Origin of the sequence: Pseudogracilibacillus auburnensis (assembly GCF_003201975.1) — a bacterium.
GTDB classification, from domain to species: Bacteria; Bacillota; Bacilli; order Bacillales; family Amphibacillaceae; genus Pseudogracilibacillus; species Pseudogracilibacillus auburnensis.
Genome location: NZ_QJJQ01000008.1, coordinates 115,343 through 173,013 on the forward strand (window position 1 = coordinate 115,343; position 57,671 = coordinate 173,013).

Here is a 57,671-nt window from a genome sequence, read left to right on the forward strand (position 1 = left end):
GTCGCGTATTTAACCAGTGAGCAGTAAGAAATCGTTGATACGCTTATCTGCCAAGGAAATGCAAAGGGTTATTTTACCGGACTTTTTTGAAGAACCTCTTATAAGGGTCTATCTCGAAATGGATAGTCCTTTTTTCTTTTGTCTTACTAACTACTACTCTTTCTTACAAATTATTCTTAACCGTCTCCGGTAAATCATCTTCTTTAATAAATTCATATTTTTTCACTTTATTTTTGCGAACATATAATTTGATTATCCGACCTTTTTCCACTGTATTGCTCATTGAAAAAGTTTGGGTTCCCCGATTGCCTTCTTCATCAATAATAGGGATCGTATATTCAACTCGATCAAACTTTAAAGGCACAGCTTCTTCTGGAATAATTCCATATTGAAAGATAGTCTTAGAATTTACATATTTATTGACCCCTATAACAATAATCCCAATTATCGCCATAGCAATAAGAAGTTTTTTTAAGTCTTTCTTTCGCATAGCTTGTTCCTCCTTAGTAGATAAGTATATTATACATGAAAAAAACAATTATTTGTTCTTTTATATGTCAAAATTACTAGATTTTTCACCTCGGGAAAAATTTGCCGATGAATAGCCATGATGGCTTATCTTTTTACTCATTTCGATTAAATTCAACATTATTTTTCATTTTTATCATAACACGAATAATGGATTATGGAAAAAATAAAAACTATCTATTGAAAGATAGTTAATGAATGATGCTATTTATTTTATTTACTAGATTAACCAAACTGCCCATTAATATATGCTTCTGTACGCTTGTCATTTGGATGATTGAAAACTTCATACGTTTCATCGTATTCGATCACTTCACCATCTAAGAAAAATGCAGTTCGATCTGAAATTCTCGCAGCTTGCTGCATATTATGCGTGACGATGACAATCGCATAATCGTCCTTCAAATTACGGATAAGCTCTTCTACTTTTAAGGTAGATTTCGGATCAAGAGCTGAAGTAGGTTCATCCATTAAAATTACTTCTGGTTCAATTGCTAAACATCTAGCAATACATAAACGTTGTTGCTGACCGCCAGAAAGACCATATGCGCTATCATGCAAACGATCTTTCACCTCATCCCAAATATAAGCATTTCGCAGACTCGTTTCCACTATCTCATCCAAAATCATTTTGTTTCGGATGCCATGGATCTTAGGACCATATGCAATGTTTTCATAGATTGATTTTGGAAATGGGTTTGGTTTTTGAAACACCATACCAACTTGGGTACGAAGTTGTTCAACATTTAAAGAAGGATCAAAAATACTTTTTTCATTATACATAATTTTTCCTGTCGTACGTACTTTTGGGACAAGTTCAACCATCCGATTCAATGTTTTTAAATAGGTGGATTTTCCGCAACCAGAGGGCCCAATAATAGCAGTTACTTCTTTTTCACGAATAGTAAGATTAATATTCTTTAAAGCATGAGTTTCGTCATACCATAAATTTAAGTTTTCCGTGTTAAAAACTACTTTTTTGTTTGTATCAGCCGTTTTTAACAACTTCACTTTGGGAGCGGTGCTTACTTTTGGGTGTTCCGCAGTTAAAGTACTCATGTATATCCATCTCCTTATTATTTACTCAACTTTCGTACTTATAAAATAAGTTCAAACAGTTTGCTTGGTAAAGCTTGAGGTATTTCTAATAATATCCTTGACAACCTCGGTATAATAAACTGAATTTAGCTGATAGGATGTCTACTGGAAGTCCGCAGTCCAAATACATCTTCGCTTGCCGTGGGCGGCTGTTGAGCTCCCTTCGTGCTGACGCACTACGTGATCTCACCTAGGCCTTCCTCCCACAGGCGTCTTGATGGATTTGAACTGCTCCGAATGATAAATATGATTTAACACTCTAGTTATGTTTCTAGTATATATCTCCAAACTAGTCTGGGTGAGCGCAGTCCGGCGACTCCTGCGGGAAAAGCAACGGCTGAAGATCCCCGAAGAAGTGATTTTCTTCTGAGGTAGCTGAAGCGTTGCCCGCGGAAAGCGTCCGCACGGAGCGAGCCTAGACGGATATCAGCTTAAACTTAGGAGCAAATAAATCATCCAAAGTCAGCTTGACCACTGTACCTTCATTCCATTTAATTCTACCAAGACTTTCTTATTCATTTCATTATGCGAAAGTTGAGTTATTTAGTAAATAATTTTTCTTTCCTACCAGTGCATGTTCAAAAAGAAGGATAAAACCAGACTTTTTGAACACCCCCTATCAATATGTCTTTTGGTACTTATTTCGAATAATGATTGCAGTCATATTCAAAATAAGTAATAAAACTAACAAAACGATGATAGTTGCAGCCGCTAAATTTGCATATTCCGCCACCATCGTAGAATCGAGAGTCCAATAATAAATTTGCATTGGCAGCACTGTAAATTTATCCATAATACTACCAGGCAATGGGATTAATAATGCTGGGATCCCAATGACAACAAGTGGAGCTGTTTCACCAATTGCTCTTGATAAAGATAAAATAGCCCCAGTAAGGATACTTGGTATTGCTGCTGGTAAGATGATATTTTTAATGGTTTGCCATTTGGTCGCTCCCATCCCATATGATCCTTCACTCAAATGAGAAGGAACTGCACGAATTGCTTCCTGACTAGCAACGATTGTAATTGGTAAAATTAATAGTGACATCGTTAGCCCACCCGCTAAAACGATATTCCCCATACCGAGCGCACGAACGAATACGGTCATACCTAAAATTCCATACACGATAGATGGTACTCCTGCTAAGTTTGCTATATTCGTCCGTATTAATGTTTGGATAAACCCTTTTTTTGCATACAATTCTAAATAAATAGCTGTTCCAATACCTAAAATCATCGTTACTGGTGCAACGACGATCATTAACCAAACGGTACCAAGTATGGCTCCTAATATTCCGGCTATTGCTGGGTCCGTTGATAATTTATTCGTTAAAAAATTTATGTTTATCCAGCTTAGCCCCTCAGAGAACACACGGTATAAAAGGATCGCTAAAACGATAATACCGAAACAGGTAGCTAGTAAAAACAATGCTCTTGCTATGGTGTTTACCATCACTCTCATATTCATTCGTTTTTCTACCTGAATAACGTCAATATATTTAATGGTAGCCACCCCCTAATTGTCTGTTCATCATTCATATTCTTCTTTCCACTTCTTCGCAATATATGTTGCCGATAAGTTCATTAACAGTGTAAAAATAAATAAAGTCATCGCTACAGCATATAAGCTATAATAGATTGTCGAACCTGCTGGTGCATCTCCACCTGTTACTTCAACGATATATGCGGTCATCGTTTGCATGGATTGTGTAATATCAAATGTAAAGTTTTTCGAACTACCACTCGCGATGGTAACGATCATCGTCTCACCAATTGCCCTAGAGATAGCTAAAACAATTGATGCGATTATTCCCGATAATGCAGCGGGAATGATTACTTTGAAAACAACTTCTAGCTTGGTTGATCCCATAGCTAGAGCTCCTTCTCTCATTGAGTTTGGAACCGCAGTCATCGCGTCCTCTGATAACGATGCGATCATTGGTATAATCATGATCCCCATTACAATTCCAGGGCTGAGAATATTCGTTGCATCAAGCCCTGGAATTACATATTTTAGTAATGGGGTCACAAAGGTAAAGGCAAAAAATCCATATACAATTGTTGGAATCCCCGCTAAAACTTCCAAAATTGGTTTACATATTTTTCTCACATTGTTAGGTGCATATTCACTTAGATATATTGCTGACATTAAACCTATCGGTAAAGCTACTAAAATAGCAATAAACGTCGAAGTTAATGTTCCCATTAATAATGGCAGTACTCCAAATTGTGGATTTTGACTTAATGGTTTTAAGACCGTTCCCGTGAAAAATGATACGATGGAAACTTCTTTGAAAAAGTGAAACGATTCACTCACCAAAATATAAACAATGCCAATTGTGGTAAGTACAGATAAACTTGCAATTAAAAACAAGAGAACTGGAATGGATTTTTCCAGTTTTCTATTGAAATTTTGCGATTTATTTTTTTCTTCGATTAATTGGCGGACGTTTTGTTTTTTCTTTTTTTCACTCACGTTCCCACCACCTCCTCCTTTCTATTCGTCTTCTTTATTGAAGACCAAATAGAAAGTCTAAGTTTTCTTGCACTTCTCCACTTGGAATTGGAGCAAATCCAGTTTCACCAGCAAATTCGTTTATATTTTCCATTGCATAAATTGCATAGTCTAGAACTTGTGGTTTTTCTTTTGCATTATTTACATTCAAGTAAGTAAATACTGGTCGTGTAAATGCTGCATAGTCACCGTCTTCTGCAATTGTGTTTAGTGATGGTTCAACTGCTCCATCTCCAAAGTCAACACTTACTGCTTGTAACTTGTCTTCATTGTTCACATAATAACCAAATCCGAAAAATGCAATGCCATTTTCGTCATCAGCGATTAAATTTACTAATGTTGAATATTCTTGTTGTAAATCAACATCGTCTACTAAATCTTGCTCTTCAAGAACATTTTCAAAAAAGAATTCATATGTTCCATGGTTTTCGTTCGGTCCATACGTATTAATTTTCTCATCTGGCCAGTCAGGGTTAATATCAGACCAGTTTGTCATTCCTCCATCAGCTAAGAAGATCTTTGTTAATTCTTCTTCTGTCATTTCAGTTGCCCAATCATTTTCTTTATTAATAACGAAAGTTAGTCCATCTAAAGCCACTTTTAATTCCTTTACTTCGATTCCTAACTCTTCTGCTTTTTCTGCCTCTTCATTTTTAATTTGTCTTGATGCATCATTGAAGTCCGTTCCATTTTCAACGAGGAACTTTTCAAAACCAGCACTTGTTCCGGCTCTACTTACTTCTACAGATACGCCTTCTTGCTCATTTGTCATATATTCTTCTGCAAGTTTAGCCATGAGTGGATACACTGTACCAGAACCGTCAATTACTACACTACCTTCTAAATCAGCAGCTTCATCTGAAGCTTCTTCGTTTGCTACTTCAGTTTCTTCTGGACTTTCAGTGTCTTCTTCTTTTCCAGTTTCTTCTTCATTTGAATTCTGACAAGCTATCAAAATAATTGCCAAAATTCCTACTAAAAATAATTTCCAACTGTTCTTAAACTTCATGCTTTTGTTCCTCTCCTTTGAGAATGTTAAATTTTTAACTCAAGTACAGTATAAAATTGGATTGTTTATTAATGATTAATTTAAAGTAAATTAAATGTAAATTTATAAAAACACCTATTGTACGGTCTCTTGGACACCTAAAATGCGCACCATCCTACCGTTCAACAACCCCTATTGTATTTCTGAAACTTTTTATATTTATCGGTTCTGATAACGATAAACAAACTATTATCCATACCTATAAGTCGGCCATTCTCCATTTGTCCACTTTGCCAATTTAGAGCCTATGAATACTGGAAGGAAACGTTGAAACATTTTATTCATCTTCCGTTCATGTTCAACTTTTACAATGATACATGTAGAAAGGGGAAGATGTTATGTTAAAAATCGTAAGAAAGTTAGTACAATACACAAGTAGTTCAAAAGGAGCGAAAATTACATTAGCAGTTTGGATGATCGCTATTATCGCTTTAAGTATGCTAGCACCAAGTGCAAAAGAGTATGAAGTCAATAGTACAGAAGGTAGTGTGAAAGAAGACACTCCATCAGAAGTGGCCGAGAAATTATTACATGAACAATTTCCTAGCGATGATGGGTTAACTGCCCTTATCGTTTTTCATAAAGAAACGGGTCTAACTAAGAATGACATAAAAGAAATCGAATCATTTAGTAAATGGCTTCAGTCGAATGACAAACCTGTTGAAATCTCTAATGCACTCCCGTTCCATGATTTTCCGAATGAAATACAAGCTCAGATGTTTTCAGAAGATAAATCTACCTTATTGTTTAATTTATCTTTACAAGATAATGTAGAACCAGGTGAGAGCCATGAAGTTTTAAAGTTATTGGAGAAAAAATGGAGTACTATCGGTTCCAATGATATTCAATTTGAAATCACTGGCCCGGCTGGAATTGCCGCAGATACTATTTCGTTATTTAAAAATGCCGATATTGTACTTATGTTAGCAACTGTTGGGTTAATTTTTGTTCTATTAATCTTTATCTATCGTTCACCGTTACTTGCGATTACCCCACTTATTATTGCTGGTATCGTCTACGGTGTAGTGGATAGAGTTTTAGGAATTTTAGGTAAGTATGATGTTTTTTCAATCGAAGGGCAAGCGACTTCAATTATGCTAGTGTTATTATTTGCTGTCGTGACAGATTACAGTTTGTTTATTTTTTCTAGATATCGTGAAGAATTACAAAAGTATGAATCGAAATACGGTGCTATGAATGAAGCGATTTATCATGTATCCGAACCGATATTTTTTAGTGGGGGCACTGTGGTCCTCGCAATGATATCACTCTTTGTAACTGTTTTTAAACCGTATAATTATTTTGCACCTGTATTTACGGTTGCAGTCATATTCATTTTACTGGCGGGTTTAACACTCATTCCAGCTTTATTTGCATTACTTGGAAGAAAAGCGTTTTGGCCGTTAATTCCTAAAGTTAATACTAAGAATAAGCAGAAAGGAAAACTGTGGAACTGGATTAGTAAGGTTGTAGTAAAACGACCAACATTGGTTTCTTATATATTAATCGTTGTTTTGCTTGTTGGAGCAATTAATGTCCTTCCTATTAACTTTTCATTTAACTTACTGAAGTCATTTCCCGAAGATATTTCTTCACGAGTAGGCTTTGAATTATTAGAAGAGAATTATCCAGCTGGAGAATTAGCACCTGTTACTGTTTTAATAAAATCAAATGGAGAAATGGAACAAAACGATGAGTTTCTAACAAATATGCAAGGGATTCAAAAGGATATTGCTAAACATAGCGGAGTAAGTTCCGTCAAATCAATCATAACGGAAGAAATGATTAACGGAGAGGAGGAGTTACCTCATAATTTTGTAGCGGAATCAAATGAAGCAATTAAATTCCAATTCGTTCTCAGTATGAACCCATATGACCATAAAGCGATAGATACGTTACATGATATTCGAAATGAGGCAGATAAACTTTTAGTCAATAATGGTTTTGAGAAAAATAAAATGGAAATGCATTTTGCTGGACAGACAGCTAGCCAATTAGATGTAAAACAAATGAATAAGCAAGATATGATCGTTTTGTTTACACTTGTTGTCGTTCTTTTAACTATCGTACTCGGATTTCAAACAAGATCGATTCTTTTACCAACATTAATGATGGGAACGATTCTATTATCTTACGTTGCCACACTTGGATTTAGTTGGATCATTTTCCATAACATTTTAGGATATGAAGCAATAAGTTACCGAATACCGTTATATACGTTTATTTTTATGGTTGCGCTAGGGATCGACTATAACATTATGCTCGTTTCAAGGATAAAAGAATTTGCAAAAGAGTATGATTGGAAGGAAGCCGTCCAAAAAGGAGTGGCTTTGACAGGGGGAGTTATTTCTTCTGCTGGGTTAATTTTAGCAGCTACCTTCTCGGTTCTTATTACTCAGCCGCTCCAAGAATTATTCTTATTTGGTTCAATAATGGCTTTAGGAATCTTATTAGATACGTTTATCATTCGTGGATTTTTTCTACCAGCGATTTTATTGTTAACACATCGGGATAAGTAAAATGTCAATTGAAATCTGTTAAAGTGCGTGTTCAAAAAGGTCGATAAAAGAAGACCTGAGAGGTTCGACTGGCTAAAAACGCCACGTCCTGGGACTCCGCCAAATGCTCATCCCATCGAAAATCATTGGGACTGCGCTAAATTGCTCATCCCATCAAAAAGCCCTGTGGCAACGCCAGTACTAGAACGTCCTGGGACTGCGCATGCTCTCGTCCCATCGAAGACATTGCTCCTGCGATTACTCGTCGCAGAAAACATTGCTCCTGCGATTACTCGTCGCAGAAAACATTGCTCCTGCGATTACTCGTCGCAGAAAACATTGCTCCTGCGATTACTCGTCGCAGAAGACATTGCTCCTGCGATTTACTCGTCGCAATAAACATTGTTCGCCTGAGGCGGCGTAGCTCCCGGGAACAGAGCGTATGCCTTTACATACGTGAGTACCTAAAAAAGCAAGCTTAGAAAACTTAGCTTTCGCTACGCCTTTACTGCAAATGCCCTAGTTGCACTTATGCGAGTCAAGAAAGGATTTATCCTTTCTTAGCCAACGCAGAAATTCGATGCGTCATTTTTGTTGGACTTTTTGAACAACCTCTTAAAGCTGAATATAAAAAGTTGCCCTGGGACGCTCAAGGCAACTTTTTTTATTGTAAACTCCCATCTGTTTCTTCAATCATTTCTGCAACAGACTGAAGTCCTTCACCAGAAAGATACCAAGTTTTAGGTTTTAGGATTTAAATACTTGAGACGCCCACGGCTAAAGCCGCAAGCCCACACCTTACAGGTTTGATGGGTGAGATTCTAGAATGACGCACATAAAAAGCCGCTCAAGGGTTTTTTCCTTGAGCAGCAGTCAATTTGTTACATACAACTCCCTATCAATCTCAGCGCTAGACCAATAAAAGACTAGCTTTTCACTCTGTAATATTCAAAGGTTCTATTTTCACCTCTGAATATCCATCAATCTTAATTATAGAGCTTTCTTTCTTAAAATTAAAACTAAGAATGTTACTCCACCAACAATTTCGATAATAACGGATACTACGCCTTGAGCATTAAATACATGATACATCACAAAGTATGCACCCGTTAGGATTAAAAATCCCGAAGCAAGAGCCATTGGGAAAATATATCTATGATCAAAAGTTGGTACTAAAATATAACTCAAAGTAGCAACTAAAAATCCAAAGAACGTAAGTGGTCCAATTAAAGCTGTTGAAATGGACATTAAAATTGAAACTAATACAAGGGTATAAATAACATGAAATTTATGATTAACTCCTAAAGATGTAGCGATATCCTTACCAAGTGACATGACATTTAAATTTTTAGAATTAGCAAGCAGAAGAATGGCTGTAATTACTACAAGTGTAATTGCAATCGGAAAATATTCGGGATCTGCATTATTGACAGAACCGAATAATTTTGCCTGTAAAATATCAAATTCAGACGGCTCAAGAAGTTTCCTCATAAAGGTCGACAAAGATCTCAGCCCAGTCCCAATAATAATTCCAACTAAAAGCATAAGTTGTAAGTTTCCATACTTTCCAGAAAGCAACCATCCATAAAGTATCAAACACATCAAGACCATAACAGCAACTTGAATTAAGAATGGACCAGTTCCAGTAAAACTTATAAATATGCCAGCACCAAAGAAAAACATAGCACTAGTATGGATGGTCGAGTAAAGAGCTTCAAATCCTAAAAGCGAAGGAGTGATTACCCTATTATTCGTAACCGACTGGAAGGCAACAGTCGCTAAACTCTGACAAATCACAGCAATAATCATTGCAATAAGAGCAACCATTCTTCTTTTTACAACTGGAATAAAAGAAGGGGAGTCTATTGGAACTGGATTGTTATATACCATAAGCCCATATGAAGAGAGGAGCCCCAAAACAATCAATGTTATTAACAAAATCCAATAACGTCTTGCTTCTTTTTTAGAACGAAACACTCTAGCTGATCTTTTTTTACGATGAAGGCTAGAATAACTGTTGACAGTTTTTTTGTTAGTAGATTTCAATTGTTATCCTAGCCTCCTTCTTCTCAATAAGATAACAATAAACACAACTGCTCCGACTGTTCCAAGGATCAACGAAACAGGCACTTCAAAAGGCATAATTACTGTTCGAGAGATGATATCTGAAGCAATTAAAGTGCCCATTCCTAATACACATACCCATGGCAAATTGCTCCTGAGATCATCCCCCCGAAACATGGAAACAATATTTGGTACAATTAAACCTAGAAAAGGTAAATTTCCAATGACAGCTGCAACAATTCCAACTGCAAAAGCAATAAGGCCTGTACCAATAAGAACGATTCGATTATAACTTACCCCAAGACTTGTCGTAACATCTTCGCCTAATCCAGCTAAAGTTAGCCGATCAGCATAGATAAAGATAAGAATAGATATGACAATAATTAACCATAAATATTCATATCTGCCAATTTGAATCGATGAAAAAGAACCAACAAACCAAGTTTCGACATTTTGCGACATTTGAAAAACGAGTCCAACAAAAGTGGAAATTGCAGAAATGACTGCTCCGAGCATGATTCCAATAATAGGGACTATTAAAGATGAACGCAGCTTAACTCTTCTAAGAAATAAAAAGAAAATCATAGTTCCTATAAATGAAAAAATGATTGCACCAGTCATTCTTTGAACTAAAGTTGGGGCTGGAAATAGTATATAAACTAAAATCAGTCCCAAACCCGCCCACTCAATCGTTCCTGTTGTAGTAGGTTCGACTAAACGGTTTTGTGTAATAAGTTGCATGACGAGTCCTGACATAGCCATTGCAGCTCCAGTAAGCATGAGTGCAGCTGTTCTTGGAATTCGAGTGATAAAAAACATTTTCATTCCATCTTCTTGTCCCCAGATATCATAGACCCCAGTAAACAATGATATTACACCTAGAATAATAACAACTATAATAGCTAATACAAAAGGTTTCGTCCATATTTTTTGATGATTATAAAGGTGGGGCTGAGATTTCCCAGCCCCAAACATTCTTTGTATTGTATTTTTCGGCACTATAGTAATACTCCCTTACATTACTTAGCTAGAGTATTTGCAATGTCTTCAAATATCTCTATAAAAGTTTGTATTGATTCATTTGTGTAAGTATCTGTTGGTGCATAAACAATTTGACCTTCAGATACTGCAGTTGTATCTTGTAGTGCAGGTGAATTATCGATAACATCTTGAGCCGGAACTGCATCTTCTGTAGAAGATACTGCAGCATCACGGTCTAGCGCAAAAATCCAATCAGGATTACTTTGTGCAATAGCTTCAACTGAAATATCGTCACCTTGGTGGTCTGAAGATGCTTCATCAATTTCTAATGCTGGAGTCCATCCTAAAATTTCATACAATGGTCCCCAAACACGTCCAGAACCTGGTGCTGCAAAACCAATATCTCCACCAGATACGACAACACTCATAACTGTATCTGTGCCATTATATGCATCCTTAGCATCTTCAATGGCTTGATCAAAATCAGCTACTAGTTGTTCAGCCTCTTCGTTTTTATCGAAGATTTTTCCTAAAGAAGTTGTAATATCAATAAATCCATTTACTAAGTTTTCTCCAGGTGTTTCTGCTTCTTCAGAAACATCAACATCCAGGTCAATAACAACCGCTTCTGGTACTAATTCTTTAATATCTTCATAATAGCCGGCAAATCTTTGGCCAACGATTACAAGTTCAGGATCTACTGTTGCGATAATTTCAAGGTTTGGTTCACGATGGTTTCCAATATCTTGAACTGAATCATCACTTACATATGGTGAATCTGCAGGCATTACAGCTTTTGGAGCAGCTGCAAGTTCAACTCCCCAATCAGATAGGGTTTCAAAAGCTCTATTATCCAAAGCAACTACATTCTTTGGATTTACTGGAACAGTAACTGTTCCATGAGCATCCGTGATTTCAACTGTACCTGCTTCCTCTTCGGCAGAATCATTTGCTTGCTCATCTGTTTCTGCCATCTCGTTGGTATCGTTTGCCTGTCCTTCATTTCCATCATTGGAATTTGAACAAGCCACTAGTAATAAAGCTAAAATTGCTATAAAAACGGTTAATTTCAAAAACTTAAATTTCCCCACTTTATGATATCCCTCACTTTAATATTATATCTAAATTTTTTAAAAACAAGTAGATTATTGAATTGAATTAATATCTATGTTTTTTCATGTGCGATTTAAATAAAATGTATCTCTTAATTTTACTATAGTGCACGTCTACAATACAATGAAATGATATTGATTCTCAATATCAATAACTCTGAAATTAAGTATAGCAAATCTTAAATTGTTGTCAACTATTTATCTGAGGACTCAAATTTTTAAATATATAACGGTAATCAAAGATTATTTTAACTCATCCTTTATAGAGGATGTTCAAAAAGTCCAACAAAAATGATGCATCGAATTTCTGCGTTGGCTGCTAAGAAAGGATAAATCCTTTCTTGACTCGCATAAGTGCAACTAGGACATTTGCAGTAAAGGCGTAGCGAAAGCCAAGTTTTCTAAGCTTGCTTTTTTAGGTACCCACGTATGTAAAAGCATACGCTTCGTTCCCGGGAGCTACGCCGCCTTGAACTACCCGATCCTTTTTATCGACCTTTTTGAACCCGCACTTATACAATTAATCTTGCCAGAAAAATGTTCATCCTCGATTTTTCACTTTTCACATTCTCAATTAGAAATCTTTTATGGTTTTTAAATATGATGATTACGGCGTTGCGCCTGTTGAATTCAACCTATTTCGGACTTCTATGGATATAATTGTATAATTAGTGAATATTTCTTTACGTTTATTGAACAACAATTGATTTTAAAATTTACATCATCTATAATATATAGTGATAATGATTATCATTATTGATATTATCATAACAGAAAAACAATGAACAGATATTTAGTTTTTATTTGCTCTAATCGAGTAAAATGATAAGTTGCTTTTTATATAATACATATCGACTATTTCCTAAAAAGGCAACGATTATTGTATCATTTTTTGAATACTAAAAAAAAGTAGGGTTGCGAGATGGTTGAAATTAAGGGGTTAACAAAGAAATTTGGGAATAAATCGATCATAAAAGATGTATCGGTTAAAATTAAGCCTAATAAAATTACGTCGTTTATCGGACCAAATGGTGCGGGAAAATCAACGTTACTTTCCATGGTGAGCCGACTGCTTGATGCAGATACAGGGGAAGTATTACTAGATAAAAACAATATAAAAAATATGAAATCGAATGAGTTCGCTAAGCGTGTTGCAATCTTAAAACAATCAAACTATTTAAATGTGAAACTAACAATTCGCCAATTAGTCTCTTTTGGTCGATATCCTTATTCGAAAGGTCGTCTTAATGAAAAGGATCTTAAGCTAATCGACCAAGCTATTGAATATTTGAACTTAATAGACATCCAACACAAATTTTTAGATGAGCTGTCCGGTGGTCAAAGGCAGCGTGCTTTCATTGCCATGGTTATCGCACAAGACACAGAATATATTTTACTAGATGAGCCATTGAATAATTTGGATATGAAGCATTCTGTACAAATCATGAAAATTTTACGAAAGCTAGTCGATGAGTTAGGTAAAACGGTTATCGTCGTTTTACACGACATTAACTTTGCATCGGTCTATTCTGATCGAATCGTCGCTTTAAAAGATGGACGTGTAGTAAAAGATGGCCCTACCCATGAAATTATTAATTCTGATTCATTAAATGAAGTCTATGATATGCATATTCCAGTTCATATGCAAGATGGTTGTCGCTTTTGCGTATACTTTAACTCTCATTAAGAAAAGTTTATGATGATGAAGAACATCCCGCCGTTATAGAGGTAACGCAATGACTACTGAAGCAAAAAATAGTTGAAGTTTTAAATGAATTAAAAACTAGGAATTGCACCCCAAAAGATAAAACTCTTTTGGTTTTTTTATGGTAAAGTGTAGTGAAATGAATAATAAAAATGCTAATTTAAATACGTTGGTTCATTGTAAGAATCAAATGCAACAGTTAAATAAATAGAAAGTCATTGTGAAACTACGTATTGTTAAGGTTGACCAAAACACAAAACATACGAAGGGAATTCACGATGACTAAGACTGATTCTAACAAAAAGAGAAATCGCGAGGAGAGTGGGACGCAATGTCAGTACGATTTCCCGTGAAAAGAAACGTGGTACCGTACTGTAAATTGATACCTTTTGAAAGCCCTATAAGTGCGTGTTCAAAAAGGCCGATAAAAAGGACTAAGAAGTTCCACTGGCTAAAAACGCCACGTCCTGGGACTCCGCTAAATGCTCATTCCACTGTAATGAAAGCATGGGAATTTACTTTTTCATAAAACAAAAACAACTAACAGGCTGGCAGTTAGCTTTTGTTAGTTGTTACATCAATGTTTTCTTATTACGATTCGCAATCATTTCCAATACAATATGAACTTTTACACGTTTTACCTTTCTCAGCTCTTGTTAAAATAGCATCTTTTTCTTCTTGCCACAATTGATCTAGCACATTTAAAAATACATCTGTTGGTTGTGCACCTGATATGGCATATTTTTCATTAAAGATAAAAAAAGGAACCCCATTTACACCAATCTCACGAGCAAGATCAATATCATGATCAACTGCTTTTGCATAACAATTTAATGACAAAAGTTCATCTACTTCATCTTCATCAAATCCTAATTCTTTTGCTAGTGCTAACAATACATCCTTGTTTCCAATATTTCGATTAAGGGTAAAATATTGGTAAAACAATAGATTAACCAAGTCTAATTCTTTTTGACATTTTTCAGCATATTTTACTAAGCGATGCGCATGAAACGTATTCGTATGTTCCAAATTGTCAAAATGAAATGTTAAGCCAACTTGTTCTGCCTGCTCACAAATTTGACCTGTCATTTCTCTTGTCTTTCCACTCGATAGTTTGTATTTTTCCATTAACATTGAATATACTGTTTCTCGATTTTCACTTTTCGCATTTGGATCAAGTTGATAACTTTTGTATTCGATGTTTACATACTGTTTTTTGTCAAACTGCTCTAATGCCAAATCAAGTTTACGTTTTCCTATGTAGCAAAAAGGACAAGTAAAATCTGACCATATTTCAATTTTCACTTTCAATACACCTCGTTCTTATGCGTATTTTAACACAATTTAAACTTGTCCATATAGTATTCTGCTTTTATTTTAGTGACAATTTTCTCCAATCGTTTTTTAATCTCTTTAATGAAATGAGGGCTTGATTTCTAACTCACTATCATCATTCTGGATTAATCCGAACAATATATACGTATTAAAACCGTTGTTTACCGCTACAGGCGAACTTTCCAAAGGTCTGCCCAAGCCTTCTCGCTCCCCTTTGCTCGCTGTAGAGTTTCCGACGAACAGGATGTGCTAATGCAAATGTTTTCGGGCGGAACGAGCGAAAGCGCAATCCAGGACGTGGCCACTTAATCTACTATGCTATTCTCGTAGGAGTCATCGCCTTCCGCTGCAAGCAACTTTTATAGCGTTTTCATTCGCAAAAAATGGAATATAAAGTAAAACTATCGTTCGGATATATCACCCATTATGCAATGGATGAATTGACTCTTCTTTGAACCTTTTATGGAGTAGATGCGACGAATCGTAGTGAATTAGGAAAATTGTGGTGTTCATGGTTCTTAACTAAAGGTCAATTCCAAATGTAATTGCATTCATAAAAAAACCAAAGCAGATTATTGCTTTAGTTTTCGTTTTCTAACAATGACTTTCCATTAATCTGTACACGTTTCGTATTTTTAAGCGCTTCGATAGTAGGAACACCTATTCCGAACATCGTCATTTTAAGTTCAAATTCGATCTGATTCATTATTTCAATTACAGATTCAACCGATTCAGTTGCAGCTTGTAGTAAGGTACGTGCATATCCAATGACATCAGCTCCAATCGTTATTGCTTTTGCAGCATCAAGACCAGTCTTCATCCCACCACTAGCAACGATCGGTGCAGTTGGTAACTTACTTCTAACAGATACAATACAATCTTTCGTTGGAATCCCCCAGCTATTAAATGCTTCAGCCGCCGCTTTACGGAGTGGATCTTTTGAACGAAGTTTCTCTACCTGACTCCATGAAGTCCCCCCAGCTCCAGCAACATCGATATATGATATACCAGCCCGATACAACTTTTCGGCCACAATTCCATCAATGCCAAAGCCAACTTCTTTCACGCCTACTGGTACAGCAAGCTTTTCACACACTTTTTCAATCTTTGGAAGTAAACTTTCAAAGTTTAAATCCCCACCATCTTGAACAACTTCTTGTAAACTATTTAAGTGGAGGACGAGTGAGTCTGCTTCTGTCATTTCGACAATCCGTTCACATTCTTCTACGCCGTATCCATAATTTAGTTGTACTGCACCTAGGTTAGCAATTAAGGGAACAGTTTGAGCATGTTTTCGGATTAAAAACGATTCCTCATGAGCTCTACTTTCAAGGAGTGCCCGAGTTGATCCAAGCCCAATTGCCCAACCTTTTTCCTCACTTGCAATGGCTAAGTTAATATTTATTTTTGAAGCAAGCTCTGACCCACCAGTCATGGAACTTACTAAAAAAGGTGCTTTTAATTGTTTTTTTAGAAAGTCCGTCTGGAGATCAATATCATTAAAATTTATTTCTGGAAGAGCATTATGGATAAAAGAAATCCCTTCCAAGCCTGTTGTCTTATTTACACCTTCCACATTATCTGTTAAGCACAAGCGAATATGTTCGGTTTTTCTTATATTAATGTCTGTTTCCACTTACAGCACACCCTCAAATGAATAATATTTATGTCGTTACAATTTCCTTCTATATAATAGTGTACTTTTTTCATTAATATAATGAAAGGAAAGTGATTTGATGAAACATCATGCATAAGTGATCTTTATGAATGAAATAAGTATAAAGACCCATTTTATTTACACTCCCATAAATACACGCCGAAAACATAGTTATATTTACTCATTTATGAGAAGTAATTCATTAATGTTCTTTCTATTTTAGTTAATTTAGACTATAATATGAGGTGTTGAAACTTTAATCTACCCATCTTTTTGACTATCATATTCTCTACATCGTGTAGCTTTTTATGCAGTAAAATAAGGAGGAATATACGTGAAGAACAAGGTAAAGGCATTTTTTAGTTCTTTCCGATTGAAAAAAAGACAACAAAAGAAAAGAAACGGAAAAGAAAAAAGTAAGCTTAGAAGCATGTCATTTTTAAACAATATTTCTATTGGTAACAAATATTTACTGGCATTTTCAATCTCTATTATTCTATTTATTTCGGCAACAGTTATCGTCTTCTTTCAACTAAAAAGTGCGGAAGAGAACGTAAATGACATCATCCAAAAAAATCAATTAGCATCTGATATGGCTCAATTAGCGTTATATGTGGAGCAACAGGACTCGCTTATTTCCAACTATATTATTGTAGGTAATAATCGTTATGTCGATGACTTTAAAGCAATTAACGAAGAGCTTAATGATACTTTCAGTCGATTGGAATCACAGTTTGATGATGAAGAGAATAAATTTTTATTTGCTAGAGTTGTGGAAAACAACGAGAAAATAGCGGATATCTTTTTAAATAGTATTGCATTAGATGATGTAGATGAAAGTAAAATTATTTATTCACAAATTCAAATCGGCACGCAAAAAACATCGAGTGTCGCACTTATTAATAGATTAATCGAAGCTGTTAATGAAGAACAAGGGCAATCTGTTATCAATGTTAATAATAGTATGAGTAAAAGTGCCTTTATTTTACTTATTGCAAATATTATAAGTATCACCGTCGGTATCATTATTATGGTTGTTATAAGTCGACTAATCTCTACTTACTTGAAAAGAGTTGTTGCGATTACGAACGATATTGCTGATGGAGATTTAACAGTTGAACAGTTTGATTACAAAGGAAAAGACGAAATTGGTCAATTAGCTGGAGCTGTTAACACATTAAATCATAATATGAAAAATGTGATCCATAAAGTGGCGCAAGCTTCTGATTCTGTTTCTTCAAGTAGTGATATTTTGACACTTTCAGCTAGGGAGGTCAAAGAGGGAAGTGACCAAATGGTTGTAACGATGGAAGAACTTGCTACTGGTGCTGAAACACAAGCAAATAGCGCCTCAAACTTATCTGAGCAAATGAAACATTTTGTTGATTCAGTAAGAACTTCACAAGAGGAAGGACAAAGCATTGCCAATTCCTCTGAAGACGTACTAGTATTAACTTCAGATGGTTCGGATTTAATGAAACAATCAGTTAAGCAAATGGGCAAAATTGATACGATTGTATCTGATGCAGTAGATAAAGTGCGTGGATTAGATGCACAATCAGATGAGATTTCTCAGCTTGTCCAAGTTGTTAAAGACATTGCAGACCAGACAAATTTACTCGCACTAAACGCAGCAATTGAGGCAGCACGTGCAGGAGAACATGGTCGCGGTTTTGCTGTCGTTGCTGATGAAGTGAGAAAGTTGGCTGAACAAGTAACGAGCTCAGTCACAGAAATAACAAACATCGTCACAAATATTCAAGCGGAAACCAATGATGTCGTCTCCTCTCTAAATGATGGGTATAAAGAAGTGAAAGAAGGGATTTCCCAAATTGAAAAAACAGGGGAAAGCTTTGAAACGATCGATGGTTCCGTTTCGAGCATGGTACATAATATTTTAAGTGTCGCAAATCGATTAAAAGAGATTGCCGAAAACAGTGAACAAATGAACAATTTAATTGAAGATATTGCTGCTGTTTCTGAAGAAGCCGCTGCAGGGGTTGAACAATCGTCAGCTTCAACTCAAGAAACATCTAGTTCGATGGATGAAATTTCTCGTAATGCCGACGAACTTTCGGAGCTTGCTGAACAACTAAAAAATGAAATAGCTGTATTTAAACTGTAAAGAGCTTCATCCATTATATATCGTAAATTTTTTGAGCAAATATCGAGATCATCCCTTCCGTTAGTTCAAACATTTGGGATAGTCAATTATAAATAGCCTTTAACTCATCAAAATAACAGAGTTGAAGGCTGTTATTTTTAACATTGATTTTTACCTTCATTATTTTTGGCGTAAAAATATTTTATAATCACATAACCTAAGAAAAAAGCTATACTGCTTAGGAAAAACTAACACCCATTCATTAGTATGTTCAAACCTTTGTATTGGAATGGATACTTGTTCAGCAATTTTTCATTACCGTTTTCTTTTTAGCACCTAACATATAAAAATTGCAAAACGTGCAAACTTTGAGTTGACATCGAAATATCCTCACGTTATAATTACATTTAATTAAATACTTTTAAGCAATGACTGGAATAAGTAAAAGGATAAGTAAGCTCTCAGGGAGCCGATGGTTAGTGGAAATCGGTAGTTATTTACCTTTGAACTCGTCCAAGAGCTACACCGTGAAAATGAAAGTAACGGCTGTCGGTTTTCTACCGTTAAATGGATAGATGGTGATCGCCATCGAATGAGCTGAATTAATATTGATTAATTAATTAGAGTGGTACCGCGAGTAATGCCTCGTCTCTATCTTTATATAGAGACGGGGCTTTTTATATTAAATACAATTTTAAAAGGGAGTGCTTATTGTGTCGAGAAAAATATGGGTGTTTGATACAACATTACGTGATGGAGAGCAAGTTCCGGGAGCGAAATTAAATTTATCCGAAAAACTAGAGGTTGCCCAACAGTTGAAAAAATTACAAGTCGATATTATAGAAGCTGGATTTCCGGCATCTTCTGAAGGTGATTTTAATGCTGTAAAAGAAATCGCCCAGAAAGTTGGAAATACAGATGATATCACGATTACAGCATTAGCAAGAGCAGTAAAAGCAGATATCGATTCTGTTTATCATAGTGTGAAACATGCGGAAAAACCGCTTATTCATATGGTATTAGGTACATCAGATATTCACGTTGAGAAAAAGTTTGGTAAATCAAAAAATCAAATTTTAGACATTGGTGTGGAAGCGGTCAAATATGCAAAAACGCTCCTTCCAGATGTTCAATATTCAACAGAAGATGCATCAAGATCTGATTTTGAATATTTATGGTCAACGATTGAAGCCGTAGTAAAAGCTGGAGCAACCATGATAAATGTGCCTGATACCGTTGGCTTTGCTGAACCAGAAGAATTTGGGGAGCTAATTTTTAAATTAAATGATCGCTTAAAAAATTTAAATGATCAAGTGTTACTTAGTGTGCATTGTCATAATGATCTTGGAATGGCGACAGCTAACACATTAGCCGCTGTGAAAAACGGGGCAGATAAAGTCGAATGTACCATTAACGGTATTGGCGAACGTGCTGGAAATGCTGCTCTTGAAGAAGTCGTGATGGCGCTAAATACACGTGCTAGCGTATATGGTGCACATACAAATATTAATTCGAAAGAAATAATGAACACATCTCGACTTGTTAGTAGCTTAATGGGACTAGAAGTTCAAGTAAACAAAGCAATAACAGGTGACAATGCTTTTGCCCACTCATCTGGAATTCACCAAGACGGCCTATTAAAATCTCGTGATGCTTATGAAATTATTAACCCAACAGAAGTGGGATTAGATGATATGGAGCTTGTCTTAACAGCGCGCTCGGGTCGACATGCTGTAAAGGACACATTAAGAAAACTAGGCTTCGGTCAATTGACAGAGGAACAATTCGAAGCGATCTTTGCCGAATTTTTAATTTTAGCTGATAAGAAAAAAGAAGTATATAACTATGATTTATACGTCATCGTGAAAAATTACTTCGCCGGACAAAATGAACATAATCAAAGTGTTCAAGATTATGCAGATAATTTTTACGAGTTAGTTGATTTACAAGTAGTTAGTAATACGATGTTCCCTTCTGCAAGTATTAAAGTGAAAAAAGGAAATGATGTATTAAAAAGCAGTGCGGTAGGAACAGGTCCTATTGATGCGCTTTATTCGGCTATTTTGGAAATCGTTGATATGGATATCACACTTTTAGAATATAAAATAAGCAGTGTATCTAGAGGGAAAGAAGCACTTGGAAAAGTAAAAGTTGTTGTCGAGTTTAATGGTGTAAAATATAACGCCAATGCAACAGATACAGATGTCATTAAAGCTAGCGCACTTGCCTATATTAACGCAGTAAACAATATCGTTGTGGAAAATTTACTTCCCGTTTCATAAGTGTGAAAGAGGATTGGACATAACAAAACGTTCCACCCAAAAGAACACGATTTTCAGAATGTTTTTCACAATATTTGGATTACAAATAATGCGTAGATGATATAAACTGTGCAATAACTTCGAAATAGTGAATGTCCCATCGCTGCGGAAATACACTCCACTTTCACCACAGGGCATAAGAGCGACATCTGTTCAACCTGCGCTATCGCTTGTTTTCACAGTGTCTCCTTTACCGTGGGCGGCTGATAAGCCTCCCACAGGAGTCTCCGTGCATTTCCTTCGCTCAGGTGGTTTAGTCAATCATTACTGTTATTGGTTTACGGGTGGAATAAAATAATTATCATTCACCTTACGTATAGTTGATTGGAGCGTAGGACAGTTGACTCCTGGGACTGGGACTGGGACTGCGCTTACTCGCCCCATCGAAGAGCTTTCGCACTTCCGTTCGTCCCACTGTAAAGATTTGCAGGAAAAGCAAATGTTCTTCGATGGGACGAGCATTTAGCGCAGTCCCACGTGTCTGAAGACCCCGCAGGAAGCGGTTTTTGCTTCCGAGGCGGGTTAAGTGCGCGACGTCCTTGTCGCAACACCCGCACTAGCACGTCCTGTGCGTCGGAGGCTGAAGCCATGCCTACGGAAAGCGACTGACTGTCCGTAGCGGAAATAACGGTGCTGTAACTGGGTTCTAGTCGGAATATCAAATTAAGTTACTGTGTGGTTTATAAATAATTGGCAACACGTTTTTAAAAACGGCAAAATGTAAAATCCGAGTGAATGACAATTTTCATTGAAGAAATTTCCATTCTCTCGGATCTACTTTTGTCCCATCCTTACTTATAAACCGGCCCTATTTTAACCCATTCTTCCGCTAAAATAGCATAATAATATTCATCCCACCATTCATCCCCTTGTGGAATACATTTTTTAAAATGCCCTTCACTTCTCATCCCGATCTTCTCCATTACTCGAAAAGATGCGACATTCTCTGGTTGACAAGTTGCTATTATTCGATGCAATTTCATTTTTTCAAATCCACATGCTAATATTGCCCGTGCCGCCTCTGTTGCATAACCTTTATAATAATATTTTGGATTAAAAACCCAGCCAATTTCATACGTATGTTCACCAAAATATTTATGAAATGCCATATGACCGATAACAAAATTTTCATCATTCAATACAACTGGATAATGCTTTGGAGTTTCATCCATATTTTCTTTTACAAATTCTTTTGCTGCCGCTTCAGTGAATACATCTTCGGGTAAATATTTCATTACATTTTGATCTGACGTGTATTCATGAACAGCTTGCCAATCTTTTACTTCAAAATTACGTATAAGCAATCTATCGGTAGTAAGATACATGGAAATCCCTCCCTTCATCAGCCGTTTATTAAAAAAATAACAATCCAATGGCAATTGGGAAAAAGCTATAAATTAAAATAATGACACAAAAGCCCATAATATCTCTAACCTTCAGTCCTGCAATTGCAAGTAGCGGCAACGCCCAAAATGGTTGAATCATATTTGTCCAAGCATCTCCCCAAGCGACTGCCATCGCTGTCTTCGCTGAATCTACTCCAATTTCTATTCCTGCTGGAATCATAATTGGTCCTTGAACCGCCCATTGTCCTCCACCTGATGGAACAAAGAAGTTTACGAGACCCGCGCTAATGAACGTAAATAATGGAAACGTAAATTCCGTAGAGATACTAACAAACCATAAAGACATTTGCTCTGATAGTCCCGAATCTACCATCATACCCATTATTCCAGCGTAAAATGGAAATTGTACAATAATCCCACCAACATTTTTTACCGCATTGTTGACACTGTGTAAAAAACGCCGAGGTGTACGATGTAACAAAATACCTAGAAACAGCATAATTAAGTTGACAAGATTAATATTTAAGTCGAAACCATTTGTTGCAAAATGATAAATAATAAATGCTAAACCGAGTAATCCAATTAACATAGATATAATTTGGCTATTTTCTAGCCTTTCTGATGGAGTTTGTCGTTCGTTTTTCTCCACTTCCTCATATTTGTCCTCGAAACTACTCGTTTCCCAATCTACTGGATTGACTATTTCCATTCCTTCTCTTGACTTCATTAACATTCGATTTAGAAACGGAAGTGTAAAAAGAAGTACGAAAACAATAAATAAATTATAACTACTGAACATTGTTTCTGTCACTGGAATTGTACCAATCGTATCTTGTAAAAAATGATCTGGTGTCGCTATTAACAGTGGAATGGAGCCAGATAGTCCACCATGCCATAATAAAAATCCACTATAAGCACTTGCAACTAAAAGACGATAATCGACAGATGGAACCCGCTTCACGACTTGAAGTGCAAGTAACGCACCGACAACAAGTCCAAACCCATAATTAATTAACGAAGCAATAGACGCAACAAATGTTACTAATAAAATTGCTTGACCAGGCGTCTTGGCTAACATACTCGTTTTTTCTAATGCCGTTTTTACGACTGGAGTGTTTGCTAATACATACCCTGTCACTACAATTAACGCCATTTGCATGGAAAAAGCTAGTAAATCCCAAAAGCCAGTACCCCAATGCTCGACCATTTGAATTGGTGAACTGCCTGTCATGAATATTCCCATAATAAAAACGATGATAGTTAAAATAACTGCAAATAAAAAGGCATCGGGTAAATACCTTTGGACAATACGATCGAAAAAGTTCGTAATACTTTTCACTCTCATCCCTCCCATTGTTTTGTAACGCTTACAATAAGTGCTATTATATATTCGACCTTTTCCATAAATATGATAGAAGATGCTATTTATTTCTTATGAAAGCAAATTTTCCGGGACGATTAATTCAGGCTCTGTAACAGATAAAATGTCTTCTAGTGTAAAACCTTCTGCCACTTCTACTAATTTCAACCCTTCCTTCGTGACATCGATGACAGCTCTGTCCGTAATAATTCTATCGACTACCCTTTTTCCTGTCAACGGCAATGAACATTTCTTTACTATTTTCGGTTGACCTTGTTTATTTGTATGTTCCATAATCACGATAATCCTTTTAGCACCATGAACTAAATCCATTGCGCCACCCATCCCTTTAATCATCTTTCCAGGTATCATCCAATTCGCTAAATCACCCGTCTCTGAAACTTCCATTCCTCCTAAAATAGCAAGATCAATATGTCCTCCACGGATCATGGAAAATGACTCCGCATTATCAAAGAAACTAGCCCCTTTTATCGTTGTTACTGTTTCTTTCCCTGCATTGATTAAATCTGGATCTACTTCTTCCTCTCTCGGATATGGCCCAATACCTAGTAAACCATTTTCTGATTGTAAAACGACATGTTTATTTTCGGAAATATAATTTGCTACCATAGTAGGCATTCCAATACCTAAATTTACGTAAAACCCATCCTGTATTTCTTTTTCTGCTCTTTTTGCTATGTTTACTCTCATATCTTTTGTCATTATTTTCCTCCTTTTGCTATCTTACTCATTTCTAACCGTTAACCGTTCAATACGCTTTTCTTGTTTTCCTTCTACCATTCCTTGCACATAAATACTCGGAGTATGAATTTCATCAGCTTGTAATTCTCCTACCTCTACAAGCTCCTCTACTTCAGCAATCGTACATTTCCCAGCAGCTGCCATGATAGGATTAAAGTTTTGGGCTGTTTTTCTGTAGATTAAATTGCCATGCGTATCCCCTTTCCACGCACGGACAAGACTAAAATCAGCTACTAAACTTTCTTCTAGTAAATATTCTCTTCCCGCAAACGTTCTCGTTTCCTTCCCGTCAGCAATTGGGGTACCAACGCCAGCTGGAGTATAAAAAGCTGGAATTCCTGCTCCTCCAGCACGGATCTTCTCTGCCAAAGTTCCTTGAGGTACTAATGTCACCTCCAATTCGCCACTTAATACTTGTTTTTCAAACTCTTTATTTTCCCCAACATAGGATGAAATCATTCTTTTGATTTGTTTATTCTTTAATAAAAGTCCTAACCCCCAATCATCAATACCGCAATTATTTGAAATAATAGTCAGATCCTTTACATTGGCTGCACATAAACTCTTAATTAAATTTTCAGGGATACCGACAATGCCGAAGCCCCCAACCATAATTGTCATGCCGTCTTTTATATTTGCCACCGCTTCTTCAAAACTAGTAAATATCTTCTTCACCATTTCAACCCCTTTTAATGATTTCGTTTAATAATCGTAGCTACACCCTGTCCGCCACCTATACATAGAGTTGCTAATCCATACTTTTTATTCTGACGTTTTAATTCGTGCAACAGAGTAACGAGAACCCTTGCTCCACTAGCACCAATTGGGTGACCTAAAGCGATTGCCCCACCATTCACATTGATCATATCTTTCGAAAACTGCAATTCTTTTGTAACTGCTATTGCTTGGGCTGCAAATGCCTCATTTGCTTCAATGAGATCCAATTGATTTGTTGTAATTCCGGCCTTCTTTAATGCTTTTTTCGTTGCTGGAATTGGGCCAAGCCCCATAATACTTGGATCAATAGCTGCACTTGCATTGGCGATCATAGTTGCTAAAGGGGTAAGATTCAGTTCGACAGCTTTACGATGACTCATTACAAGTACAGCTGCCGCCCCATCATTTATCCCAGATGAATTACCAGCAGTTACACTCCCCTCTTTCTTAAAAGCTGGTCTAAGCTTTCCTAACTTTTCTGCTGTAGTATCCCCCCTTACATATTCATCCGTATCAAATATGATCGTTTCTCCTTTTCGTTGTGGAATTTCTACAGGAACAATTTCTTCTTCAAATTTACCTTCTGCTATTGCCTTTGCTGCTTTAATCTGACTCCAAGCTGCAAATTGATCCTGTTCTTCCCTTGTCAGTTGATATTTTTCACTAACATTTTCTGCTGTAATTCCCATATGATAATCATTGAACGCACACCAAAGTCCATCCTTGATCATACTATCTACTAGTTTTTTATCACCCATTCGTAAACCATTTCTAGCTTCCATCGTTAAATATGGTGCTTGACTCATATTTTCCATGCCACCAGCAATGACAATTTCTGCATCGCCTGTTTTAATTGCTTGTGCAGCTAAATGTACTGCTTTTAAACCTGAACCACAGACTTTATTGATGGTTAATGCTGGCACATGTTGAGACAGACCTGCATGAATAGCTGCTTGTCGTGCTGGATTTTGACCTAGTCCGGCTTGAAGCACATTTCCCATTATCACTTCATCAATTTGATCTGCATCTAGTCCAGCCTTATCTAGAACACTTTTAATGACAATTGAGCCTAATTCTACTGCACTAATGCCCTTTAAACTTCCACCAAATGTACCAATCGGAGTTCTTGAAGCGCTTACAATCACTACGTCATTATCTAACATTTTACCCCTCCATTGTTCGAATGAATCACTCAAGTTCTTTCTAAATAAAATTTTACACGAAGTTTATCTATTAGTTAAATGAATATATGGAATATGTTATATTACAAATAGGAATAAATGGATGTTCATCATTCCATTTTACATTAATGAGAGTAAAGGAGAGGTTGTCATGGAACTGAAAGAATTGGAGCATTTCATTGCTGTAGTAGATTATGGTAGTTTTTCAAAGGCAGCAGCAAATATATATGTTTCTCAGCCAACATTAAGCAAATCAATAAAGAAATTAGAGTCAAAATTAAAGGTGAAATTATTTGAACGTTCAACTCGAAAATTGATCTTAACGGATGCAGGGAATCTTGTTTATAAACAAGCAAATAAAATATTAGGGGCTGCCAATGAACTAACCACTTTATTAGACGATTTAATGAATACACCATCTGGTGATATAAAAATAGGCATTCCTCCCTTAATTGGAACGCTTTTCTTTCCAAAAATTGCTGGAGAGTTTGGTCGTTTTAATCCGGAGGTCAACTTACAATTATTCGAACATGGTGCCAAAAAAATTGAATATTTAGTGGAAGATGGACAAGTCGATGTCGGGATAGTTGTTTTGCCAGTAAGTAATACAAAATTTAACGTTCTACCCTTCATTCAGGAACAATTTATGCTTTTTACAAATAAAAAACATCCTCTAGCGAATAAGGAGATAATTAAACTTCAAGATTTAGCACAGGAAGATTTTATTCTTTTTACGCGGGAATTTTCATTACATGGATTGATTATTCAACAATGTGAAAAAGTAGCGGGATTCTACCCGAGTATCTCTTATGAGAGCTCACAATGGGATTTAATCGCTGAACTTGTTATTGCTCAACTAGGAATTACGCTGTTACCAAAATCCATTTATACGAAGATGGATAAGAGCACAATAAACATGATTCCCATACAATCCCCTCCCATATGGAGGTTAGGTATCATTACAAAAAAAGATCGTTATCTTTCTTTTGCAGTAAGGTCATTACTACATTTTTTAACGGGGGAGTTTTCCATAAACGACAATACAGACAGATAGTTGTAAAAAATATCTGTCTGTATATTAGTGTGTGGAAAATAGTTATCATCACTGATACACGTAAAGTGACAGTTTTCTACACAATTATCCGATGACCCTATTATTATTTTCATCCGTTAATCCACAAACTCAAAATAATGATTGATCGCCTGTAGCAACTTCATTATTGTCATCTTCAATCCATTCACTAAATCCACCCGGATATAATTTAACATTTTTAAATCCCGCTTCTTTTAAAGCGACTATATTCATACAAGCAGAATTTCCTGAGCCACAGGACACGATTAGTTCTTCTTTGTTTTTTAAAGAAGCAAAGTGAGTTTCCAAATCAAGCTTATCTTTCCAAATACCATGATCCTCAAACACTTGTTTTGAATGGTAGTTTAATGCTCCTGGAATATGACCAGCCTTTTTATATGTTGGTTCAACTTCCCCTGTATATCTTTCATGGGCTCTAGAGTCGATCAAGACCGAGGTTTCGTTTCCTAAACTATCTTTGACCCCTTTTACATCTACAACTAATTCCTTTTGCAGATTAACTCGATATTTAGCGGTTTCTTCTAACTTTGGCATCGTAGCTGTAACTTCATTTCCAGCATCGACCCAAGCTGAGAAGCCCCCTTCTAAAATATACATACGTTCATGTCCCAAATATTTCATCACAACCCAAGCTTTTGAAGCGGACCGATGATTCCCTTGGTCATAAAACAAAATAGGGGTTTCATTATTAATTCCTACATCCCCTAATTTTTTCGCTAGTTTTTCAGGTTCAGGTAGAAAGGAGTCTCTCCCGGTTAAGTCAGCTTTAAAATCTAAAAATAATGCTCCTGTAATATGACTATGCTTATACGCTTCTTCCCCAGTATTAAATTGTTTATCTTTTGTTCGTACATCGATAATAACTAGCTCTATTCCATCTCTATCTTGCATTTTCTTTAATTCTTCTACATTTAGAATAATCGACAATCAATTCAACTCCTATTTTGTACATAAAAAACAATCGGTTGTATGGTCATTTATCATTCCGACTGCTTGCATAAATGAGTAACAGATAACTGGTCCAACAAATGTAAACCCACGCTTTTTTAATTCTTTACTTAAGTTTATCGACATTTCACTGGATGCGGGGACATCGGCATGTTCTCGCCAATGATGAACAATTTGTTTTCCGCCAATAAACTTCCATAAGAAAGCATGAAAACTGCCAAACTCTGCTTGTACTCGCAAAAATGCATCGGCGTTCTTTATCGTTGATTCGATTTTTCGTCGGTTACGAATAATGCCCTCGTTTTGTAATAATAATGTTTTTTCGTCTTCTCCATAATTAGCTACAATGGTTGGATCAAATTGGTCAAAGGCTTCCCGATAATTTTCACGCCTTTTTAAAATCGTAATCCAACTTAAACCAGCTTGCGCACCTTCCAATGTTAACATTTCAAACAAATAATGATCATCTGTAAAACGCTCTAAGGAACCCCATTCCTCATCATGATATTTTACATATAAGGGATCGTCTGTTACCCATGCACAACGATTTTTCTCCATTTTATTCTACCTTCGTCTCCACTTTGTTTTCTTCATAGGAAATCCAATCACTAAAACTTCCAGGGTATAATTTCACATGGTTAAACCCCGCCATTTGAAGTGCTAAAATATTAGGGCAAGCTGAAATACCAGACCCACAAGAAACAATTATTTCATCTGCTTGCTTCAAGTCTTTAAAATGCTCCTGTAATTCCGCTACACTTTTCCAGTTTCCTTTTTCATCCAAAACGTCTTGCCAAAAATAGTTTTTTGCTCCTGGAATATGACCAGCTTTTTGATACAGTGGTTCTGTTTTACCGAGATAGCGATCAAATGCCCGGGAATCAATTAAAATAGTTTCCTGTTTATCCCTATTCCTTACTTCTTCCATCGTAACGGTTGTATCGGAAGCGACCTTTGGCTGAAATACTTTCGATTTTTTCATTGGTACCTCATCCGTAACTTCATATCCATCCTGCACCCAAGCAGTATAGCCTCCATTTAAAACAAACGTTTGATCAACACCGACATACTGTAATAACCACCAAGCTCTAGCTGCGAACATTTCATTTGCCTCATCATAAATAACAACTTGCGAATGTTCATCAATGCCAAATTCACTCAGTTTTTTCGCAAATCGTTCCATATTTGGTAATGGATGATTCCCGCCATGCTCTTGGACTTCACCAGATAAATCATCTTCCAAATGTAAATAATACGCTCCCGGAATATGACTTTCTTTATATGCTTCAAAACCTTCATCAGGCCGTTGTAAATTGGAACGAACATCGATAATAACAATATCCTCTTTTTCCATTTGCTTATGTAAATGTTCCGGCGACATAATATACCCCATATCATACCCTCCATAATAGTTGCACTTTCATTTAGTTTACCATAACATTTTCATTAATTAGAAACATTAAATTTTATAGGAGGAATGATCATGATTTTAACTGACTTGCTTCAAGAAAGACTAATTCGTTACGCAAAAATTGATACACAATCAAATGAACAATCAGATACAACTCCAACAACAGAGGGACAATTTAAACTAGCTCATTTACTCGTTGAAGAGTTAAAGGAAATTGGTATGGAAGAAGTCACTGTGGATGAAAATGGGTATGTGATGGCAACCCTCCCAGCAAATACGACGAAAAGTGTTCCAACGATTGGCTTCCTCGCTCATTTAGATACAGCAACAGATTTCACTGGAAAAAATGTCAATCCACAAGTTTGGCCTAACTATGATGGGAACGATCTACTTTTAAATAAACGTTTACAAATCACGATGACGACGAACGAATATCCTGAACTAAAAACGTATAAAGGACATACATTAATAACGACAGATGGTACAACTTTGCTTGGTGCGGACAATAAAGCTGGAATCTCAGAAATAATGACTGCGATGGAATATTTAATCAATAATCCTGACATTAAACATGGTAAAATCCGAGTAGCATTTACACCAGATGAAGAGATTGGGCGTGGACCACATAAATTTGATGTCGAGCAGTTTAATGCAACATTTGCCTATACAGTGGATGGCGGCCCTCTAGGAGAGTTACAGTATGAAAGCTTTCATGCTGCAGCAGCAAAAATTATTTTTAAAGGAAATAATGTTCATCCTGGAACTGCAAAAGGCAAAATGGTACATTCCACAAAGATAGCGAACGAATTTATGAATCTTCTTCCTGAAAAAGAAGCGCCTGAATATACGGAAGGGTATGAAGGTTTTTATCATCTTATTTCCATTATAGGTGATGTGGAAAAAACAGAGCTTTATTATATCATTCGTGATTTTGATCGAGACAATTTTGCGAATAGAAAAGCAACAATGGAACGTTTTATCGAGTCTTTAAAAGAAAAATATGGACAGAACTGCATCGAGCTACATATGAATGACCAATATTTTAATATGCGAGAGAAAATCGAACCAGTAAAAGAAGTAGTGGAAATTGCTGAACGAGCGATGAAAAACTTACAAATCGAACCAATTATCGAGCCGATTCGAGGTGGTACAGATGGGTCTCAACTTTCTTATATGGGACTTCCTACTCCGAACATTTTTACAGGTGGAGAAAATTTTCACGGGAAATACGAATTTATCTCTGTCGATCATATGGAAAAGGCAGTTCACGTAATCGTCCAGATTGCAAAATTATTTGAAGAAGAAGCATAGAATAAAATGGTCTTAAGCAAATGTTATCTTTAATAAGTGAATAAAAGGAGCTTGACTTATGGGGATGTTCAAAAGGTTTTCACTACAATTTGCAAGACCAGAAGGATATCTTGGACGTGTTGCCGGTAAATTAATGGCTTCTACAGGAGTTAAAAATAACGAATGGACCATTTCTTTGTTTCAAATTAAACGTTCAGATCATGTACTCGAAATTGGTTTTGGCCCAAGTGTGGCAATTGACCTTGTTTCTAATCTTATTCCAAATGGGCAATATGTTGGGATCGATTACTCCGATGTCATGTTACAGGCAGCAAAAAAAAGAAATAAACAAGCAATTCAAGAACAACGAGTAAAATTACAGCTTGCAGATGTGAATCAATTTCCTACCTTTCACCAAAAGTTTGACAAAGTTTTTTCTGTCAATTCGATTATTTTTTGGAAAGAACCGATTGAATCATTGAAAAAAATTCGCCAAGTGATGAAACCGAACGGTCTAATTGCACTAACGGTTCTCCCTTATACGAAAGGGGCAACTGAAGAAACGTCTAAAGAGATAGGCATTGAGATTAGTCATTTTTTAACCGCGGCTGGTTTTTCACAAATACAAATAGAATTCAAGGACATAAAACATGTACCCTCTGTTTGTGTCACTGGAATGAATATAGGATAACAAATGAAGAAGATCTAGCTTCTGTTATTATACAATCTCAACTTTCGCAGAGTGAAATGAACAAAGAAGCCTTCGTAGAATGAAGCAGGATGAAGATACAGTGCTCAAATTGACTTTGGATTAACTTTTTGCTCTAAGCAGTCTGTTTACATCTAGACTCCATTACTCTTTTCGTTAAGTTCATTGCTATTATCACACATTTTAAATAAAGTAACTGCTAAGTTGTTTCCCGCTGCGGATCATTGCTTTCCGCGGGCACGGCTTCAGCCTCCTCGCGAAGAAACCACCGTTGCGGGGTCTTCAGACACGTGGGACTGGGGCTGCGCTTACTCGTCCCATTGAAGAACATTTGCTTTTCCCGCAATTCTTTACGGTGGGACGAACGGAAGTGCAGTCCCAGGAGTCAATGATCCTTCGCTTCAAACAACTACCAGAATAGTGGAAGCAAATACATCGTACTGTTTTATTAACACCATACTAGCGAAGGAAATGCACGGAGACTCCTGCGGGAGGAAAGGCCTCGGAGAGACCCCGCAATGAGCGTAGCGAATGAGGAGGCTCACCAGCCGCCCGCGGAAAGCGGAGTGTATTTCCGTAGCGGCGGTACGTTCACCACTAAAAGTTACTACACTGTTTCTCTCTTATATGAAAAAACAAGTCTTTTTGGTAGGAGAAGTATTCGCAGTACCAATCTTTTGAAAAATGGTTTAATACACCAAGTTTGTCAAGAATATAATTAGAAGCATCCCTAGCTTAAACAAGTGAACTGTTTGAGCTCATTTTATTGGTGTTACCATTTTCTTAACCGTAAATAATTGCAATTTGTTTTCATTTTATGAGAAAATAGCTATCGACATGGGGGAAATGAAAATGATAAAACGAATGATAACGATAATTTTATTGCTTGCTATTTTCTTAGTAGGATGTAGCAAAGATGAAACAGAAGAGAATGACGCAGTTAATGAAAGTGAGCCTGTAACGAAAGAGGCAGATGGAAGTGAAGAGATGGAAGGACTGCCGAACGATGATTTACAAAAAGGTTCAGAAAACGAAAGTGTACATGCGTTACAGAAAGCATTAATCGAAATTGGCTACCCAGTTGAGGAAACAGGAATATTTGATGAATTAACGACATGGGCAATTACAGATATTCAGTTGCAACAAGAGGATCTTGCTGTTAATGGAGTCTATGATCTTGCTGTTAAAAATGTCATGGAGCAAATACTTCATGGAGAACTTCAAACAAAGATTGGAAGCGGCCTAGAGCAACCAACAAATCCTAATGAATTTACTGAAACAATTGAAAATCCGTATGAAATTTTAGTCCTTGTAAATAAAAGTTATGCTTTACCAGCCGATTTTGAACCTGAAGATTTAGTCGTTCCTAATGTACCTTTTCCTTTTTCAGAAGACGATCCGAAGAAACAATTACGTCAAGAAGCGGCACATGCATTAGAACAATTATTTGCCGCAAGCAAGCGGGATGGTTTAGAGTTGTATGCCCAATCTGGATTTCGTTCCTATGATAGGCAAGAGGCCATTTTTGCATCAAATGTAGAAGCACATGGGGAAGAACATGCAAATACGTTTAGCGCTAGAGCTGGGGAAAGTGAACATCAATCTGGCCTAGTAATGGATGTCACTTCACAGGAAGTTAACTTTGATTTAATTACCGATTTTGGTGACACAAATGAAGGAAAATGGCTCAAAGACTATGCACACGAATACGGCTTTATTGTCCGCTATCCTGAAGGGAAAGAAAATATAACGAAATACCAATACGAACCATGGCACTTACGTTATGTCGGTAAAAAAGTGGCGGAAGAAATTACAGCGAACGATTTAACATTAGAAGAATACTTAGGTGCCAAGTAACAATATAGTCGTAGTGTACACACACTATGGCTTTTTATTTTTGATCAATGATGGAGTCGATAAAATGCCTTGGTGAGTTTTCAAAGAAAGAAATATAATGCATCATATGCTTTTTAGGAAATAATTCTTGGCGAACTTGTTTTCTTGTCATCCCTTTATTATGTAAAAATAACACTTCTTGTTGCAAGCTAATTAAATAATCTAATTTCGTCTTAAGCGCTTTTTTACCATTGAAAATGACTCCAGCATGTGAACAGATATACGTATCGAAATCATATGCTAACACTTTACGTAATGAATGAATTAGTTTAGGGACAGACTCGAATTTGAACATACTTTTTGGTTTCGGGTGGACGTATAGATCTCCACCAAACAACCAGCCTTTTTCCTTATTATATAAAGCGATATGATCATCGGCATGTCCAGGTGTATGAATCACTTCCCATACATAATGTTCTGATTGAAATGTATCACTTAGCTCTTTTGCGTGAAAAGCTGGTCTTTTCCCCCAAAACACACGGCGATAGAGTGGTAATCTTGCTTTTTTTTGACCATAAGTAGCTCCCAATGGATGCATATGAATTGTCGCATCTTTATTATGCTTGAGCCAGTAGGCTAAACCAGTATGATCTTCATGATGATGTGTCAAGATGACATCATTAATATCCCATTGCTCAAACAGTGAGATCAGGCTTTTTTGTTTTCTATTTGGTCCTGTATCAATCAATAGGTGATCGATCAAAAATACAGAAACTTGTAATGTTTGTCCGCCAAGCGAAACCGTTAATTCAGCTTGTAATAAATCTTCGTAAGACTTTACTTTCATTGTTTCACCTCAACTTGTTAAAACGGCTTTACAATCATTAATCCAATAATGATGAAAAAAATGGTATTCGTGATTCGTTCATAAAAAAATAATTGACTCGCTAATTTGTAGTATTGTGCTGGAATTTCCTCCCCTTCATATTCTTCCAGTAATTTTTTAATCGGTTTAGACTTCGGAGATAGCACGATCGGTCCTGCTCCTAATGCAATAAGAAAAAGAAGTAAGCTACTAATAAACCATATTTGTTGAAATAAATACGGTTGTAATAATCCCATCCAAACGCCTGTTACGATGAGTGAAGTTCCACCTACCATCACAAAAACATGGATCCGATTACGAATCATATAAGCATGTTTTAATTCAGTCATATTTTTAGCCTTTGTCACAATATAAATCATACTAAATCCGGGACCAAGTCCGACGATTGCAGAAAATACGTGGATAAGGACAAGAATATCATAAAAGGACATACAAATAACCTCCAAGCTGCTTTTAGTCTACATGAATAACATACACTATTTCAACAATTGGAGGTGTGATTATATTCACTTTTTTGATGCGCTTTTTTAAAGTTCTCCAACATACCGATCCAAAATAGTATCAATACTCTCTCCATACGACTCCCCAAATAAGTTTAAATGTGCCAATAAATAATAGAGTTGATAGATTGGTTTTACATCTTCATAATCTTTCCGGAGTGGATAACTTTCATGATAGGATTCATAAAATTTACTCGGAAACCCACCGAATAATTCCGTATAAGCAATTTCAAAATGGCGATCACCATATAAGAAAGATGGATCAACAAGATATGGCTCACCACCAGGACCAACAATCCAGTTCCCAATATATAAGTCGCCATGTAGATGGGATGGTTCAACAAAACTCGGTACCCATTCATCTAGACGTTCAGAGAGTTGTTCCAGCTGTTTCCGCCTCTTATCTTTTATTAATCCTTTTTCAATTCCTTGCTCCATCTGGGAACCTAAACGTTTTTTTCGATAATAATCAAGCCAATTGGCATTTAATTCATTTGGTTGTGGTAAAAGACCGATATAAGTGTCTGTTTGAAACCCATGCATTCTACCAAAACTTTGGTGAAGTTCTGCTAATTTTTGCCCCAAAATTTCTTCTGTTTCATCCGACTTCTTTCCTTCAATCCATTCTAATAATAGAAATGCATTTCCAGGTTGGTCTGAATAAGAAAGGTAATTAGGAACAGAAATCGTATCTGTTTCTTTAATTAATCGGAGACCTGTTGCTTCATTTTTAAAAAAGCTTTTTGGAGAATTGGCGTGAAACTTCATAAAAAATTCTGCATCTTCTGTGCGCACATAAAATGCCTCGTTAATGGAACCACCTTTAATTTTTTTGATTGTCTGTAAGCCTGAGTAATCCCGCCCATTTTCTAACGCTATTTTAGCGAGCTGTTCCATATTATCCATTCTCATGTCGTTGTTCCCACATTTTCATTGGATTTTCTAGGGTTTCATCAAGCGGCATATGTTTCATCACGAGTGTACGTTCTTCGTTTGGTTTTCCTAAATCATGATATATTACTTTAGACGCTCCCATTCCTACCTCTGCGGCATCTTCAATAGAAGCACAATAATATACGTCCGTTATTCCAACATAGTACATGGAAGTAAGACACATTGGACAAGGCTCACCGCTTGCATACATGGTATACCCACTTAAATCATGAGTTTGATATTGAGCTTGAGCTTTTCTAATTGCAATGAGTTCTGCATGACCACTTACATCGTATTTTTTATGTAGTTCATTGACACCTTCTGCAACAATTTCGTTATTCTTAACGAGTACTGCACCAAATGGTCCACCACCTTCTCGAACATTGTCGGCAGCGATTTGGACCGCTCTTTTCATAAAATGATCCACTCTAATCCCCCCAAAGCAATATACATACATTCATCTTATAACAATTTGTTCACAAGTTCCATTTTTATCATTATAGAAAGGTTGTTCAAAAGTCCAACAAAAATGACACATTGAATTTCTGCGTTGGCAGTTAAGAAAGGATAAATCCTTTCTTACTGCTCACTGGCTAAAGGCGCGACGTCCTGTCGTTCCCACAAAGCACTTCGATGGGACGAGCATTTAGCGGAGTCCCAAAGCACTTCGATGGGACGAGTAAGCGCAGTACCAGAACGTGGCGCTTTTATCCAGTGGAACTTTTTAGGTCCTCTTTTATCGGTCTTTTTGAACACGCACTAATATAAAAATGGAGGGACTTTCAGGGGGAGACAAATTGTTATTCATAATGTATTTTCATATCTCCTTCTTTAATCCATCCAAGATTTCTAAAAATAATGGTAACCATTAAACTAATGAAAGCAGGTGCTAGTATATGTAAGATGAGTACTTGCCAAAAAACTGGGAGTGTAAAACCCATCGTTTCAAATGCCATGATTTGTCCAACCAATCCACTCGTCCCCATTCCGGCTCCTGCTGTATTATTCGTCATTTTTAACCAGGCTGTTCCAATTGGGGCTAATAGAATACCAGCAATGGTTGGTGGTATAAGGATGACTGGTTTTCTTAAAATATTCGGCACTTGTAACATCGATGTACCAATTGCTTGGGCAAGAAAACCACCAATTCCATTGTCTCTATAACTTGCTGCTGCAAATCCCATCATTTGTGCAGAACAACCAATTGCAGCTGCACCTGCTGCAAGTCCATCAAGTGAAAGCATAAAAGCGATCGCGACACTTGAGATCGGTGCTGTTAATGCCCATCCCATCAGTACTGCTACTAGTATCCCCATTAAGAATGGTCGTTGTGTCGTCGACCAATTAATTATTTCACCAAACCAAATCATAAACGTGTTGATCGGAATCCCAATAAATTTTCCCGTAAAAAATCCGATAAAAATCGTTATAAATGGTGTCACAATAATATCTACCCTTGTTAGTTTGTAAACAAGCTTTCCACATTCGGTTGCCAGCACAACAGCAACATAACTCCCAGCTGGACCACCAAGTTCCGCTCCAAATGCACCGGCAAAAAGTGCCGAAAACAATACGAGTGGAGGAGCTTTTAATCCGTAAGCAATTGCAACTCCAATAGCTCCTCCCATGATTTTGCTGTCCATCGCAAATGTACCCATTTCGATCAAGACCGATCCGATTGATAGAAAAGATAATGCCTCCAACTGTTCTCCGGCGGTTTTCATGATTAATCCAATAATTAAGGAAGAGAATAGTCCTAATGCCATATAACTTAACGCGGTAATAAAATATTCTCGTGCAGATAGTGAGATACCTTTTCTTTGTAAGTAACTTTTCATTTTTACAACCCTTCTTTTGTCCATATTCTAGAGCTTTACATGTGTCTTGTCACCTATCTATTATCTTATAAATGAGAGAAAATGCAAGCATTCTTTTTTAAAGGATGTTCATCCAGTGTTTTGTCGGATGAAAAAGTATAGATAGTAAATTTCGAGAGATAATGACCTTTTACGAGGGACAACAACATAGCCTAGACGAAGAGGAAAAAAACGGAAAGTGCACGGTTCCAATGCTTTAGTGGAACATAATCGTAAAAAAAATCTATGATAGAAGTATACAGTGTGAAAGCTATACTAGTTGCTATCCATTTGTTATTTCGCTATAATTTGTATCACTATCGACATTAATCTAATACATATATATTATGGGGGTATTACTCATGAATATTACAGATAAACCATCTGCACTTGCGACAGTCATTAAAGAAAGACGTGCAGTAAAAAAAGGATATACAGATAAAAAAGTGGAAGAAAAAACTGTTCGAGAACTGCTAAATGATGCCATTTGGGCACCAACACATGGAATGAGACAGCCTTGGCGTTTTATTTTTATAGATAAGGATCAACTTCCATCTTTTGCAAAAAAAGTAGCTTCTACTTACGAAGAAAATATGCAACAAAATCGAGAAGAATATTTAAATGAGCCCAATGCAATTCTTGTGGTTACAATGGAAGAACCAGAAGCACAAAAGCAGTGGGATGAAAACTTCGGGGCAGTTGCAAGTCTTATTCAAAACTTTTGGTTACTCGCATGGGAACAAAAACTTGGCGTTGTTTGGAAAACAAATCCACATATATATGATCCAAACGTAAAAGAAATTTTGGACGTTGCTAATAATGAAAAAATAGTTGGCTTTATCCATCTTGGTTATTTTGATGAACAACCAATAACAAAAGACCGTATTACTGTTGATGAGAAATTTTCAACGTATAAAGGATAATAAAAATTGCCTGAAAGCCTCCCATTCTAAGGGGTCTTTTCAGGCGATTTTCATAAAATAATAGTTAACTATTATTATGAAGTACTCCTAAAGAGAGTTTAAATAAACTTTATTACATTTTTCAATTAATTATCACCCACAATAACCTCATCTCCATTTTAAAAAGGGAAGGAACAACCCATCGCAAATTCTTAAAACTATTTATTCAAAAGGTAAGTGTTTGGATCCTTCATTGAGTCACCCAACCTTTTCCCAGGAAATACCTTCTTACCTATGTTGTTACGATTATTTGATTGTTGTGAACACATCTGTCACGTTATCAGCTTCCCAACCAGAATAACTTCTAGTTGTTACTTCTCATACGCCTCTACAATCTGTACATGATCCTTATTGAAGATTCATTCTGCATTTGTTTCGTTCACTTGTACCTCTGTCGTTTGCGGCACTTCATCTTTATAAGGCTTAATATATGTTTCACGAAGTTCATGACGCATCCACCCCATGATGCCGAGTACTAAAATAAAAGAAGCAAGTGACATCATAAAATATTTTCGCTTATCATGCTTCATTAATAAATATAAGAAAAATAGTAATATCATTGTTACAAAAATGGAGCTAAGTAGTAATCCCGTAAGGAAAGGATCATCCCCCATATAGAGCAACCGAATCTCTCTCTCAAAATTCATTAATAGCCACGTTCCTGCAATAAATTGTAATGCGGTAGTTCCGATCATCACTTGCAATCCTAACCTTTTTCCTTGCTTTTGCATACATAAATTTGCTTTACTCTGTTCGTTTTTACCATTTTTCTTCTGTAAGCGATTATTCCAAAAGTATAAATAAAAACCGGCAATCGCGAAGCTCGCTAAGATAAAATGTATGTAGCGTTGCCATACTTGTGGATAATAAGTAAGTGCATGGAAAAAGCCTTTTGACTCCTCCCACATATCCGGGTATAACATGGACACAACGTTCACGATAAAAATGAGTGGAACAAATAACAACATTGCACTTCCCACCGCACCAATCAAAACGTGAACCCGTTTTTTACGGATATGGGTCATCTTATCCCAAGTGAATTTATATGCATACAGAAATAAAAATGCAACAAGTAAAATAAGCAGTAATGATAACCATGCTTTTCCGATAAGGATCGTCGAAGGATAAAAATATTGTGTATAAAGAACACTAATTAATAAAAGTGGTGCAATCCCCATAACGACCGCAATACTTTTTAATATCGATGTATGTGTGGCAAGTTGTGCTGCTAACATATCGTCTTCCGCCCTTTTCGTTCGAATGCCTTTTATCTCCTGAACAACAGCCAGCGCCGATGAGCCAACCGTAATATTGACAAATAAAATATGAATTAAAAAGCTAACGACAATCAATACTTCAAAAAATCCAACATTACCGGGAATCACTAATTCAAGATCTTCTGGAATAATGGAAATAACATACAACATCTATTCATCCTCTCCCTTCGCTTCGACATTGTTTTGCCTTTCCTCATTCGCTACTTTATGCAAAAAGTGGGCCAACGCTTTTTGTTCTTCTTCGGTTCCGACAAAAGGTGGCATAAAAGGCCTCGTTTCGTGCAATGTATCAATATATGTATCAATCGCTTCCTCGGTCCAGCCGTTTAACCTAGTTGCAAACGCTCTTTTTTCACGCCAACCATCTACTGTATGGCAAGCTAAACATTGCCCCTTATACAGCTCTTCCCCTGCTTCATAAAGATTGTCTTCCGTCACTTCCTCAACTGCCGCAAAAGTGGAATTCGGTAAATATCCTTCTTCGTTATATTTTTCAGCATCTTTTTCTACTACACCGTTCGCGTACATATAATCATAAATAATAAACGGTTTTCTAACTGACTCTCGCACCATTTCAAACTCGGCGATAAAACCCATCGACGAAAAGAAAACTGCCAATGAAAGAATGATCGAAATTCTACCTGGCTTAAACAACATCCACAGACCAAATATAATAAAAACGATGAGACCTGCGATATTTACCCAAGTAAAGATCCCTTTCGTCATTCCTGTTGACCAGACGATTAAATCGTACGCTTCTTGAGGAATGTTAAATAAATACCACACACCCGTTAACAATAGCAATGGTAATGAAACTGCGTTAATTTTCCCAAAAACAGCAAAAACATCTATTTGCACATTTTTATCCTTAATGAAAAATCGAACAAAGATAGAAACAAGTGCAACAGCTAAGACAATAGCAATAAATGTTCGGAATCCAAGCGACGGTAAGTAAGTTGGATTAAAAAACGCATTCCAAAACGATAATGTCTCTGCCCATTTTCCTGGCGTTAGTTTTGCTGATAAAATACCAGTAATAATGGCAGCTGTTAGCCAACCTAATAAGACGAGTACCATTCCAATTCGATTGTGGATATAACGCTTCGCCCCCTTCCATTTATCCCATGTGTAAAAATAGACAAGAAGTAATACAACTTCCGTAATAAAAACAATCCACTCAACAAACCACGCCCAGAAAAAAATTCTAAGAAGTGATCCGATTGAATCTGGTTGAATCACCGTTGTACTAAACCAAATTCCAACACCTGTTAACGCTCCAACAGTCGTTGTAATAATTAATATCCATTTACTAAACTTTTTTGCTACATCAATTAATCCTTCCTTATTTTTTTTCATCCCAACGTATTCTAACGAAACCATTAACGTTGTTGCACCAATTGCTATCCCATGACTGACGATTACGTGTACAATTGCGATGACAGCAATAACTGAACCATTTCCAAACCATGGAAACTCTACGACTGGAAAATCCATTTCCTTTCCCTCCAAAAATTATTTTACTTCCCGACTACCCTCCCATTGTTGATAATTGTTTTAATTTGTTTAGTATAACAATTTCAATCATAACAAAATAATACAGTTTAAAATTTTCATTTATCAATAATCAGCAACAATTTTGTTACATTTTGATTAACTTTTTTATAATCTAACATCGTGTTTTTCGAGAATAATTTAATCAACAAATCCCTTGACAGTAGAGAAATTTTCATTTATGCTATTTGTAACTTAAAATTTAGCGATGAGAAAGAAGAGTAATCTAATTTTAAACACTTTAGAGAGCTAGGACTGGTGGAAACTAGCGTGTTTATGTAGATGAATGGGCTTTTGAGCTTTCAAACCGAACCTTTTTAAAGAAGTAGGCTTTGACGGTCGTCTCCCGTTATAAGAGACAAATAGATTAGAAACGATCTATTTATCAAAGTGAGCTAGAAATAGCTAATAAAGGTGGTACCGCGAATCCTCGTCCTTTTTCGGATGAAGGTTTTTTTGTTTTTCTAGATAATTTTATAGATAAATCAATGCGTAAGAAGAGTACACTTTTTTAAAGCATGTAAGAGAGCTAGGGGCTGGTGGAATCCTAGTATGCGGAAAAAGTCGAATGGCCTTACAAGAGTTTTCCCGAAAATATTGATGACTAGTAGGGAAAAACGTTATTCCGACGTTACACGGATAGGATATCGGATAAACTCCTGTATCTGAAAAGAGATGAAGAGTAGTGTAGTTACTCTTTAACTTGAGGTGGCACCGCGACTAGTAAATCGTCCTCTACAAACACTTTTAATAGTGTTTGTAGAGGTTTTTTATTTTCTAAAGATACATCTTATTTGGAGGTATGAAGATGATTACACATAAACTTGAGTATAAAATGGTAGAAAAAAATGCAGATATTTTAACACCTGTTGGGATTTTTAAACGACTTCAAGGTGAGAAGAAATTTTTACTTGAAAGTTCTTTCCAACATGAAACGAAAGGAAAATATTCTTATATTGGTGCTGAACCATATGAAGAAATAATTGGCTATGGTAACGAAACGAAAGTGATTAATGTAAAAACGAAGGAAGAAAAAACGGTACCTTATCATGCTTTACACTATTTAAAAAAGCATCTCCCGAAGCTAGACCTTGACATGCCACTCCCCTTTACAGGCGGTGCAATCGGATATGTTGGTTATGATGCCATTAGGCAATTCGCACCAATTGGTGATGAGTTAACAGATGAATTAAACATGCCTGACTTTCATTTTATGATGTATCAAACGATTATTGTGTATGAGCACCGTACAGAAAAGGCACATATCGTAACGATGAATATCGATCATGTTTCCGAAAATACATTAGATGAACGATTACAAAAAATCAACAGTGACCTAGATAAGCAAGTTATTATTCCAGATCCGGAAGCAAATAAAGTCATGTTTGAAGCCCAAATTTCTAAAGCGACGTTTATCGATCATGTAAAAAGAGCGCAAAGCTATATTAAATCTGGTGAAGCATCACAAATCGTCTTATCACAACGAATGATTGCTGAGCTGAACGGTGATCCGTTCTCCTTTTACCGACAGCTTCGAACTGCAAATCCGTCGCCGTATATGTTTTATATCGATTTCACCGACTATATTATTATCGGTGCATCACCCGAGAGTCTTGTGCAAACGACAGGTCGCAATGTTGTAACAAACCCTATTGCAGGAACAAGACCACGAGGTAAAACAGCAACAGAAGATGACACATTACAACAAGAATTATTAGCAGATAAAAAAGAGCTTTCTGAACATGAAATGCTCGTTGAGTTAAGTAAAACGGATTTAAACGATGTTTGTGAAGTTGAAAGTATCCATGTACCTGTCTATATGGAGGTTGTGAAGTATGAACATGTCATGCATATCGTTTCCGAAGTACATGGTACGTTGAAAGAAAGCAAGTCGAGTATGGATGCTTTAATTGCCTGTTTACCTGCTGGAACAGTTTCTGGTTCACCGAAAGTTCGTGCGATGCAAATTATTAATGAAATTGAAACGGAGCGAAGAGGATTTTACGCTGGTGGTATAGGTTATATTACGTACAACCACGATATTAATTTAGCGATCGCCATTCGATCTCTCGTCGTTAAAAATGGTCGTGCCTATTTACAAACAGGTGCAGGAATTGTCGAGGATTCCGTACCAGAAAATGAATATGTTGAAACACTTCATAAAGCAAAATCATTAACGAATTTAAATGGAAAATAATCATTCTTGGAGGGTTTATTCAATGAAAACTTACCTTGAAAAATTAATCAATCAAGAAAGCTTAACAGTAGATGAAATGAAGAATGCAACAAATTACTGTTTTACAGATGACATTACGGATACTGAAATTGCTGCTTTTTTAACTGCTTTGCGAATAAAAGGCGAGACAGCAAATGAAATAGCAGGTATCGTTCAAGTGATTCGTGCACAGTCGGAACTAAGCTCCATTCAATTACCTAATGTAATGGATAATTGTGGTACTGGCGGCGATCGATCCAATAGTTTTAATATTAGTACGACAACCGCATTTGTTTTAGCTGGTGCTGGTGTGACCATTGCAAAACATGGAAACCGAAGCATTTCGAGTAAGACAGGGAGTGCTGACGTATTAGAACATCTCGGTGTCTCCTTAACTTTTTCCAAAGAAGATACGGAAGAAATGTTGCAAGAAAATAATATTGCTTTTTTATTTGCGCCACATGTCCATGCAAAATTACGGCCTTTCATGAAAATTCGCCAAGAACTAGGGTTACCAACTATTTTTAACTTAATTGGCCCGTTAACCAACCCGATCGAGCTCGAGTCCCAACTCATGGGCGTATATAAACGTGATAAATTAGAAACCATTGCTAAATCACTTCATCAACTCGGCCGAAAAAGAGCTTTAGTCGTCAATGGTGCAGGCCATATGGATGAGGCATCTTTAGCCGGTGAAAACCATCTCGTTTTATTGGATGAAGGAAAAATAACTTCTTTTACACTCCATCCAAATGAGGTTGGACTACCAACTTATGATAATAAGGCAATCCAAGGTGGCAATGCGGAAGAAAATGCAAAAATTTTACTAAGTGTCCTCCGTAATGAAGCAAGTCCTTATTTAGATACCGTATTACTCAATGCTGCACTAGGGTTATTTGCCAACGGAAAAGCTGCATCCATTCAAGATGGTATGGAAGTTGCCGGGGAAAGCATCGCGTCCGGAGCCGCTTTAAAAAGGTTAAATACGCTAGTAGAGTTTAGCAAATCTGTAACGAGGGAGGCGATGTAAATGACGATATTAGATAAAATTATTACTGAGAAGAAAAAAGAGGTTGCAACATTACGTCATCAAACGTTTGAACAAACTAGTGATAAAAAAATCAAACCTTTCTCTGAACGAATAAAGTCTAAAACAACGATGGGAGTAATCGCTGAAATGAAACGAGCATCTCCATCGAAAGGAATCATTAATGCCGATGTAGATCCTGTCAAACAAGCAAAATTATATGAAGAAAATGGAGCAAGTGCAATTTCTGTTTTAACAGATAAACCTTTTTTTAAAGGTTCCATGGACGATCTTCGTGCCGTTCGGGAAGCTGTTGGGGTGCCGATATTATGTAAAGACTTTATGATTGATACGGTGCAAATTGATCAGGCAAAAGCTGCTGGCGCGAATATTATTTTACTTATTGCTGCAGCACTTCATGACGAAGACTTAAAAAAACTATATTCATATGCGAAAGAACTAGAATTAGAAGTCTTATGTGAGGTACACGATGAAGCAGAAATGGAACGCGTCTTAAACCTCGGTGCTACGATTATCGGGATTAATAATCGCGACTTAAAAACGTTTCATGTCGATTTACAAACGACAAACCGACTAGCGAGTATGGTAACAAATCCAAATACTATTCTAATAAGTGAAAGTGGGATTCAGACGAAACAAGATGTCGAAACGGTCGCTAACGCAGGCGCCGAAGTTATTTTAGTCGGTGAAACATTAATGCGGGCTCATGACATGATAAGTACAATGGAAGAATTACAAATTCCATTGCCAACTAAAGCGAGGCTTTCCAAATGATTGTGAAAGTTTGTGGGATTACGACAAAAGAAACAGCACGCGTCGTCGAAGCAAGTGGAGCTGATTTCATTGGATTTGTTTTTGCACCGAGCAAACGTGAAATTTCACCGGCAGATGCGAAAGAAATTGCCAAAGGGCTCTCTCCACAGATAAAAAAGGTCGGTGTCTTTGTAAATGAATCAGTTGATCGTATCATAGAGATTGCTGATTTAGTCGGCCTAGATTTCATTCAATTACACGGAGATGAGCCTGATACAATTGCCAACTCAATCCCCTACCCGATCATTAAAGCTTTTGTGATTGATCAGGTCGATGTAAACAGCATCAAAAACTATCCTTGTGATTACATTTTAATCGATAGTCCCGGAAAAAAGTATCGTGGAGGGTCAGGAGAAACGTTTCATTGGGGAAGGTTAGATGAATTAGGAATAGATAAAGATAAATTAATTTTAGCTGGTGGTCTATCTCCTGAAAATATTCAAGAAGCGATCATAACTGTAAAGCCAGTGGGGGTTGATGTTTCAAGTGGTGTCGAAACGAATGGAATAAAAGATCATCATAAAATTAACTATTTTGTTGAAAACGTAAGGAAATCATGCTGATTAATAAGTTGTAGAATGTAAAGTTAAGAACATAGAGGAAAGGTTGATTCAATTGACAATATATACAATGCCAGATGAAAAAGGGCGTTATGGAAATTTTGGCGGCAGATTTGTACCAGAACTGCTCATGCCAGCATTACTCGAGTTAGAACAAGCTTATGAAGAAGCTAAAAATGACGAACAATTTATAAAAGAATTAGAAGCTTTTTTGTCTAGTTATGTAGGGCGTGAAACACCTCTTTATGAAGCAGAAAATTTCGCTAAACTATTTGGTGATGCGAGGGTTTTTCTAAAAAGAGAAGATTTAAACCATACAGGTGCACATAAAATTAACAATTCGATCGGGCAAGCATTACTCGCGAAACGAATGGGCAAGAAAAAAGTAGTAGCCGAAACAGGAGCTGGACAACACGGTGTTGCAACTGCTACTGTTTGTGCGTTACTCGATTTGGAATGTATCGTATTTATGGGAGAAGTCGATGTAAAAAGACAAGCATTAAACGTATTTCGCATGGAGCTACTCGGTGCAAAGGTCGAAAGTGTTTCTCAAGGAAGTGGAACACTAAAAGATGCAGTAAACGAAGCACTTCGTTATTGGGTAAGTAATGTGGAAGATACCCATTATATTTTAGGATCAGTTGTAGGTCCACATCCATTTCCACAAATCGTTCGTGACTTTCAAACAATCATTGGAAAGGAAACGAAACGCCAAATAGTGGAGCAAACAGGGGCACTTCCCAACCATATAATTGCAGCGGTTGGTGGAGGAAGTAATGCAATGGGAATATTTTATCCTTTTATTGAAGATCAAGACGTGAAACTGTATGGTGTGGAAGCTGGTGGACTAGGAGTAAGTACGGAAAAACATGCAGCCACATTAACATCTGGTAGTACGGGCGTTTTACACGGGACGATGACAAAATTATTACAATCTGAATCCGGTCAAATTAAAGAAGCTTTTTCAATTTCGGCTGGACTAGATTATCCTGGAGTTGGTCCAGAACATAGTCATTTGGGTGAAACAAACCGTGTCACCTATGACTCGATTACAGATGAAGAGGCATTAGAAGCTTTTCAAGTATTATCAAAAACGGAAGGTATTATCCCGGCACTTGAAAGCGCACATGCTGTAGCTTATGCCATGAAACTTGCACAACAAGCAGAGAAAGATGAAACGATCGTCATCTGTTTATCAGGACGTGGAGATAAAGATGTACAAGAAGTGAAAGATCGATTGGAGGCAAAACTGAATGGGTAAAGAAAAAATCGCAAATTATTTTCAAGAAAAACAGGATCATCACGAAAATTTATTCGTCCCTTATATTGTTGCTGGTGATGGTGGTCTTGATCTTCTACAAGAACGAATCAACTTTTTAGAAAAAAGTGGTGTTGCTGCTATTGAACTTGGTATTCCTTTTTCTGATCCAGTTGCAGATGGACCTACCATCCAAGAAGCTAGTATTCGTGCATTAGAAAATGGAACTAGTTTAGCAGGAGTTCTTGACGTATTAGAACCTACGAAAGACGAACGAAAAGTTCCCATTATTTTAATGACCTATTTAAACCCTATTTATGCGTACGGCATTGAAAAGTTTGCGGCGGATTGTGAGCGAGTCGGTGTTGATGGTGTCATCATTCCTGATGTTCCACTTGAGGAAGAAGAAGTGATTGAGGCGTCTTTAACAAAGCATCATATCGCTTTTATTCGCCTAGCAGCACTAACTAGTACTCCAGATCGAATCAAAGAAATTGCTAGAAGATCAGAGGGCTTTTTGTATGCTGTTTCTGTCACAGGAACGACTGGTGCAAGAACTTCCCACCATGAAAGAGTTGCTACTTATTTAGAAACATTAAAGAAACACAGTACTGTTCCAGTTCTTGCTGGATTCGGTGTTGCAACTGCCAACCAAGCACATGAATTAAGTAGTCATTGTGATGGGGTAATCGTTGGTAGTAAAATAGTTGATCTTCTTCATCAAGGGAAAGAAGATGAAGTAAGACAACTAATTGTAGATAGTTTATAATTTTTTCAAACAGCCATGATTGCTTCCTTTTGACGAAATCAGACGAGGCTGGGACATAACTAAAACGAACAAATCTAAAGACGAACAATGCATTGCCTTAGCGAAGTATATTTCCGGAGCGGGTTATATGCAGCTACCATTGTTCGGTTTTTTCTTTGGCGAAAACACTTTTGTCCCAGTCTCTTTTGCTTGATCATATAAATATTCTGTCATCACTAGTGAAGCAACCTCCATTTAACGAGCTGCTTTTCCCTTTTAATAAATGCTTCTACAATGAAATCTGTATGACACGGTATTTTCCACAATCAATCTTTAACTGAAGTAACGATGATACAACGTTCTGGCTTTATCAATATCATTTGTACCATGAATGAGTGCTCTTCCATCTTTAAATATTACCATTCGCTCGTCTCCGATTGTATAGGATAGCAAAAATGGATTCGTTTCAACTTTTCCACCTGTCTTTTTTAACTGTACAGCTAATTCTCCTAAATCTCTTTCCTGCTTTTTGGGAGGTCTAATTTGTACGGATTGTCTTCCACATAATATGGCCGTTTTCATCTGCTCATCAAAGCTTAAATAAGGATAGGTTGCTTCACTGCCACAAGATGGGCAATCTGCTTTTTTCATGGAAGCTACGTTCATTTGTACTACTTGGTTCGTCCACAAATCAAATGAAATTAATTTCCCCCGTAAGTGTTGTTCATTCTCAGTTAAAATCTTTAACGCTTCTGTCGTTTGATGTACGACGACTTGACTTGCGGCTGGACTAATAATACCAGCTGTATCACATGTTGGACCACCAATCGGCACTGTTTCTAATAAACAATGAAGACATGGGGTTTCGTGTGGAATAATCGTAAAACTCATCCCATAACTACCGACACAAGAACCAAAAATCCATGGAATTTGTTGTTTGATCGCCATATCATTGATCATCATTCGAATATCAAAATTATCTGTTGCGTCTAGAATAAGATCAACTTCTATAACAAGGTTTTCTAACTCTTCAGGGGTCACATCTACCACATGGGAAACAATTTCTATTTCTGAATTGATAGAACGAAGTCTTTTAGCAGCGGCTATCGCTTTTGGTGTCCGATTTTTTGCATCTTCCTCTGTATACAGTTGTTGCCTTTGTAAATTACTCCATTCAATATAATCACGATCGACAATCGTTAACTTACCAACTCCAGCCCGAGTAAGCATTTCAGCACTTTGTGTTCCTAACGTTCCCAGTCCTATAATAAGGACATGCTTTTCTGCTAATTTACGCTGTCCTTCTTCTCCAATCGGGGTGAAAAGAATTTGTCTAGAATAACGTTCCATCCTCATATGCTTATACCTTCTAATGGACTACTTGCAGTTGCTGTTCTTTTCAATGGGATTCTTCCCGCTTCATATCCTAATCTCCCTGATTCTACTGCCAGTTTCATCGCTTGTGCCATTTTAACAGGATCTTTTGCTCCTGATACAGCAGTATTCAGTAAGACACCATCTGCTCCGAGTTCCATTGCATAAGCTGCATCTTTTGGGGAACCAATCCCCGCATCAACGATCACGGGTACGTTTGCTTGTTCAATGATAAAACTCAGATGAAGTGGATTAATAATTCCTTGACCTGAACCAATTGGAGACGCACCTGGCATGATTGCATGTGCTCCCAATTCTTCTAATTTTCTAGCAAGGACCACATCATCTGACGTATAAGGAAGTACGGTAAATCCTTCGTTTAGCAATAGTTCGGTCGCTTTTAACGTTTCCACTGGATCTGGTAATAATGTGCGATCACAACCGATGATTTCTACTTTTACCATATGACAAATCCCCGAACTGTCGGCTAATTTAGCAATTCGAACCGCTTCCTCAGCTGTTTTGGCTCCTGCTGTATTCGGCAAAAATGTATATTTTTGCAAGTCGATTTTTTCTAAAAAATTCGGTTGAGTTGGCTCAAAAATATTCATTCGTCGTACTGCAAACGTCAATACTTCTGTTTCAGATACATCGACTGCCTCCTTTTGAATATCGAAGTTTGCAAACTTTCCTGTCCCTAAAAATAATCTAGATTGAAATTCAAAATTACCTATTTTTAACATCCGTTTCCCTCCGTCTACTTTTATATGATTGTATGATGTTTTTTCAACCTCCGCCAACGAATTGGACAAATTCTACCTTATCCCCTGCTGTAAGCATGGCATCGTCAAGATCCTCTTTCGGTAAAATAACGTCATTGTGTTCCACAATAATGACGGGACTATTTAATTTTAAGTGATCAATTAGTTGTGTTATGTTCTTAATTGTTTTTGGAATTTCCATTTCAGCTCCATTGATTTGTAATTTCACTGTTCTCCCTCCTTTAATGCTTCCCTAAATTGTTTCACTGCTCTTTTCACATTGTCGGCCAATAAAACACCTGACAAAACCGCTACTCCTTTAGCACCTGTTCGCCTAATTGACTTGATATTATTATGTTTGATCCCACCGATTGCGATAACAGGAATATTGACACTTTCAACTACTTGTTGTAATTTCCCTACGCCTCGTGGAGCAACCCCGGGTTTTGATGTTGTCGCAAAGATATGTCCATATAGGAGAAAATGAGCCCCTGCCCTTTCTCGTAAAACTGCCTCGTTTACGTCATGGACGGAACAGCCAATCCGAAATTGCGGATAATACTTTTTCACATAGGATGCATCAATACTATGGGATGCAAGTTGAACACCACCTACTCCAGTTGCCGCTGCAATATCGATTCGGTCATTGATGATCATTTTTTCTTTTTGAACCCCTAATTCAGTTAATTTTTCTATGACTGAGATATAGTCTTTTGCAGTCCATTTTCTTTCACGCAAATGTAAAAAATCGATATAGGGGTGAATTAGTTCTACCTTTTGAATGAATTCATTCATTGATTGTTTACCCGTTGAGATAATATGTAATTGTTTTGCCATTAAAAAAACCACTTTTCTACATAAAAATAGGAAAGTGGTTTGCTAATTTTATTCATCAGCAAATACGTCACTTCCCTTCGCTAGCTTTATCTAGATCAGGTTCTAAGAATCCCGAAGTCCAACTTCGATCTCAGCTTGTTACACAAGCACCCCTAGTGTTAAAAACTCTTATGAGTCACCTTAAGGTATGATACTATTTAAGGTTGACTGTTTGTTATTAGCCCAAATGATACTTTTCCACTAAAAACAGTGGTTGTGTTTTGTTACTTTTTTTGAACGAGTGAGCATATAAATCATTTTAATTGTATCACCTAATTGACCAGCAATATCAGTCCGTGGCATATGTAGCCTCGATAGTGTTAGCTTTATACTATCATTATATAGTATATGGTCAAGCTTTTCAAAAAATCTATTTATCTATCTCGAATACATCCGATTTGTACCTAATTGGCTTTTCTTCATAAGTCCAAAAAAATGTCTGTGAATATTAAATACTTATAGACTGGTTAAATAGAAATACTAGACTAACTTTTTATATTTTTATGCAACGCTAATAAATTTACCCAGTGCTTAATGGCTCCGAAACCTTACCTCTCTTATATTTATCGTGATTCTCGGTTGTCCAATCACGATACAATTTCTGATATCTTTCTTCGTCAGCATCACGATAACCTTCAAATATTACTTCATCGATATTTTCATGGTTAAAGTAAAACACGTTATCAGGTACTAAACCTTGCGGATAGATGCATCCAGAGTAATCAAACATCAATTCTTCTTCATTCATTTTAATCATTGGGCCTCTATTTAAAATCATTAATTTACTTGTTCCTTCTTTTAAATAAACGATTGATCCAATAGATAACATGAAATTCCTCCTTCTTTAAAGATTCATAGTTTCCCAGAAGTTAACTTTTCGTATCAGTTCCAGTCCTATGATTAGCTCTCGTGTTTCATAACAACAAAACCAAAAGCAATTTATATAAGACTTCATTTTGGGACATGCCTAATCTAAAAAATAGTAAAGACATTATTTACTCATCCACTATTTTTACTTCAGCTGTTCCTACAGGGATAACTTGAGCATGCCACATTAATGCCAAAATCCAAAATACTAAAAAAGGGAGTAAACATTAAGATAATCGGGTTTCCTTCAGTCGCAACTACACCACTCGCCATCAATACTGCTCTCCATAAAAATATAAAAGCTAGTAAATATATCAGGTAGTATTCCGATTTTCCCGGCTTTATTTTCAATTTAACTGTATGTAAACTATCAAGGGCTACTGTTTTATGCAAATTATAAAACTGCCTCTTGTGAATATAAAGTCTATAGAGAATTGGTTTTAATAAATTGAAGAAAAGTATTGAAGTGCTCCCTCCTAAAAGAGCCATTGATCCAACACTCACCCATTCGTTCGTTTTTAGGCATTTGAATAAGATGAGGCTTTATGCGGAATAAATCAAAAGACAAAAGGGAATAAAAATAACCATAAAGATCTTCCCATATCAAGGATCTATATATCTTCATTGACATTTAATATCTAATATCTCATGTTCTTATGAACATGTTCGACTTTAGTAATCATTTTGGTTTCAATCATTGTTTAAGTTAATAGTATTATCTAGTTAACATTCATTAAGTACGTGGACTTTTGTTCGGCCAATTGGAATAGCTTGTAAATTTAGTATCAATCCAAGAAAGAGGAGAATAAATCCACCCAGTAGTACAATAATATTTCCAAAATGAATAAAAGCAAAACCAAATAAAGAAGCTAATCCCCAAGAAAACAAGAAGCTGAAAGAATATTTTAAAAAGTAATTGGTTTTGCTTGGTCTAACTTTTAATTTAATTATAGGTGCTTTATTTAAATCAATTATCTTATGTAAATTATTATAAAGTCGTTTATGTATGAAAAGTCTAACTAAAAAACTTAAAATGATAACTAAACTAAGGGCAATACTATTTATCCCTATTGTTGTAGGAATATTAAGCTCATAAAAAAGTGGTTTTAATAAATTAACAAATAGTATTGAAACACCTCCCCCTAGAAGAGCCATTGAACCAACACTTATTTGTTTCTCTTCCGTCATTTGGATAAGATTATATGTCTCATTATCTATTTTGTAACATTTATGGGGAATAAACCAGTAAATGAAAGGTATAAAAATCGTCCAAAAAGATCTGTCCATATCAAGTATATATACCTCTCCATTAAATTTTAAAATCTTATACCTCATGTTCTTATAAACATGTTCGACTTTACAATTCATCGGCATCACCTTAAAATGAGAGGATTTACTTACTAGGTTGAATCGCCCACCTACAGAGTCAATGAGGCCTTGAAAACCTAGTATATTATTCTAGTAAGCAATCTACACCAAATACTAGTATTCCTGATACAGCAACCCTATTAGACATTCAGCTGGATTTCAACATAACGCTACCTTGCTCCTTGCTAGTACACTTACTTCCAGGCTTCAACACTGTAGCATTTTGAGTAATAGCTTCTCCGATTACTTTATCCTCATTTATCAAATCATCTTACATTTCTATTGTAAATACTAAAACATTCATAGATCCCCAGAGGTTAATTTCTCATATCAGCTCTAGTCCCAAATTAGGAGTTTTAGGACAAACCCAACAACAGGCATAAAGACTTTATTTATCCATCAATTATTTTTACTTTAGATGTCCCCACAGGGATAACTTGACAATTCCACATTAATGCCAAAATAATAGATACCACAACGGTTATTGATGCAATCACATTTCCTTCTACCAAAAAAAAGGCACACGATATAAATGCTATCCCCCAGAAAAGGATGAAAGCTAATACATATATCAAGTAATACTCTGGTTTTTCTGGCCTTATTTTCATATTAATTGTATGTAAATCTTCAAGAGCTACTGTTTTATGCAAATTATGAAACAGTCTCATATGAATATAAAGTCTAATGTAAATACTTAATGTAACAATGATAATTAAGAGAAAAATTTTTGTTCCTAACATCATATGAATATTTAGTTCATAGAGAATTGGTTTTAATAAATGGAAGAAAAGTATTGAAGTGCCCCCTCCTAATAGAGCCAATGATCCCACACTCATTCGTTCGTTTTTAGGCATTTGAATCCGTTTAAACGTTGCATTATCAATTTTGTATGCTTTATGCGGAATAAACCAAAAGACAAAAGGGAATAAAAATAACCATATATACTTTCCCATATCAAGGATATATATATCTTCATTGATATTTAATATCTTATATCTTATATTTTTATAAACATGTTCGACTTTACATTTCATTATCTATCACCATTTTTAAAAGATTGATCTATCAATTATTAATTAAATATTACGTTGAATAGCTTCACCTACAACATTTATTACACTTTCTCTCAACACTCGACACTGTAGCATTATGAGCGATTACTTCTTTCCAAATGTTTTATCTCATTAACCAGGTCATTCTGCATTTCTGTTTTAAATCCCATGACTGTAAGACTAGTCACTCCAACTCAATTGTATCCATATAGTATAAAGGAAATGGACCACCAATTATTATTGGATTCTCGATAATATTATGTTGAATTGCCTCACCTACGGAATCAACAAGACCTTGAAAGCCTAAAATATTATTTTGATATGCCCAATCAACTGATAATGAGAATAGCATTCCTACTGCGGCAACTCCTACTATACCCCATCCCACTGGATTTGTACCTAACAACGCCCCCGCACCTAGACTTGCCCCCACTCCGACACCCGACACAATAACATTATGAGCAATAGCTTCTCCAACTGTCTTATCTTCATTAACCAAATCATCCTGCATTCCTACCGCAAGCCCTATGGCCGTAAAGCTTGTACCTAGCGCTGTTCCGACTCTGAGTAAATTATTTCCTTGTCGGATAAAATAATTTCCGCCTTTATCAAAAAGCTTATTAATATTGTTCAAAAAGTCCTTATCAACCAATTTATTTAGTAGTGGAAAATCCTTGAACTGAATTTTACCTTCTTTACCAAATTTTTTGAGAGCTACTTCTCCTGTTTCTATTAACTCTTTCCCAAGCGATTTATAAGACTCAGAAAAAATAGTACCGCTTAATCCAAATAGTATATTTGGGATATTTTCTTTTACATAACTAAATACACTAGGTGGGACTTCCACATCGGGATTTTCTTTAGCCGTTGTAAATAGTTTTAATATATCTGCCTCACCCAATTTTTCACCCATAGAAATTGCCTTATCAAGATCTGCATAGAACTTTTTAGTCGTAATGTCTTTTGCCCAGTCCATGTCCAATTTTGAAGAGTTAAAAGTAGATGAATTCCATGCTCTTCCACTGCTAACTTCTCTTAAACCAGTTTCCACAGAAGATAAGAGCTGTTCAATATTTGAAAAGATTAGAGTGGAGTTTCCATTGAAGTCTATTAATTTTTGCAGTTTTTCTTTCATTTTTGATTGCATCAATCTTAGAGTTGTAATAACACCTGCTATCTCTAAATTTGCGACAGGAAGACCTAATTGTACCGACCTCATTGATTGAATCGAATGTTCCAATTTTTGAATTTGCTCTTGTAATACATCTGAATCAAGACTATTACCGTCAACTTCATCGATATATTTTTACAGAAATTGCCGATGAGATTCAATCATCGCTTCACTAAGTAAAATGATACCATCAGCAAGCGGGATATATGTTTTGGCAAAGTATGCTTTTGCAGAGTCATATGTTTTCCCTTTTAATCCAGTTTCAATAATAAACGCATTGATACTTTCTTTAATAAGCTCCATACTGGAAATATACGAGTAACACATTTGTTCAACCGACGATGTTTGCTTATTCACTTCTGGTAAAATCATTCGAATACTCATCCGTATTTTACCTCCATTAAGATATTACTTTATTTCTTGCATTTAAATCACCATTAACATTTCAGCTTTTATTATGACCGTGAGATCAACAGTCTTACTTTCTGCTGTAAGTCCTGTTCTTTTTCCTCAAGTAAATTCTTTTTCTTTTAAAGAATGGATCTCATCTTCTACTGATTGAATAGCTTTTCGTTCATGTTGGTTTAGTTCTACCTCTGTGTCATGAATGATAAAACTCATTTCTCCTGTTTTCCATTCGTATTTTAATTCTTGTAACAAACGATTGTTTTTACGAAAAAGAAAGTGTAACTCTTCTTCCGCTTGAATTAATCGACTTTTTTCATTCTCAACAGAAAGGATCTCTTCTGATAAATAATCTAACTCATTTTTCATTTCAATTAATTTTTCTTTCATTAGTTACACCTTTATACCTAATCATTTTATTTAAAGCCATCTCCAAGTGCTTGATCTGTTACTTCAAACTCGCTGGCAACAGTTTGAATCCGTGCTATGTCCTGCTGTAAAGCTGAAACAAACTCGTGAATGATTATTTTTTCTGCTTCTATCGTTTCTTTTGCTCGAGCGTTACCTTTTACCGTTGTCTGCTCCGCGAAATTGATATGATGTTCTCTAATGGACTGCAACGAACTATCTAACCTCGTTGTTACACTTTGGGCAACTGATTGATTACTCATTATTTCATTCATAACTCGATCCCTCTTCCGATTCCAATTTCTCCCACCTTTCTTTATTTTAACGTAATACAAATTGCAATTACATAGTGTAAAAGTTGTGAATTATTGATGTAACAGTAACTAAATAAGTTAAAAGGAATGATAGGAAAGGGCTATTAATAAAAGTAGGCTGTTAATAAGTTACAAGTTCAAGTAGTGACAAAGGCTTGGATGTGAAGTTGTGTTGATGGGCTAGGTTTTCCTAGCATGATGGAAAAAACCCCTTGTAGATGATTTAGTGTTTTGTTCAGGTATAATACAGTTAAATAACTAATCCCGATAGTATGTCTATTTTCAAATAGGCATACTATCGGGATTTGTGTAGTTTAAAGTATTTTAAACATACCTCGATCTAAAAATACTGTCTTTCAATTTTGAAATTAGATGATGAATTCACGGTACCATGAGCATTATTTTCCTAATACAAAATTAGCTTCACCGACACCCATTTCCGCGTCAACTGTAATAATGACATCTGCATGATCAAATGCATCATTTACATAGACACCTTCTCCTTTAGAAATAAACCCTTCCATATTCGTGCTGCCAATACCTTTTTCCGCTTTTATTTCAACGCCGACTTCCCTTGGGAGAATAATTGTGGACTCTCCAACACCCATTTCAAGCTTAACATCAAAACTTTCTTCCCATGATCCACTTAAATCCACAGTTGTTCTTCCAACCCCAGATTCGATATCTAACTTTTGTAACTTTACTCCCTGTAAATCCAAACTCGTATCTGCAGCACCTGTGCTCACCTTTAAATCAATCGGTATTTCATTTGTAAGTGCAAGATCCCAATCATTTTTTAATTTTCCTCTTTTAATCTTTTTTATGCTCTTTTTAGGTTGATCAATAGTC

53 protein-coding genes, 1 riboswitch and 3 other annotated features (1 of these 57 cut by a window edge) are annotated in these 57,671 nt (G+C 36.3%); of the genes, 16 read left to right on the forward strand and 37 right to left on the reverse strand.

Annotated elements, in window-relative coordinates:
- Positions 1 to 163 precede the first annotated feature (163 nt).
- The 5 genes from DFR56_RS12170 to DFR56_RS12190 form a co-directional block, all read right to left on the reverse strand.
- Complete coding sequence (locus DFR56_RS12170; protein ID WP_110395715.1) at positions 164 to 490, reverse strand: DUF1093 domain-containing protein; 327 nt, start codon at positions 488 to 490, stop codon at positions 164 to 166.
- A 263-nt stretch (positions 491 to 753) separates the two neighbouring features.
- Positions 754 to 1,587 carry a phosphate ABC transporter ATP-binding protein PstB gene (pstB, locus tag DFR56_RS12175; RefSeq protein ID WP_110395716.1) on the reverse strand — a complete coding sequence of 278 codons (834 nt, stop codon included), beginning with the start codon at positions 1,585 to 1,587 and terminating at the stop codon, positions 754 to 756.
- Between the two features lie 658 nt (positions 1,588 to 2,245).
- Complete coding sequence (pstA, locus tag DFR56_RS12180; RefSeq protein WP_242694576.1) at positions 2,246 to 3,094, reverse strand: phosphate ABC transporter permease PstA; 849 nt, start codon at positions 3,092 to 3,094, stop codon at positions 2,246 to 2,248.
- A gap of 63 nt (positions 3,095 to 3,157) precedes the next feature.
- Positions 3,158 to 4,102 carry a phosphate ABC transporter permease subunit PstC gene (gene pstC / locus DFR56_RS12185; protein ID WP_110395717.1) on the reverse strand — a complete coding sequence of 315 codons (945 nt, stop codon included), beginning with the start codon at positions 4,100 to 4,102 and terminating at the stop codon, positions 3,158 to 3,160.
- Between the two features lie 34 nt (positions 4,103 to 4,136).
- Positions 4,137 to 5,150 carry a PstS family phosphate ABC transporter substrate-binding protein gene (locus DFR56_RS12190; protein WP_110395718.1) on the reverse strand — a complete coding sequence of 338 codons (1,014 nt, stop codon included), beginning with the start codon at positions 5,148 to 5,150 and terminating at the stop codon, positions 4,137 to 4,139.
- Between the two features lie 377 nt (positions 5,151 to 5,527).
- Here DFR56_RS12190 and DFR56_RS12195 point away from each other — a divergent pair, with 377 nt between their 5' ends.
- A complete protein-coding gene (locus DFR56_RS12195; RefSeq protein ID WP_110395719.1) occupies positions 5,528 to 7,708 on the forward strand; it encodes an MMPL family transporter in 2,181 nt (726 codons plus the stop codon).
- Positions 7,709 to 8,677: 969 nt separating this feature from the next.
- Here the strand turns inward: DFR56_RS12195 and DFR56_RS12200 are convergent.
- Genes DFR56_RS12200 through DFR56_RS12210 form a run of 3 tightly spaced genes read right to left on the reverse strand, consistent with a single transcriptional unit; the run spans position 8,678 to position 11,823 of the window.
- On the reverse strand, positions 8,678 to 9,733 hold the full coding sequence (locus tag DFR56_RS12200) for an iron chelate uptake ABC transporter family permease subunit (protein ID WP_110395720.1): 1,056 nt from the start codon (positions 9,731 to 9,733) through the stop codon (positions 8,678 to 8,680).
- Positions 9,734 to 9,736: 3 nt separating this feature from the next.
- Positions 9,737 to 10,750 carry an ABC transporter permease gene (locus DFR56_RS12205; protein ID WP_377723412.1) on the reverse strand — a complete coding sequence of 338 codons (1,014 nt, stop codon included), beginning with the start codon at positions 10,748 to 10,750 and terminating at the stop codon, positions 9,737 to 9,739.
- A 20-nt stretch (positions 10,751 to 10,770) separates the two neighbouring features.
- Positions 10,771 to 11,823 (reverse strand): siderophore ABC transporter substrate-binding protein, encoded by a 1,053-nt coding sequence (locus tag DFR56_RS12210; protein WP_110395721.1) that lies wholly within the window; start codon positions 11,821 to 11,823, stop codon positions 10,771 to 10,773.
- A 943-nt stretch (positions 11,824 to 12,766) separates the two neighbouring features.
- On the opposite strand from DFR56_RS12210, the gene DFR56_RS12215 reads away from it, so the two are divergent.
- Both DFR56_RS12215 and DFR56_RS24020 read left to right on the forward strand, forming a co-directional pair.
- On the forward strand, positions 12,767 to 13,531 hold the full coding sequence (locus tag DFR56_RS12215) for an iron ABC transporter ATP-binding protein (protein WP_110395722.1): 765 nt from the start codon (positions 12,767 to 12,769) through the stop codon (positions 13,529 to 13,531).
- A 309-nt stretch (positions 13,532 to 13,840) separates the two neighbouring features.
- On the forward strand, positions 13,841 to 13,927 hold the full coding sequence (locus DFR56_RS24020) for a helix-turn-helix domain-containing protein (RefSeq protein ID WP_377725652.1): 87 nt from the start codon (positions 13,841 to 13,843) through the stop codon (positions 13,925 to 13,927).
- Between the two features lie 213 nt (positions 13,928 to 14,140).
- Here DFR56_RS24020 and DFR56_RS12225 read toward each other — a convergent pair whose 3' ends face one another.
- On the reverse strand, positions 14,141 to 14,854 hold the full coding sequence (locus tag DFR56_RS12225) for a DsbA family oxidoreductase (protein WP_158525625.1): 714 nt from the start codon (positions 14,852 to 14,854) through the stop codon (positions 14,141 to 14,143).
- Positions 14,855 to 15,464: 610 nt separating this feature from the next.
- Entirely contained in the window at positions 15,465 to 16,520 is a 1,056-nt protein-coding gene (gene fni, locus DFR56_RS12230) for a type 2 isopentenyl-diphosphate Delta-isomerase (RefSeq protein ID WP_110395724.1), read from the reverse strand.
- 355 nt (positions 16,521 to 16,875) lie between these two features.
- Between fni and DFR56_RS12235 the strand changes: the two genes are divergently transcribed.
- Entirely contained in the window at positions 16,876 to 18,666 is a 1,791-nt protein-coding gene (locus tag DFR56_RS12235) for a methyl-accepting chemotaxis protein (protein ID WP_110395725.1), read from the forward strand.
- 398 nt (positions 18,667 to 19,064) lie between these two features.
- Positions 19,065 to 19,301, forward strand: a binding site (T-box leader).
- 57 nt (positions 19,302 to 19,358) lie between these two features.
- Positions 19,359 to 20,927 carry a 2-isopropylmalate synthase gene (locus DFR56_RS12240; RefSeq protein ID WP_110395726.1) on the forward strand — a complete coding sequence of 523 codons (1,569 nt, stop codon included), beginning with the start codon at positions 19,359 to 19,361 and terminating at the stop codon, positions 20,925 to 20,927.
- An 830-nt stretch (positions 20,928 to 21,757) separates the two neighbouring features.
- On the opposite strand, the gene DFR56_RS12245 is transcribed toward DFR56_RS12240, so the two are convergent.
- The 5 genes from DFR56_RS12245 to DFR56_RS12265 form a co-directional block, all read right to left on the reverse strand.
- Entirely contained in the window at positions 21,758 to 22,291 is a 534-nt protein-coding gene (locus DFR56_RS12245) for a GNAT family N-acetyltransferase (RefSeq protein WP_110395727.1), read from the reverse strand.
- A gap of 28 nt (positions 22,292 to 22,319) precedes the next feature.
- Positions 22,320 to 23,651 (reverse strand): short-chain fatty acid transporter, encoded by a 1,332-nt coding sequence (locus DFR56_RS12250; RefSeq protein ID WP_110395728.1) that lies wholly within the window; start codon positions 23,649 to 23,651, stop codon positions 22,320 to 22,322.
- Positions 23,652 to 23,744: 93 nt separating this feature from the next.
- A complete protein-coding gene (locus DFR56_RS12255) occupies positions 23,745 to 24,395 on the reverse strand; it encodes a CoA transferase subunit B (protein ID WP_110395729.1) in 651 nt (216 codons plus the stop codon).
- 21 nt (positions 24,396 to 24,416) lie between these two features.
- Positions 24,417 to 25,109 (reverse strand): CoA transferase subunit A, encoded by a 693-nt coding sequence (locus DFR56_RS12260; RefSeq protein WP_110395730.1) that lies wholly within the window; start codon positions 25,107 to 25,109, stop codon positions 24,417 to 24,419.
- 14 nt (positions 25,110 to 25,123) lie between these two features.
- Positions 25,124 to 26,314: an acetyl-CoA C-acetyltransferase gene (locus tag DFR56_RS12265; protein ID WP_110395731.1), complete on the reverse strand. Its 1,191-nt coding sequence runs from the start codon at positions 26,312 to 26,314 to the stop codon at positions 25,124 to 25,126.
- A gap of 169 nt (positions 26,315 to 26,483) precedes the next feature.
- Here DFR56_RS12265 and DFR56_RS12270 point away from each other — a divergent pair, with 169 nt between their 5' ends.
- Positions 26,484 to 27,386: a LysR family transcriptional regulator gene (locus tag DFR56_RS12270; RefSeq protein ID WP_110395732.1), complete on the forward strand. Its 903-nt coding sequence runs from the start codon at positions 26,484 to 26,486 to the stop codon at positions 27,384 to 27,386.
- Between the two features lie 129 nt (positions 27,387 to 27,515).
- Here DFR56_RS12270 and DFR56_RS12275 read toward each other — a convergent pair whose 3' ends face one another.
- From DFR56_RS12275 to DFR56_RS12285, 3 genes are read right to left on the reverse strand one after another with little or no spacing between them, the layout of a single operon-like run.
- Positions 27,516 to 28,352: a sulfurtransferase gene (locus DFR56_RS12275; protein ID WP_110395733.1), complete on the reverse strand. Its 837-nt coding sequence runs from the start codon at positions 28,350 to 28,352 to the stop codon at positions 27,516 to 27,518.
- 12 nt (positions 28,353 to 28,364) lie between these two features.
- On the reverse strand, positions 28,365 to 28,931 hold the full coding sequence (locus DFR56_RS12280; protein ID WP_110395734.1) for a DNA-3-methyladenine glycosylase I: 567 nt from the start codon (positions 28,929 to 28,931) through the stop codon (positions 28,365 to 28,367).
- Between the two features lies 1 nt (position 28,932).
- Positions 28,933 to 29,766, reverse strand: coding sequence for a sulfurtransferase (locus tag DFR56_RS12285; RefSeq protein ID WP_110395735.1), 834 nt, complete (start codon positions 29,764 to 29,766; stop codon positions 28,933 to 28,935).
- A gap of 90 nt (positions 29,767 to 29,856) precedes the next feature.
- Between DFR56_RS12285 and pepT the strand changes: the two genes are divergently transcribed.
- The 3 genes from pepT to DFR56_RS12300 all read left to right on the forward strand — a co-directional run bounded on the left by pepT (position 29,857) and on the right by DFR56_RS12300 (position 33,640).
- Positions 29,857 to 31,095: a peptidase T gene (pepT, locus tag DFR56_RS12290; protein WP_110395736.1), complete on the forward strand. Its 1,239-nt coding sequence runs from the start codon at positions 29,857 to 29,859 to the stop codon at positions 31,093 to 31,095.
- Between the two features lie 58 nt (positions 31,096 to 31,153).
- On the forward strand, positions 31,154 to 31,765 hold the full coding sequence (locus DFR56_RS12295; protein ID WP_110395737.1) for a class I SAM-dependent methyltransferase: 612 nt from the start codon (positions 31,154 to 31,156) through the stop codon (positions 31,763 to 31,765).
- A gap of 870 nt (positions 31,766 to 32,635) precedes the next feature.
- Positions 32,636 to 33,640, forward strand: coding sequence for a D-alanyl-D-alanine carboxypeptidase family protein (locus DFR56_RS12300; RefSeq protein ID WP_110395738.1), 1,005 nt, complete (start codon positions 32,636 to 32,638; stop codon positions 33,638 to 33,640).
- Positions 33,641 to 33,674: 34 nt separating this feature from the next.
- Here the strand turns inward: DFR56_RS12300 and DFR56_RS12305 are convergent, their stop codons facing one another.
- The 5 genes from DFR56_RS12305 to DFR56_RS12325 form a co-directional block, all read right to left on the reverse strand.
- Entirely contained in the window at positions 33,675 to 34,466 is a 792-nt protein-coding gene (locus tag DFR56_RS12305; protein WP_110395739.1) for an MBL fold metallo-hydrolase, read from the reverse strand.
- 17 nt (positions 34,467 to 34,483) lie between these two features.
- The gene (locus tag DFR56_RS12310; RefSeq protein ID WP_110395740.1) at positions 34,484 to 34,936 is read right to left on the reverse strand and encodes a DUF2269 family protein; all 453 of its coding nucleotides are present in this window, start codon (positions 34,934 to 34,936) and stop codon (positions 34,484 to 34,486) included.
- A 96-nt stretch (positions 34,937 to 35,032) separates the two neighbouring features.
- The gene (locus tag DFR56_RS12315) at positions 35,033 to 35,917 is read right to left on the reverse strand and encodes a fructosamine kinase family protein (protein WP_242694571.1); all 885 of its coding nucleotides are present in this window, start codon (positions 35,915 to 35,917) and stop codon (positions 35,033 to 35,035) included.
- The gene (locus tag DFR56_RS12320) at positions 35,904 to 36,365 is read right to left on the reverse strand and encodes a nucleoside deaminase (RefSeq protein ID WP_110395741.1); all 462 of its coding nucleotides are present in this window, start codon (positions 36,363 to 36,365) and stop codon (positions 35,904 to 35,906) included. The genes DFR56_RS12315 and DFR56_RS12320 overlap by 14 nt, the downstream gene beginning before the upstream one ends.
- Positions 36,366 to 36,738: 373 nt before the next feature.
- Positions 36,739 to 37,776, reverse strand: a complete 1,038-nt coding sequence (locus tag DFR56_RS12325) for a PTS sugar transporter subunit IIC (protein ID WP_110395742.1) — start codon at positions 37,774 to 37,776, stop codon at positions 36,739 to 36,741.
- A gap of 380 nt (positions 37,777 to 38,156) precedes the next feature.
- Between DFR56_RS12325 and DFR56_RS12330 the strand changes: the two genes are divergently transcribed.
- Positions 38,157 to 38,717, forward strand: coding sequence for a nitroreductase family protein (locus tag DFR56_RS12330; protein ID WP_110395743.1), 561 nt, complete (start codon positions 38,157 to 38,159; stop codon positions 38,715 to 38,717).
- A 398-nt stretch (positions 38,718 to 39,115) separates the two neighbouring features.
- On the opposite strand, the gene DFR56_RS12335 is transcribed toward DFR56_RS12330, so the two are convergent.
- Together DFR56_RS12335 and DFR56_RS12340 are read right to left on the reverse strand one after the other, a co-directional pair.
- Positions 39,116 to 40,183: a cytochrome ubiquinol oxidase subunit I gene (locus tag DFR56_RS12335; protein WP_110395744.1), complete on the reverse strand. Its 1,068-nt coding sequence runs from the start codon at positions 40,181 to 40,183 to the stop codon at positions 39,116 to 39,118.
- Positions 40,184 to 41,527 carry a c-type cytochrome gene (locus tag DFR56_RS12340; protein ID WP_110395745.1) on the reverse strand — a complete coding sequence of 448 codons (1,344 nt, stop codon included), beginning with the start codon at positions 41,525 to 41,527 and terminating at the stop codon, positions 40,184 to 40,186.
- A 256-nt stretch (positions 41,528 to 41,783) separates the two neighbouring features.
- Positions 41,784 to 42,025, forward strand: a binding site (T-box leader).
- A gap of 38 nt (positions 42,026 to 42,063) precedes the next feature.
- Positions 42,064 to 42,323, forward strand: a binding site (T-box leader).
- Between the two features lie 69 nt (positions 42,324 to 42,392).
- Between DFR56_RS12340 and trpE the strand changes: the two genes are divergently transcribed.
- The 6 genes from trpE to trpA are packed head-to-tail and all read left to right on the forward strand — an operon-like array spanning position 42,393 to position 48,247.
- Entirely contained in the window at positions 42,393 to 43,781 is a 1,389-nt protein-coding gene (trpE, locus tag DFR56_RS12345) for an anthranilate synthase component I (RefSeq protein ID WP_110395746.1), read from the forward strand.
- Positions 43,782 to 43,803: 22 nt separating this feature from the next.
- A complete protein-coding gene (gene trpD / locus DFR56_RS12350) occupies positions 43,804 to 44,829 on the forward strand; it encodes an anthranilate phosphoribosyltransferase (RefSeq protein ID WP_110395747.1) in 1,026 nt (341 codons plus the stop codon).
- The gene (trpC, locus tag DFR56_RS12355) at positions 44,830 to 45,621 is read left to right on the forward strand and encodes an indole-3-glycerol phosphate synthase TrpC (RefSeq protein WP_110395748.1); all 792 of its coding nucleotides are present in this window, start codon (positions 44,830 to 44,832) and stop codon (positions 45,619 to 45,621) included.
- Positions 45,618 to 46,223, forward strand: coding sequence for a phosphoribosylanthranilate isomerase (locus DFR56_RS12360; protein WP_110395749.1), 606 nt, complete (start codon positions 45,618 to 45,620; stop codon positions 46,221 to 46,223). Before trpC ends, DFR56_RS12360 begins: the two co-directional genes overlap by 4 nt.
- A 52-nt stretch (positions 46,224 to 46,275) precedes the next feature.
- Positions 46,276 to 47,481 carry a tryptophan synthase subunit beta gene (gene trpB, locus DFR56_RS12365; protein ID WP_110395805.1) on the forward strand — a complete coding sequence of 402 codons (1,206 nt, stop codon included), beginning with the start codon at positions 46,276 to 46,278 and terminating at the stop codon, positions 47,479 to 47,481.
- The gene (trpA, locus tag DFR56_RS12370) at positions 47,474 to 48,247 is read left to right on the forward strand and encodes a tryptophan synthase subunit alpha (protein WP_110395750.1); all 774 of its coding nucleotides are present in this window, start codon (positions 47,474 to 47,476) and stop codon (positions 48,245 to 48,247) included. The genes trpB and trpA overlap by 8 nt, the downstream gene beginning before the upstream one ends.
- A gap of 312 nt (positions 48,248 to 48,559) precedes the next feature.
- On the opposite strand, the gene DFR56_RS12375 is transcribed toward trpA, so the two are convergent.
- From DFR56_RS12375 to DFR56_RS12435, 12 genes are all read right to left on the reverse strand, one after another.
- On the reverse strand, positions 48,560 to 49,582 hold the full coding sequence (locus DFR56_RS12375) for a thiazole biosynthesis adenylyltransferase ThiF (RefSeq protein ID WP_280523456.1): 1,023 nt from the start codon (positions 49,580 to 49,582) through the stop codon (positions 48,560 to 48,562).
- Positions 49,579 to 50,343: a thiazole synthase gene (locus DFR56_RS12380; RefSeq protein ID WP_110395751.1), complete on the reverse strand. Its 765-nt coding sequence runs from the start codon at positions 50,341 to 50,343 to the stop codon at positions 49,579 to 49,581. The genes DFR56_RS12375 and DFR56_RS12380 overlap by 4 nt, the downstream gene beginning before the upstream one ends.
- A 43-nt stretch (positions 50,344 to 50,386) precedes the next feature.
- Positions 50,387 to 50,590: a sulfur carrier protein ThiS gene (thiS, locus tag DFR56_RS12385; protein ID WP_110395752.1), complete on the reverse strand. Its 204-nt coding sequence runs from the start codon at positions 50,588 to 50,590 to the stop codon at positions 50,387 to 50,389.
- Positions 50,587 to 51,198, reverse strand: coding sequence for a thiamine phosphate synthase (locus DFR56_RS12390; protein WP_110395753.1), 612 nt, complete (start codon positions 51,196 to 51,198; stop codon positions 50,587 to 50,589). The genes thiS and DFR56_RS12390 overlap by 4 nt, the downstream gene beginning before the upstream one ends.
- A 55-nt stretch (positions 51,199 to 51,253) precedes the next feature.
- Positions 51,254 to 51,362: riboswitch (TPP riboswitch) on the reverse strand.
- Positions 51,363 to 51,757: 395 nt separating this feature from the next.
- Positions 51,758 to 52,066, reverse strand: coding sequence for a DUF4176 domain-containing protein (locus DFR56_RS12395; RefSeq protein WP_110395754.1), 309 nt, complete (start codon positions 52,064 to 52,066; stop codon positions 51,758 to 51,760).
- A 761-nt stretch (positions 52,067 to 52,827) separates the two neighbouring features.
- A complete protein-coding gene (locus DFR56_RS12405; RefSeq protein ID WP_207519218.1) occupies positions 52,828 to 53,472 on the reverse strand; it encodes a DUF443 family protein in 645 nt (214 codons plus the stop codon).
- 392 nt (positions 53,473 to 53,864) lie between these two features.
- Positions 53,865 to 54,506, reverse strand: coding sequence for a DUF443 family protein (locus DFR56_RS12410; RefSeq protein WP_110395757.1), 642 nt, complete (start codon positions 54,504 to 54,506; stop codon positions 53,865 to 53,867).
- A gap of 202 nt (positions 54,507 to 54,708) precedes the next feature.
- Positions 54,709 to 55,764: a hypothetical protein gene (locus DFR56_RS12415; RefSeq protein ID WP_110395758.1), complete on the reverse strand. Its 1,056-nt coding sequence runs from the start codon at positions 55,762 to 55,764 to the stop codon at positions 54,709 to 54,711.
- A 66-nt stretch (positions 55,765 to 55,830) separates the two neighbouring features.
- Positions 55,831 to 56,079, reverse strand: a complete 249-nt coding sequence (locus DFR56_RS12420; protein ID WP_110395759.1) for a T7SS effector LXG polymorphic toxin — start codon at positions 56,077 to 56,079, stop codon at positions 55,831 to 55,833.
- A 126-nt stretch (positions 56,080 to 56,205) separates the two neighbouring features.
- Entirely contained in the window at positions 56,206 to 56,490 is a 285-nt protein-coding gene (locus DFR56_RS12425) for a DUF3958 family protein (protein ID WP_110395760.1), read from the reverse strand.
- A gap of 26 nt (positions 56,491 to 56,516) precedes the next feature.
- A complete protein-coding gene (locus DFR56_RS12430; protein WP_110395761.1) occupies positions 56,517 to 56,783 on the reverse strand; it encodes a TIGR04197 family type VII secretion effector in 267 nt (88 codons plus the stop codon).
- Between the two features lie 437 nt (positions 56,784 to 57,220).
- Positions 57,221 to 57,671, reverse strand: partial view of a toast rack family protein gene (locus DFR56_RS12435; protein ID WP_158525628.1) — the 3' portion only. It continues 266 nt past the right edge of the window; 451 of the gene's 717 nt are visible here — the last part of the coding sequence; its start codon lies beyond the right edge, outside the window — the gene reads right to left on this strand; it ends in the stop codon at positions 57,221 to 57,223.

Excerpts from the sequence above, each read along its gene's own strand:
- DFR56_RS12305 (WP_110395739.1), bottom strand. The coding sequence starts at position 34,466 with ATGAAAGTAAAGTCTTACGAAGATTTATTACAAGCTGAATTAACGGTT.
- DFR56_RS12215 (WP_110395722.1), top strand. The coding sequence starts at position 12,767 with ATGGTTGAAATTAAGGGGTTAACAAAGAAATTTGGGAATAAATCGATC.
- DFR56_RS12270 (WP_110395732.1), top strand. The coding sequence starts at position 26,484 with ATGGAACTGAAAGAATTGGAGCATTTCATTGCTGTAGTAGATTATGGT.
- DFR56_RS12330 (WP_110395743.1), top strand. The coding sequence starts at position 38,157 with ATGAATATTACAGATAAACCATCTGCACTTGCGACAGTCATTAAAGAA.
- DFR56_RS12325 (WP_110395742.1), bottom strand. The coding sequence starts at position 37,776 with ATGAAAAGTTACTTACAAAGAAAAGGTATCTCACTATCTGCACGAGAA.
- DFR56_RS12315 (WP_242694571.1), bottom strand. The coding sequence starts at position 35,917 with ATGAGAATGGATAATATGGAACAGCTCGCTAAAATAGCGTTAGAAAAT.
- DFR56_RS12335 (WP_110395744.1), bottom strand. The coding sequence starts at position 40,183 with ATGTTGTATGTTATTTCCATTATTCCAGAAGATCTTGAATTAGTGATT.
- DFR56_RS12285 (WP_110395735.1), bottom strand. The coding sequence starts at position 29,766 with ATGGGGTATATTATGTCGCCGGAACATTTACATAAGCAAATGGAAAAA.
- DFR56_RS12410 (WP_110395757.1), bottom strand. The coding sequence starts at position 54,506 with ATGAAATGTAAAGTCGAACATGTTTATAAAAATATAAGATATAAGATA.
- DFR56_RS12190 (WP_110395718.1), bottom strand. The coding sequence starts at position 5,150 with ATGAAGTTTAAGAACAGTTGGAAATTATTTTTAGTAGGAATTTTGGCA.
- pstB (WP_110395716.1), bottom strand. The coding sequence starts at position 1,587 with ATGAGTACTTTAACTGCGGAACACCCAAAAGTAAGCACCGCTCCCAAA.
- pstA (WP_242694576.1), bottom strand. The coding sequence starts at position 3,094 with ATGAATATGAGAGTGATGGTAAACACCATAGCAAGAGCATTGTTTTTA.
- DFR56_RS12255 (WP_110395729.1), bottom strand. The coding sequence starts at position 24,395 with ATGACAAAAGATATGAGAGTAAACATAGCAAAAAGAGCAGAAAAAGAA.
- DFR56_RS12360 (WP_110395749.1), top strand. The coding sequence starts at position 45,618 with ATGATTGTGAAAGTTTGTGGGATTACGACAAAAGAAACAGCACGCGTC.
- DFR56_RS12420 (WP_110395759.1), bottom strand. The coding sequence starts at position 56,079 with ATGAGTATTCGAATGATTTTACCAGAAGTGAATAAGCAAACATCGTCG.
- trpC (WP_110395748.1), top strand. The coding sequence starts at position 44,830 with ATGACGATATTAGATAAAATTATTACTGAGAAGAAAAAAGAGGTTGCA.
- DFR56_RS12395 (WP_110395754.1), bottom strand. The coding sequence starts at position 52,066 with ATGTTATCTATTGGATCAATCGTTTATTTAAAAGAAGGAACAAGTAAA.
- DFR56_RS12430 (WP_110395761.1), bottom strand. The coding sequence starts at position 56,783 with ATGAATGAAATAATGAGTAATCAATCAGTTGCCCAAAGTGTAACAACG.
- trpA (WP_110395750.1), top strand. The coding sequence starts at position 47,474 with ATGGGTAAAGAAAAAATCGCAAATTATTTTCAAGAAAAACAGGATCAT.
- DFR56_RS12390 (WP_110395753.1), bottom strand. The coding sequence starts at position 51,198 with ATGGCAAAACAATTACATATTATCTCAACGGGTAAACAATCAATGAAT.
- DFR56_RS12300 (WP_110395738.1), top strand. The coding sequence starts at position 32,636 with ATGATAAAACGAATGATAACGATAATTTTATTGCTTGCTATTTTCTTA.
- DFR56_RS12245 (WP_110395727.1), bottom strand. The coding sequence starts at position 22,291 with ATGTATCTTACTACCGATAGATTGCTTATACGTAATTTTGAAGTAAAA.
- pepT (WP_110395736.1), top strand. The coding sequence starts at position 29,857 with ATGATTTTAACTGACTTGCTTCAAGAAAGACTAATTCGTTACGCAAAA.
- DFR56_RS12310 (WP_110395740.1), bottom strand. The coding sequence starts at position 34,936 with ATGTCCTTTTATGATATTCTTGTCCTTATCCACGTATTTTCTGCAATC.
- trpE (WP_110395746.1), top strand. The coding sequence starts at position 42,393 with ATGATTACACATAAACTTGAGTATAAAATGGTAGAAAAAAATGCAGAT.
- DFR56_RS12195 (WP_110395719.1), top strand. The coding sequence starts at position 5,528 with ATGTTAAAAATCGTAAGAAAGTTAGTACAATACACAAGTAGTTCAAAA.
- DFR56_RS12380 (WP_110395751.1), bottom strand. The coding sequence starts at position 50,343 with ATGTTAAAAATAGGTAATTTTGAATTTCAATCTAGATTATTTTTAGGG.
- DFR56_RS12170 (WP_110395715.1), bottom strand. The coding sequence starts at position 490 with ATGCGAAAGAAAGACTTAAAAAAACTTCTTATTGCTATGGCGATAATT.
- DFR56_RS12340 (WP_110395745.1), bottom strand. The coding sequence starts at position 41,527 with ATGGATTTTCCAGTCGTAGAGTTTCCATGGTTTGGAAATGGTTCAGTT.
- trpD (WP_110395747.1), top strand. The coding sequence starts at position 43,804 with ATGAAAACTTACCTTGAAAAATTAATCAATCAAGAAAGCTTAACAGTA.
- DFR56_RS12405 (WP_207519218.1), bottom strand. The coding sequence starts at position 53,472 with ATGAATTGTAAAGTCGAACATGTTTATAAGAACATGAGGTATAAGATT.
- DFR56_RS12425 (WP_110395760.1), bottom strand. The coding sequence starts at position 56,490 with ATGAAAGAAAAATTAATTGAAATGAAAAATGAGTTAGATTATTTATCA.
- DFR56_RS12375 (WP_280523456.1), bottom strand. The coding sequence starts at position 49,582 with ATGAGGATGGAACGTTATTCTAGACAAATTCTTTTCACCCCGATTGGA.
- DFR56_RS12295 (WP_110395737.1), top strand. The coding sequence starts at position 31,154 with ATGGGGATGTTCAAAAGGTTTTCACTACAATTTGCAAGACCAGAAGGA.
- DFR56_RS12265 (WP_110395731.1), bottom strand. The coding sequence starts at position 26,314 with ATGTTAGATAATGACGTAGTGATTGTAAGCGCTTCAAGAACTCCGATT.
- DFR56_RS12280 (WP_110395734.1), bottom strand. The coding sequence starts at position 28,931 with ATGGAGAAAAATCGTTGTGCATGGGTAACAGACGATCCCTTATATGTA.